This is a genomic window from Enterobacter sp. BRE11 (assembly GCF_031844285.1).
In the GTDB taxonomy this organism is placed as follows: Bacteria; Pseudomonadota; Gammaproteobacteria; order Enterobacterales; family Enterobacteriaceae; genus Pantoea.
This window is the reverse complement of sequence record NZ_JAUZUX010000003.1, coordinates 114,125-171,795: the sequence shown is the minus strand read 5'-3', so window position 1 is coordinate 171,795 and position 57,671 is coordinate 114,125. Positions and strand designations below refer to the sequence as shown.

General features: G+C 59.9%; 49 protein-coding genes and 1 riboswitch (2 of these 50 running past the window's edge). Of the genes, 30 read left to right on the top strand and 19 right to left on the bottom strand.

Features of this window, described 5'->3' with window-relative positions; all coding sequences use genetic code 11:
• The 8 genes from ileS to Q9R34_RS04560 all read left to right on the top strand — a co-directional run.
• A protein-coding gene (gene ileS / locus Q9R34_RS04595; protein ID WP_485892563.1) for an isoleucine--tRNA ligase crosses the window boundary here: on the top strand, positions 1-807 show its 3' end. It extends 2,013 nt beyond the left edge of the window; only the last 807 of its 2,820 coding nucleotides appear in the window; its start codon lies off the left edge, out of view; its stop codon occupies positions 805-807.
• Positions 807-1,310, top strand: coding sequence for a signal peptidase II (gene lspA, locus Q9R34_RS04590; RefSeq protein ID WP_434126336.1), 504 nt, complete (start codon positions 807-809; stop codon positions 1,308-1,310). Before ileS ends, lspA begins: the two co-directional genes overlap by 1 nt.
• 3 nt (positions 1,311-1,313) lie before the next feature.
• The gene (gene fkpB / locus Q9R34_RS04585; protein ID WP_434126335.1) at positions 1,314-1,784 is read left to right on the top strand and encodes an FKBP-type peptidyl-prolyl cis-trans isomerase; all 471 of its coding nucleotides are present in this window, start codon (positions 1,314-1,316) and stop codon (positions 1,782-1,784) included.
• Entirely contained in the window at positions 1,765-2,718 is a 954-nt protein-coding gene (gene ispH, locus Q9R34_RS04580) for a 4-hydroxy-3-methylbut-2-enyl diphosphate reductase (protein WP_434126333.1), read from the top strand. Before fkpB ends, ispH begins: the two co-directional genes overlap by 20 nt.
• Before the next feature lie 215 nt (positions 2,719-2,933).
• Positions 2,934-3,749: a 4-hydroxy-tetrahydrodipicolinate reductase gene (dapB, locus tag Q9R34_RS04575; protein WP_485892562.1), complete on the top strand. Its 816-nt coding sequence runs from the start codon at positions 2,934-2,936 to the stop codon at positions 3,747-3,749.
• A 470-nt stretch (positions 3,750-4,219) separates the two neighbouring features.
• The gene (gene carA / locus Q9R34_RS04570) at positions 4,220-5,368 is read left to right on the top strand and encodes a glutamine-hydrolyzing carbamoyl-phosphate synthase small subunit (RefSeq protein WP_434126329.1); all 1,149 of its coding nucleotides are present in this window, start codon (positions 4,220-4,222) and stop codon (positions 5,366-5,368) included.
• 14 nt (positions 5,369-5,382) lie between these two features.
• Positions 5,383-8,607, top strand: a complete 3,225-nt coding sequence (carB, locus tag Q9R34_RS04565; protein WP_434126327.1) for a carbamoyl-phosphate synthase large subunit — start codon at positions 5,383-5,385, stop codon at positions 8,605-8,607.
• A 238-nt stretch (positions 8,608-8,845) separates the two neighbouring features.
• Positions 8,846-9,985, top strand: coding sequence for a porin (locus tag Q9R34_RS04560; protein WP_485892561.1), 1,140 nt, complete (start codon positions 8,846-8,848; stop codon positions 9,983-9,985).
• A gap of 38 nt (positions 9,986-10,023) precedes the next feature.
• Here the strand turns inward: Q9R34_RS04560 and Q9R34_RS04555 are convergent, their stop codons facing one another.
• Positions 10,024-10,401, bottom strand: a complete 378-nt coding sequence (locus tag Q9R34_RS04555) for a DUF805 domain-containing protein (protein WP_485892560.1) — start codon at positions 10,399-10,401, stop codon at positions 10,024-10,026.
• 263 nt (positions 10,402-10,664) lie between these two features.
• Here Q9R34_RS04555 and folA point away from each other — a divergent pair, with 263 nt between their 5' ends.
• On the top strand, positions 10,665-11,144 hold the full coding sequence (folA, locus tag Q9R34_RS04550) for a type 3 dihydrofolate reductase (protein ID WP_434126322.1): 480 nt from the start codon (positions 10,665-10,667) through the stop codon (positions 11,142-11,144).
• Between the two features lie 220 nt (positions 11,145-11,364).
• Here folA and apaH read toward each other — a convergent pair whose 3' ends face one another.
• The 6 genes from apaH to lptD are packed head-to-tail and all read right to left on the bottom strand — an operon-like array spanning position 11,365 to position 18,181.
• Positions 11,365-12,219: a bis(5'-nucleosyl)-tetraphosphatase (symmetrical) ApaH gene (gene apaH, locus Q9R34_RS04545; RefSeq protein ID WP_485892558.1), complete on the bottom strand. Its 855-nt coding sequence runs from the start codon at positions 12,217-12,219 to the stop codon at positions 11,365-11,367.
• Positions 12,220-12,277: 58 nt separating this feature from the next.
• Positions 12,278-12,655: a Co2+/Mg2+ efflux protein ApaG gene (gene apaG / locus Q9R34_RS04540; protein ID WP_434126319.1), complete on the bottom strand. Its 378-nt coding sequence runs from the start codon at positions 12,653-12,655 to the stop codon at positions 12,278-12,280.
• Between the two features lie 3 nt (positions 12,656-12,658).
• Complete coding sequence (gene rsmA / locus Q9R34_RS04535) at positions 12,659-13,480, bottom strand: 16S rRNA (adenine(1518)-N(6)/adenine(1519)-N(6))-dimethyltransferase RsmA (RefSeq protein WP_434126317.1); 822 nt, start codon at positions 13,478-13,480, stop codon at positions 12,659-12,661.
• Entirely contained in the window at positions 13,473-14,465 is a 993-nt protein-coding gene (gene pdxA, locus Q9R34_RS04530; protein WP_434126316.1) for a 4-hydroxythreonine-4-phosphate dehydrogenase PdxA, read from the bottom strand. The genes rsmA and pdxA overlap by 8 nt, the downstream gene beginning before the upstream one ends.
• Entirely contained in the window at positions 14,455-15,750 is a 1,296-nt protein-coding gene (gene surA / locus Q9R34_RS04525; protein WP_434126314.1) for a peptidylprolyl isomerase SurA, read from the bottom strand. Before surA ends, pdxA begins: the two co-directional genes overlap by 11 nt.
• Positions 15,751-15,805: 55 nt before the next feature.
• Entirely contained in the window at positions 15,806-18,181 is a 2,376-nt protein-coding gene (lptD, locus tag Q9R34_RS04520) for an LPS assembly protein LptD (RefSeq protein ID WP_485892557.1), read from the bottom strand.
• A 182-nt stretch (positions 18,182-18,363) separates the two neighbouring features.
• Between lptD and djlA the strand changes: the two genes are divergently transcribed.
• Complete coding sequence (djlA, locus tag Q9R34_RS04515) at positions 18,364-19,167, top strand: co-chaperone DjlA (RefSeq protein ID WP_485892556.1); 804 nt, start codon at positions 18,364-18,366, stop codon at positions 19,165-19,167.
• Between the two features lie 13 nt (positions 19,168-19,180).
• Here djlA and rluA read toward each other — a convergent pair whose 3' ends face one another.
• From rluA to polB, 3 genes are all read right to left on the bottom strand, one after another.
• Positions 19,181-19,834: a bifunctional tRNA pseudouridine(32) synthase/23S rRNA pseudouridine(746) synthase RluA gene (rluA, locus tag Q9R34_RS04510; protein ID WP_485892555.1), complete on the bottom strand. Its 654-nt coding sequence runs from the start codon at positions 19,832-19,834 to the stop codon at positions 19,181-19,183.
• A 300-nt stretch (positions 19,835-20,134) separates the two neighbouring features.
• Positions 20,135-23,041, bottom strand: coding sequence for an RNA polymerase-associated protein RapA (gene rapA, locus Q9R34_RS04505; RefSeq protein ID WP_485892554.1), 2,907 nt, complete (start codon positions 23,039-23,041; stop codon positions 20,135-20,137).
• A gap of 156 nt (positions 23,042-23,197) precedes the next feature.
• Positions 23,198-25,558, bottom strand: coding sequence for a DNA polymerase II (polB, locus tag Q9R34_RS04500; RefSeq protein WP_485892552.1), 2,361 nt, complete (start codon positions 25,556-25,558; stop codon positions 23,198-23,200).
• A gap of 153 nt (positions 25,559-25,711) precedes the next feature.
• Between polB and Q9R34_RS04495 the strand changes: the two genes are divergently transcribed.
• On the top strand, positions 25,712-26,476 hold the full coding sequence (locus tag Q9R34_RS04495) for a DedA family protein (RefSeq protein WP_434126303.1): 765 nt from the start codon (positions 25,712-25,714) through the stop codon (positions 26,474-26,476).
• Here the strand turns inward: Q9R34_RS04495 and thiQ are convergent.
• The 4 genes from thiQ to sgrR all read right to left on the bottom strand — a co-directional run bounded on the left by thiQ (position 26,453) and on the right by sgrR (position 31,565).
• Positions 26,453-27,175 carry a thiamine ABC transporter ATP-binding protein ThiQ gene (gene thiQ / locus Q9R34_RS04490; RefSeq protein ID WP_434126302.1) on the bottom strand — a complete coding sequence of 241 codons (723 nt, stop codon included), beginning with the start codon at positions 27,173-27,175 and terminating at the stop codon, positions 26,453-26,455. The genes Q9R34_RS04495 and thiQ overlap by 24 nt on opposite strands.
• Positions 27,159-28,769: a thiamine/thiamine pyrophosphate ABC transporter permease ThiP gene (thiP, locus tag Q9R34_RS04485; RefSeq protein WP_485892550.1), complete on the bottom strand. Its 1,611-nt coding sequence runs from the start codon at positions 28,767-28,769 to the stop codon at positions 27,159-27,161. The genes thiQ and thiP overlap by 17 nt, the downstream gene beginning before the upstream one ends.
• Positions 28,745-29,731, bottom strand: a complete 987-nt coding sequence (gene thiB, locus Q9R34_RS04480) for a thiamine ABC transporter substrate binding subunit (protein ID WP_434126300.1) — start codon at positions 29,729-29,731, stop codon at positions 28,745-28,747. Before thiB ends, thiP begins: the two co-directional genes overlap by 25 nt.
• Positions 29,732-29,775: 44 nt before the next feature.
• Positions 29,776-29,868, bottom strand: a riboswitch (TPP riboswitch).
• A 35-nt stretch (positions 29,869-29,903) separates the two neighbouring features.
• Positions 29,904-31,565 (bottom strand): HTH-type transcriptional regulator SgrR, encoded by a 1,662-nt coding sequence (gene sgrR, locus Q9R34_RS04475; protein WP_485892549.1) that lies wholly within the window; start codon positions 31,563-31,565, stop codon positions 29,904-29,906.
• Positions 31,566-31,581: 16 nt separating this feature from the next.
• Between sgrR and Q9R34_RS04470 the strand changes: the two genes are divergently transcribed.
• Positions 31,582-31,842, top strand: coding sequence for a hypothetical protein (locus Q9R34_RS04470; RefSeq protein ID WP_434126298.1), 261 nt, complete (start codon positions 31,582-31,584; stop codon positions 31,840-31,842).
• The gene (locus tag Q9R34_RS04465; protein ID WP_485892546.1) at positions 31,808-32,986 is read left to right on the top strand and encodes an MFS transporter; all 1,179 of its coding nucleotides are present in this window, start codon (positions 31,808-31,810) and stop codon (positions 32,984-32,986) included. The genes Q9R34_RS04470 and Q9R34_RS04465 overlap by 35 nt, the downstream gene beginning before the upstream one ends.
• Before the next feature lie 177 nt (positions 32,987-33,163).
• On the opposite strand, the gene leuD is transcribed toward Q9R34_RS04465, so the two are convergent.
• From leuD to leuL, 5 genes are all read right to left on the bottom strand, one after another.
• Complete coding sequence (gene leuD, locus Q9R34_RS04460; RefSeq protein ID WP_434126295.1) at positions 33,164-33,769, bottom strand: 3-isopropylmalate dehydratase small subunit; 606 nt, start codon at positions 33,767-33,769, stop codon at positions 33,164-33,166.
• 2 nt (positions 33,770-33,771) lie between these two features.
• Positions 33,772-35,175 (bottom strand): 3-isopropylmalate dehydratase large subunit, encoded by a 1,404-nt coding sequence (leuC, locus tag Q9R34_RS04455; protein WP_485892545.1) that lies wholly within the window; start codon positions 35,173-35,175, stop codon positions 33,772-33,774.
• Positions 35,176-35,179: 4 nt separating this feature from the next.
• Positions 35,180-36,271 (bottom strand): 3-isopropylmalate dehydrogenase, encoded by a 1,092-nt coding sequence (gene leuB / locus Q9R34_RS04450; protein WP_048785145.1) that lies wholly within the window; start codon positions 36,269-36,271, stop codon positions 35,180-35,182.
• Positions 36,272-36,273: 2 nt separating this feature from the next.
• Positions 36,274-37,830, bottom strand: a complete 1,557-nt coding sequence (leuA, locus tag Q9R34_RS04445) for a 2-isopropylmalate synthase (protein WP_033749470.1) — start codon at positions 37,828-37,830, stop codon at positions 36,274-36,276.
• Positions 37,831-37,920: 90 nt separating this feature from the next.
• Positions 37,921-38,004, bottom strand: coding sequence for a leu operon leader peptide (gene leuL, locus Q9R34_RS04440; protein ID WP_127908400.1), 84 nt, complete (start codon positions 38,002-38,004; stop codon positions 37,921-37,923).
• Positions 38,005-38,732: 728 nt separating this feature from the next.
• On the opposite strand from leuL, the gene ilvI reads away from it, so the two are divergent.
• The 17 genes from ilvI to ftsA all read left to right on the top strand — a co-directional run.
• Positions 38,733-40,457 carry an acetolactate synthase 3 large subunit gene (gene ilvI / locus Q9R34_RS04435; RefSeq protein WP_485892544.1) on the top strand — a complete coding sequence of 575 codons (1,725 nt, stop codon included), beginning with the start codon at positions 38,733-38,735 and terminating at the stop codon, positions 40,455-40,457.
• A 2-nt stretch (positions 40,458-40,459) separates the two neighbouring features.
• A complete protein-coding gene (gene ilvN, locus Q9R34_RS04430) occupies positions 40,460-40,951 on the top strand; it encodes an acetolactate synthase small subunit (RefSeq protein ID WP_485892543.1) in 492 nt (163 codons plus the stop codon).
• Between the two features lie 189 nt (positions 40,952-41,140).
• A complete protein-coding gene (gene cra / locus Q9R34_RS04425; RefSeq protein WP_434126290.1) occupies positions 41,141-42,151 on the top strand; it encodes a catabolite repressor/activator in 1,011 nt (336 codons plus the stop codon).
• A 487-nt stretch (positions 42,152-42,638) separates the two neighbouring features.
• Positions 42,639-43,097, top strand: coding sequence for a division/cell wall cluster transcriptional repressor MraZ (mraZ, locus tag Q9R34_RS04420; protein ID WP_434126288.1), 459 nt, complete (start codon positions 42,639-42,641; stop codon positions 43,095-43,097).
• A 2-nt stretch (positions 43,098-43,099) separates the two neighbouring features.
• Positions 43,100-44,041 (top strand): 16S rRNA (cytosine(1402)-N(4))-methyltransferase RsmH, encoded by a 942-nt coding sequence (gene rsmH, locus Q9R34_RS04415; protein WP_485892541.1) that lies wholly within the window; start codon positions 43,100-43,102, stop codon positions 44,039-44,041.
• Complete coding sequence (gene ftsL / locus Q9R34_RS04410; protein WP_434126286.1) at positions 44,038-44,358, top strand: cell division protein FtsL; 321 nt, start codon at positions 44,038-44,040, stop codon at positions 44,356-44,358. The genes rsmH and ftsL overlap by 4 nt, the downstream gene beginning before the upstream one ends.
• A 16-nt stretch (positions 44,359-44,374) precedes the next feature.
• Positions 44,375-46,144, top strand: a complete 1,770-nt coding sequence (locus tag Q9R34_RS04405) for a peptidoglycan glycosyltransferase FtsI (protein WP_434126284.1) — start codon at positions 44,375-44,377, stop codon at positions 46,142-46,144.
• On the top strand, positions 46,131-47,618 hold the full coding sequence (murE, locus tag Q9R34_RS04400; protein WP_485892539.1) for a UDP-N-acetylmuramoyl-L-alanyl-D-glutamate--2,6-diaminopimelate ligase: 1,488 nt from the start codon (positions 46,131-46,133) through the stop codon (positions 47,616-47,618). Before Q9R34_RS04405 ends, murE begins: the two co-directional genes overlap by 14 nt.
• Positions 47,615-48,973: a UDP-N-acetylmuramoyl-tripeptide--D-alanyl-D-alanine ligase gene (gene murF, locus Q9R34_RS04395; RefSeq protein ID WP_485892537.1), complete on the top strand. Its 1,359-nt coding sequence runs from the start codon at positions 47,615-47,617 to the stop codon at positions 48,971-48,973. Before murE ends, murF begins: the two co-directional genes overlap by 4 nt.
• Positions 48,967-50,049 carry a phospho-N-acetylmuramoyl-pentapeptide-transferase gene (gene mraY / locus Q9R34_RS04390; protein ID WP_033749483.1) on the top strand — a complete coding sequence of 361 codons (1,083 nt, stop codon included), beginning with the start codon at positions 48,967-48,969 and terminating at the stop codon, positions 50,047-50,049. The genes murF and mraY overlap by 7 nt, the downstream gene beginning before the upstream one ends.
• A gap of 2 nt (positions 50,050-50,051) precedes the next feature.
• On the top strand, positions 50,052-51,368 hold the full coding sequence (gene murD / locus Q9R34_RS04385; RefSeq protein ID WP_485892536.1) for a UDP-N-acetylmuramoyl-L-alanine--D-glutamate ligase: 1,317 nt from the start codon (positions 50,052-50,054) through the stop codon (positions 51,366-51,368).
• 20 nt (positions 51,369-51,388) lie between these two features.
• Positions 51,389-52,594, top strand: coding sequence for a cell division protein FtsW (ftsW, locus tag Q9R34_RS04380; RefSeq protein WP_485892639.1), 1,206 nt, complete (start codon positions 51,389-51,391; stop codon positions 52,592-52,594).
• A complete protein-coding gene (gene murG, locus Q9R34_RS04375) occupies positions 52,591-53,649 on the top strand; it encodes an undecaprenyldiphospho-muramoylpentapeptide beta-N-acetylglucosaminyltransferase (RefSeq protein ID WP_434126274.1) in 1,059 nt (352 codons plus the stop codon). The genes ftsW and murG overlap by 4 nt, the downstream gene beginning before the upstream one ends.
• A gap of 68 nt (positions 53,650-53,717) precedes the next feature.
• Positions 53,718-55,193, top strand: a complete 1,476-nt coding sequence (gene murC, locus Q9R34_RS04370; protein WP_485892535.1) for a UDP-N-acetylmuramate--L-alanine ligase — start codon at positions 53,718-53,720, stop codon at positions 55,191-55,193.
• Positions 55,186-56,106 (top strand): D-alanine--D-alanine ligase, encoded by a 921-nt coding sequence (locus tag Q9R34_RS04365; RefSeq protein ID WP_434126271.1) that lies wholly within the window; start codon positions 55,186-55,188, stop codon positions 56,104-56,106. The genes murC and Q9R34_RS04365 overlap by 8 nt, the downstream gene beginning before the upstream one ends.
• 1 nt (position 56,107) lies before the next feature.
• Positions 56,108-56,944 carry a cell division protein FtsQ gene (gene ftsQ, locus Q9R34_RS04360; RefSeq protein WP_485892534.1) on the top strand — a complete coding sequence of 279 codons (837 nt, stop codon included), beginning with the start codon at positions 56,108-56,110 and terminating at the stop codon, positions 56,942-56,944.
• A protein-coding gene (gene ftsA / locus Q9R34_RS04355) for a cell division protein FtsA (protein ID WP_033749492.1) crosses the window boundary here: on the top strand, positions 56,941-57,671 show its 5' portion. The gene runs 526 nt beyond the window's last position; 731 of the gene's 1,257 nt are visible here — the first part of the coding sequence; the start codon lies at positions 56,941-56,943; its stop codon lies beyond the right edge, outside the window. The genes ftsQ and ftsA overlap by 4 nt, the downstream gene beginning before the upstream one ends.

Genomic DNA, 57,671 nt, shown 5'->3' with positions numbered 1-57,671 from the left:
CCGGAAACCGATATGGTGGCGCCGGAAGAGATGGTGGTGGTGGATCTCTGGGCGGTCGGCCGCGCGCAGGCGGCGCAGGCGGATATCGTCGCGTCGTACGACAACTACGATTTCCATGAGGTTATCCAGCGCCTGATGCAGTTCTGCTCGGTCGAGATGGGCTCGTTCTATCTGGATATCATCAAGGATCGCCAGTACACCGCGAAGGGCGACAGCCTGGCGCGCCGCAGCTGCCAGACCGCGCTGTGGCATATCGCCGAGGCGCTGGTGCGCTGGATGGCGCCGATCATGTCCTTTACCGCCGACGAAATCTGGGGCTATCTGCCGGGCAAACGCGCGCAGTATGTCTTCACCGAGGAGTGGTATAGCGGCCTGTTCGGCCTGTCGCAGGACGACGCGCTGAACGACGCCTACTGGGCGGAGCTGCTGAAGGTGCGCGGCGAAGTCAATAAAGTTATTGAGCAGGCGCGCAGCGACAAGCGTATCGGCGGCGCGCTGGAAGCGACCGTGACGCTCTATGCCGATGCGGCACTGGCGGAGAAGCTGCAGGCGCTGGGCGACGAGCTGCGCTTTGTGCTGCTGACCTCAGGCGCGACGGTGGCGGATTACGCGCTGGCGAGCGACGAAGCGCAGCAGAGCGAGCTGGTAAAAGGTCTGAAAATCGCCCTGCATAAAGCGGAAGGCGAGAAATGCCCGCGCTGCTGGCACTACACTACGGACGTCGGCCAGAATGCGGAGCATCTTGCCGTGTGCGGACGCTGTTACACCAACCTGGCCGGCAACGGCGAAGAGCGTAAATTTGCCTGATGCGTAAACCTATTCTCTCAACCGGCTTACGCTGGGTATGGCTGGTGCTGGTGGTGATCCTGGTCGATTTCGCCAGCAAACAGTGGGTGATGAACAACATGATGCTGCATGAAACGCAGCCGCTGATGCCGTTCCTCAACCTGTTCTACGCGCACAACTACGGCGCGGCGTTCAGCTTCCTGGCGGATAAAGGCGGCTGGCAGCGCTGGTTCTTCGCCGGCATCGCCATCGCTATCGTGGTGGCGCTGCTGGTGATGATGTACCGCAGCCGCGCCAGCCAGAAAATCGTTAATATCGCCTACGCGCTGATTATCGGCGGCGCGGCGGGCAACCTGTTCGATCGTGCTTATCACGGATTCGTTGTCGACTTTATCGACTTCTATATCGGTGACTGGCACTTCGCCACCTTTAATATCGCTGACTGCGGCATCTGTATCGGCGCCGCGTTAGTGGTGCTGGAGGGCTTTCTCAGCCCCTCCGGCAAACAGGCAAAACAAGGGTAAGACATGACTGTCTCTGTAGAGCGCGACAGCGCGGTGCTGCTGCATTTCACGCTGAAGCTTGAGGATGGCTCCGTCGCGGAGTCAACCTCTGCGTCCGGCAAACCGGCGCTGTTCCGTCTGGGCGACGGCAGCCTTTCCGCTGCGCTGGAGCAGGAGCTGCTGGGACTCAAGGCGGGCGATAAGCACGCTTTTACGCTGGAACCGGAAGCGGCGTTTGGCGCCGTCAGCCCGGATCTGATCCAGTACTTCTCGCGCCGCGACTTTATTGATGCGGGCGAGCCGGAAGTTGGCGCCATCATGCTCTTTACCGGCATGGGCGGCAGCGAGATGCCCGGTGTGATCCGCGAAATTTCCGGGGATTCCATCACCGTCGATTTCAATCATCCGCTGGCCGGTCATCAGGTTCACTTCGATATCGATGTGCTGGAGGTCAATCCGGTACTGGAGGCAAACGATGCAAATCCTGCTGGCTAACCCGCGCGGCTTCTGCGCCGGCGTCGATCGCGCCATCAGCATTGTCGAGCGCGCGCTGGAGATGTACGGCGCGCCAATCTATGTGCGCCATGAAGTGGTACACAACCGCTACGTGGTGAACAGCCTGCGCGAACGCGGCGCGATCTTTATCGAAGAGATCAGCGAAGTGCCGGATAACGCCATTCTGATTTTCTCGGCGCACGGCGTATCGCAGGCGGTACGCGCCGAAGCGAAAGCGCGCAGCCTGACCATGCTGTTCGACGCTACCTGTCCGCTGGTGACCAAAGTCCATATGGAGGTAGCGCGCGCCAGCCGTAAAGGAGTGGAAGCGATCCTGATCGGCCATGCCGGGCATCCGGAGGTTGAAGGCACCATGGGCCAGTACAGCAACCCGAACGGCGGCATGTATCTGGTGGAGTCGCCGGAAGATGTCTTTAAGCTGCAGGTGAAGGATGAGAGCAATCTCTGCTTTATGACGCAGACCACGCTGTCGGTCGATGACACCTCTGACGTGATCGATGCGCTGCGCGCGCGCTTTCCGGCAATTATTGGCCCGCGTAAAGACGATATCTGCTATGCCACCACCAACCGGCAGGAAGCGGTGCGCGTGCTGGCGCGCGATGCGGAAGTGGTGCTGGTAGTTGGCTCGAAGAACTCCTCCAACTCCAATCGCCTGGCGGAGCTGGCACAGCGCGCCGGCAAGCTGGCGAAACTGATTGACTCTGCGGACGACATCCAGGAAGAGTGGGTAAAAGGCATCGCGTGCATCGGCGTTACAGCTGGCGCATCGGCGCCCGACATCCTGGTACAGCAGGTGATCCAGCGCCTGCGCGAGCTGGGCGGCGAAGCGGCCATCGAGCTCATCGGCCGTGAAGAGAATATCGTGTTTGAAGTGCCGAAAGAGCTGCGCGTCGACGTGCGCAACGTGCAGTAACCCTGCATTTCACAGCTTGCTGAGAGGCCGACGATAGTCGGCCTTTTTTATGGGCGAAAGGGGTGATTGCCAGCCAAAGGAATTGCTTTTACTGATAATCGGTAAGCGCTACCCTGAAATTCTAATTATCCCGGTTTAGTAGTGGCGCGTCTGTTAACTGACCGTTAACCTGATTGCGCTTTGCATGCATAGTTTTGTATCAGGAACGAATAAATATGAGTAATTACCGCATTGCCATCGTAGGCGCGTCAGGCCGCATGGGACGCAATCTGATCGAGGCGACGCAGCAGGCGGAGGGCGTCGAGCTGGGCGCCGCGCTGGTGCGCCCCGGATCCTCGCTGACGGGCAGCGACGCTGGCGAACTGGCCGGACTGGGAAAAAACGGCGTTATTATCGCCGACGATTTACGCAGCGTGATGGATGACTTTGACGTGCTGGTGGATTTCACTCGCCCTGAAGGCACGCTGCACTATCTGGCGCTGTGCCGCGAATACAACAAGGCGATGGTGACCGGCACGACCGGTTTCGATGACGCGGGCAAAGCGGCGATTCAGGCTGCCGCCGCCGATATCGGCATTGTCTTCGCCGCCAATTTTAGCGTCGGCGTGAATCTGGTGCTCAAGCTGCTGGAGAAAACGGCGAAGGTCATGGGCGACTACGCCGATATCGAAATCGTCGAAGCGCACCATCGCCATAAGGTCGATGCGCCTTCGGGCACGGCGCTGGCGATGGGCGAAGCGATTGCCGATGCCATGAGCTGGGACTTAAAGGAGCATGCCGTCTACGCGCGTGAAGGTCATACCGGCGAGCGCAAGCCGCAGACTATCGGTTTTGCTACGGTGCGCGCGGGCGACATCGTCGGCGAGCATACGGCGATGTTTGCAGATATCGGCGAGCGCGTTGAGATAACCCACAAGGCTTCAAGCCGCATGACCTTCGCAAATGGCGCGGTTAAGGCAGCATTGTGGCTGAAAGAGAAGAAACCTGGGCTTTACGATATGCGTGACGTGCTGGATTTATCAATGCTGTGAATGTTGTGAACCATCGTGATGTGGTTATTTCAATCGTTAACATATTGATTGGGCAGGGCGATACTATTATCGCCCTTAATTTTATCCTGTAAATGTGGGTTTTTGTCTTTTTGTTGTGCGTGTTGCTTAAAAAAAGATGTTTTCTCTATCTGGATGGCTAAGAAAAGCGCTTTTTTGACCATTTGGTCAAAAATAGTAGCCTCTTCAGCGCGGTTTTATCTTATTTCTTTCAGGCAACCGTTTATTCTTACCGTTAATGTCTCTTTTTTGCGACTTATTGCTGTGTTTCCTCTCCAGTGACTCAAAAAACACTAAAAAATCACGCTTCAGGGTAGACAAGCCTGAGAGCGATCATTAGAATGCGCGCAATTTGCCAAAAATCGACCACACAGGCGGTTTTTGCCTTGATTCAGGGCCAAATTTTGAATTAATATGCAAATATTGTGACTGTTTATTCCCTGGAGGATGTTTTGATTAAGTCAGCGCTCTTGGTTCTGGAAGACGGAACCCAATTCCACGGTCGGGCCATAGGGGCAACGGGATCGGCAGTGGGGGAAGTCGTTTTCAATACGTCAATGACCGGTTATCAAGAAATACTCACTGATCCCTCCTATTCCCGCCAGATCGTCACCCTCACTTATCCCCATATCGGCAATGTCGGCGTCAACGCCGCTGACGCAGAATCCACACAAATTCACGCGCAAGGCCTGGTCATTCGCGACCTGCCTCTGATTGTCAGCAACTTCCGCAGCGAAGAGAGCCTGTCAGCTTACCTGCAGCGCAATAATGTGGTGGGCATCGCCGATATCGACACCCGCAAGCTGACGCGCCTGCTGCGTGAAAAAGGGGCGCAAAACGGCTGCATCATCGCGGGCGACAACCCCGACGCGGCGCTGGCGCTGCAGAAAGCGCAGGCGTTCCCAGGGCTGAAAGGGATGGATCTGGCGAAAGAAGTCACAACGGCGGAGACCTATAGCTGGCAGCAGGGCTCCTGGACGCTGAACGAGGGGCTGCCGCAGGCGAAGCGCGCGGAAGCGCTGCCCTATCACGTTGTGGCCTACGATTACGGCGTAAAATTCAATATTTTCCGCATGCTGGTAGACCGCGGCTGTCGACTGACGGTGGTGCCGGCGCAGACGCCTGCCGAAGAGGTGCTGAAACTTAATCCAGACGGGATTTTCCTCTCTAACGGACCGGGTGACCCGGAGCCGTGCGATTACGCCATCAGCGCCATCAAAACCTTCCTCGAAACCGAAATTCCGGTGTTCGGCATCTGCCTCGGCCACCAGCTGCTGGCGCTGGCGAGCGGTGCGAAAACGGTGAAGATGAAGCTCGGCCACCACGGCGGCAACCATCCTGTGCAGGATCTCGACAACAACTGCGTCATGATCACTGCGCAAAACCACGGCTTTGCCGTCGATGACGCCAGCCTGCCGGCGAACCTGCGCGTGACGCACATTTCGCTGTTCGACAAAACGGTGCAGGGCATTCACCGCACCGATAAACCAGCGTTCAGCTTCCAGGGACATCCGGAAGCGAGCCCGGGCCCGCACGACGCCGCGCCGCTGTTCGATCACTTTATCGAGCTGATCGAAGCCTACCGTTCGAAAGCTAAGTAATCAGGAGCCAGAAAATGCCGAAACGTACAGATATAAAATCCATCCTGATCCTTGGCGCAGGCCCGATTGTTATCGGCCAGGCCTGTGAGTTTGACTACTCTGGCGCGCAGGCGTGTAAGGCGCTGCGCGAAGAGGGCTATCGCGTCATTCTGGTTAACTCCAACCCGGCGACCATTATGACCGACCCGGAGATGGCCGATGCGACCTATATCGAGCCGATTCACTGGGAAGTGGTACGCAAAATTATTGAAAAAGAGCGCCCGGATGCGGTGCTGCCGACCATGGGCGGCCAGACCGCGCTGAACTGCGCGCTGGAGCTGGAGCGTCAGGGCGTGCTGGAAGAGTTCGGCGTCACCATGATTGGCGCCACGGCTGATGCCATCGATAAAGCAGAAGATCGCCGCCGCTTCGACGTGGCGATGAAAAGCATCGGACTGGATACGGCGCGTTCAGGCATCGCCCATACCATGGAAGAAGCGCTAGCCGTGGCTGAAGAGGTTGGCTTCCCATGCATTATTCGTCCCTCGTTCACCATGGGCGGCACCGGCGGCGGCATCGCCTATAACCGTGAAGAGTTTGAAGAGATCTGCGAACGCGGGCTCGACCTCTCGCCGACCAACGAGCTGCTGATCGATGAGTCGCTGATTGGCTGGAAAGAGTATGAGATGGAGGTGGTGCGCGACAAAAATGACAACTGCATCATCGTCTGCTCTATCGAAAACTTCGACGCCATGGGCATTCACACCGGCGACTCCATCACCGTCGCGCCAGCGCAGACGCTGACCGATAAAGAGTATCAGATCATGCGTAACGCCTCGCTGGCAGTGCTGCGTGAAATCGGTGTGGAAACCGGTGGCTCCAACGTACAGTTCTCGGTCAACCCGAAAGACGGCCGCCTGATCGTTATCGAAATGAACCCGCGCGTCTCGCGCTCCTCGGCGCTCGCCTCTAAGGCGACGGGCTTCCCCATCGCTAAAGTGGCGGCTAAGCTGGCGGTCGGCTTTACGCTGGATGAGCTGATGAACGACATTACAGGCGGCCTGACGCCGGCGTCGTTTGAACCCTCTATCGACTATGTCGTGACCAAAATCCCGCGCTTTAACTTCGAGAAATTCGCCGGCGCGAACGACCGCCTGACGACCCAGATGAAATCGGTCGGCGAGGTAATGGCGATTGGCCGCACCTTCCAGGAGTCGATGCAGAAAGCGCTGCGCGGTCTGGAAGTCGGCGCTACCGGCTTCGACCCGAAAGTGCATCTTGACGATGCCGATGCGCTGACCCGCATTCGCCGCGAGCTGAAAGATGCAGGCGCCGATCGTATCTGGTATATCGCCGATGCGTTCCGCGCCGGCATGTCGGTCGACGGCGTCTTCAACCTGACCAATATCGATCGCTGGTTCCTGGTGCAGATTGAAGAGCTGGTGCGTCTGGAAGAGCAGGTGGCACGCGAGGGCGTCAACGGCCTGAGCCAGCCGTTCCTGCGCGCGCTGAAGCGTAAAGGCTTTGCCGATGCGCGTCTGGCTGCGCTGGCAGGCGTCTCAGAAGGGGAGATCCGCAAGCTGCGTCAGCAGTACAACCTGCATCCGGTCTATAAGCGCGTCGATACCTGCGCCGCCGAGTTCGCCACCGATACCGCCTATATGTACTCCACCTATGAAGAGGAGTGCGAGGCGAACCCGAATCAGGATCGCGACAAGATTATGGTGCTGGGCGGCGGGCCAAACCGCATCGGGCAGGGCATCGAGTTTGACTACTGCTGCGTGCACGCCGCGCTGGCGCTGCGCGAAGATGGTTTCGAAACCATTATGGTGAACTGCAACCCGGAAACGGTTTCTACCGACTACGACACCTCTGATCGTCTCTACTTCGAGCCGGTCACGCTGGAAGACGTGCTGGAGATCGTGCGCATCGAGCAGCCGAAAGGCGTGATCGTGCAGTACGGCGGGCAGACGCCGCTGAAGCTGGCGCGCGCGCTGGAAGCCGCAGGCGTGCCGGTTATCGGCACCAGCCCGGACGCGATTGACCGCGCCGAAGATCGCGAGCGCTTCCAGCAGGCGGTCGATCGCCTGAACCTGAAGCAGCCGGCTAACGCCACCGTTACCACGCTGGAGCAGGCGGTTGAGAAAGCGGCCAGCCTCGGCTATCCGCTGGTGGTGCGTCCTTCTTATGTGCTGGGCGGCCGCGCGATGGAGATCGTCTACGACGAGATCGACCTCAAGCGCTACTTCCAGACCGCCGTCTCCGTCTCCAACGATGCGCCGGTGCTGCTGGATCGCTTCCTGGACGACGCGGTCGAGGTGGACGTGGATGCGATCTGCGACGGCGAGCGCGTGCTGATTGGCGGCATCATGGAGCACATCGAGCAGGCAGGCGTCCACTCGGGCGACTCCGCCTGTTCGCTGCCCGCCTACACGCTGAGCCAGGAGATTCAGAACGTGATGCGTCAGCAGGTCGAGCGCCTGGCGTTCGAACTCAACGTGCGCGGCCTGATGAACGTGCAGTTCGCGGTGAAGGACAACGAGGTTTACCTGATCGAGGTCAACCCACGCGCGGCGCGTACCGTGCCGTTCGTCTCTAAAGCCACCGGCGTGCCGCTGGCGAAAGTCGCGGCGCGCGTCATGGCGGGCAAAACGCTGGCCGAGCAGGGCGTCACGAAAGAGGTGATCCCGCCGTACTACTCGGTAAAAGAGGTGGTACTGCCGTTCAACAAATTCCAGGGCGTGGATCCCATTCTCGGCCCGGAAATGCGCTCCACCGGTGAAGTGATGGGCGTGGGCCGTACCTTTGCCGAAGCCTTCTCGAAGGCGATGCTGGGCGCCCAGAGCAACATGAAGAAGAGCGGCCGCGCGCTGCTGTCGGTCCGCGAAGGCGATAAGAAGCGCATCGTCGATCTGGCGGCCAAGCTGCTGAAGTTTGGCTTTGAGCTGGACGCCACTCACGGTACCGCCGTGGTGCTGGGCGAAGCGGGCATTAATCCGCGTCTGGTGAATAAGGTGCACGAAGGCCGCCCGCATATTCAGGATCGCCTGAAGAACGGCGAATATACCTATATCGTCAACACCACTGCCGGTCGTCAGGCGATTGAGGATTCGCGCGTTATTCGTCGCAGCGCGTTGCAGTATAAAGTGCACTACGACACTACGCTGAACGGCGGTTTCGCCACGGCGATGTCGCTGAATGCGGATCCAACGGAAAAAGTGATTTCCGTACAGGAAATGCACGCGCTTATTAACGGTTAATTTCCGTGCATAATTAAACGGCCCTCCGGGGCCGTTTTTTTTATTTTTTTATCAGCAGCTTTGATAATAAATAACTAAAAACGATTAAAGTTTTGCGCATTTGTCTTTAGGATTAGCGCACAATGCTATTGCGATAATTCTCTGTAAAAATCGCACAAATTTATAAAGCGAAAGCCTGTCTGCTCAACGTAATATCTCGCCGCCTATTCTTCCGGGCCAATCAGGGATTTATAAAAAAATGAAAATGCGTGCTTTCACACTGAGCGCTATTGCTGCGTTAATGGCGGCTGCGCCCATTGCCAGCCAGGCTGAAGTTACTCTGCTTAAACAAGATCCGCAGGCGGGCGATCCGCTGAGCCGACTGAACTTCACCGTGGGCGGCAGTATTCGCCCGCAGTTCGAACACCAGACCGGCGTCAACGATAAATCTTTCAAGCGTAATGGCTTTGACGGCGGCACCCGCTTCCGCTTCGCCGCTGACTATTATCTGTTCGACGATATTAGCTGGGCCAGCTACTACGAGGTGGGCGTTAATATTCCCGCCGTATTCGACTGGGATAACCACTATAAAGATGGCGCCAACGACACCACGCGTCGCCAGCTCTATACCGGCCTGAAAAGCAAAACCTGGGGCGAAATCTATTTCGGCCAGCAGAACAGCGTTTTCTATGATGTTGTCGGCGCGAAAACCGATATCTGGGATTACGACATGAAAGGCCAGGCGCCGGGCAACGGCATCAGCGGCGACTACGACGGCTCTTACCGTTCGCGCAAGCAGCTGAAGTATAAAAATACCTTTGGCGCGGTCGACCTCTACGCCTCTTATCTGTTCAGCGACAACGAATATCTGCCGGGCAACGGCCTGCGCTACAAGCGTAAAGGCGGCGGTTCACTGGGCGTGGATTACCATATTACCGACGACCTGACCTGGGGCACAGCGTGGAACTATACCCGCGCGGAGATGCGTAATCCGGGTAATAGCGACAGCGGCGACTATAACCAGAATATCTACGGCACTGCACTAAGCTGGAAGCCGGGCAACTGGACGCTCTCCGCGGGCGGCGGCTGGTATCAAAACTTCCTGCTGACTAAGCGCAGCAACGTTAACGACTATTTTGCTGATGACGCCTGGGGCCTGGAATACTTCGCTGGCTACAAGATCCCGGTCAAGCAGTACGGTCTGAAAGCGGTGCAGCCTTACGTAATGGGCGATCGTCTGGAGTATGTGAACGGCCGTAACTACCAGCGTATCGACAACGGCGTGGGCGTTACGCTGTTCCTCGACTACGGTTTCCGCGTCGACTACGAACACGTCTTCACCTCCAGCACCGACAACCTGGGCGATATGAACCTGGTGCGTCTGCGCTACGATTTCTAATCGTCAAAAAGATAGCGGCTCCCGAGGGAGCCGTTTTTTCAGGGGGCCAGTGCCGCGTCATCAAGCGGATCGGGGCCAAATCGGTTGGGGCCGACCGTGCCGCGCAGGCAGAAGTAAATCAGCAGCAGCAGCGTGCCCAGCAGCGGAATGAGCATAATCAGCAGCCACCAGCCAGAGCGATCGAGGTCGTGCAGACGACGTACGCCGACGGCGACAGAGGGGATCAGTACGACAACGGAGTAGATGAGCGAAAGCAGCCCCTGGTCAGAAAAAACTTTCAGTCCGAGCAGTTCATCGACTGCGCTGCAGGCCAGCGAAATCAGCGTGCTGAATAATAAAAACAGCCAGAACGTTTTGCGACGACAGCGACCGTTAACAACCGCGTACATTTTCAAAACCGTCAGATAGTGATTCACTTTATGGGTCCTTTTTTTAATCAAATCAGAGCAGCGGTTCCTGTCAGGTCAAGGTGAAACGCGCTATTCCCGCCCTTGTGCCAGGTAACCTATTTTATCTGGCGGCTTAGGGTGCCGCACAGAAAAAAAGCGGTGTAAAACTCTGCTGAGTAATAAAAATGCGGTGGCATAAGCCCTTTACGTAATTACACTCTTCCCCCTATCGACGAAAGTTTCGCCTTTACGTATGATGGCGCGAATTTTTTATCTGTGAGTCTCTTAACATGATTAGTCTGATCGCGGCATTAGCAGCAGATCGCGTCATTGGTATGGAAGGTGCCATGCCGTGGAACCTGCCTGCGGATTTGGCGTGGTTTAAACGTAACACCCTGAATAAGCCGGTGATTATGGGTCGTCTGACCTTTGAATCTATCGGTCGTCCGCTGCCAGGACGCCTTAATATCGTGGTCAGCAGCCAACCGGGCGCGACGGAAGGCGTCACCTGGGTGACCTCGCTGGATGAGGCGATTAAAGCGGCCGGTGACGTGCCGGAGATAATGGTGATTGGCGGCGGGCGGATCTACGAACAGATGCTGAAGCGCGCCGATCGTCTCTATCTCACCCATATTGACGCCGAGGTAGAAGGGGACACGCAGTTCCCGGATTACGAACCGGATGAATGGCAATCGACCTTTAGCGAGTTTCACGACGCCGACGGGCAGAACTCCCACAGCTACTGCTTCGAAATCCTCGATCGCCGCTAAGCGTTAATCAGCAAAACGCCTTGTTGAAGGGCATTTGGCAAATGATTAAAACGTTTGCAAGCGGTAGGCCGGGCTTGGAGAGCAAAGCGTCCCGCGCCATGGATGGCATGGGCCGAGCGAGCATGGATGCCTTGAGCGACTTTGCGATCGAGCCCGGTCTACCGCGTCGGCACTATTTCACGCCTTGTCTAACGACAAGGCGTTTTCTTTTTCGCCTCTCTCAGGCGGACTGCTGCGGCGGGACGCTGTCGGTTATAGACGACTGACGGCTGGAGGGCTGCGTATAGTAGCGCTGGCTTTCCCAGTGCAGCAGCGTCAGCACGCCGCCCCAGCAGCAGCCGGTATCCAGGCCGATCACGCCGGGCGGCGTGCCTTTGCCCTCCAGCGAGGCCCAGTGGCCGAACACCTGCGTGTAGTCGTCAGGCAGCTTGCCAGGGATGGTAAACCAGGGCCTGAGCGGCGGCGGCGCGGAGTCCGGCGCCTCTTTGCAAATCATATCAAGCTGGCCGTTGGGGAAGCAGAGGCGCATGCGCGTCAGGGCATTGGCGGAAAAGCGCAGGCGCGCCAGGCCACTTAGCTCTGGCGTCCAGTTATTCGGCATGTCACCGTACATGGCATCCAGAAACAGCGGGTAGCTGTCGCTGGAGAGCACCGCCTCCAGCTCGCGCGCGCAAGTCTGCGCCGTCTCTAAATCCCACTGTGGCGTGATGCCGGCGTGCGCCATTACCAGCTTCTTCTCTTCATCGACCTGCAACAGCGGCTGGCGGCGCAGCCAGTTAAGCAGTTCGTCGGCGTCCTTCGCTTCGAGCAGCGGCGTCAGGCGATCCTTGGGTTTGTTGCGGCTGATGCCGGCGAACACCGCCAGCAAATGCAAATCATGATTGCCCAGCACCAGACGCACGCTCTCGCCGAGCGATTTTACATAGCGCAGCACCTCAAGCGAATCGGGGCCGCGCGCGACCAGATCGCCGGTCAGCCACAGCGTATCCTGCTCAGGCGAAAAGTCGACCTGCTTCAGCAGAGCGCGCAGCTCATCGTAACAACCGTGAACGTCGCCAATCAGATATGTGCTCATAGAGAATTATCCGCAATAAAAAACCGCGCCCGGCAGAGCCGGGCGAAGGGTGAAAAGATCAGTGTATATGGGTTTCTACGGCGAGGCGGAACACCGGGATGTCGATGTGGAAGGTTTCCCCGTCCTCATCCTGCATCACATAGTGTCCCTGCATGGTGCCCATCGGCGTTTCGATAACAGCGCCGCTGGTGTACTGAAATTCGCTGCCGGGTGCAATCACGGGCTGCTCGCCGACCACGCCTTCGCCCTGAACTTCGGTTTCGCGCCCGTTGCCGTTAGTGATGAGCCAGTAGCGACCCAGCAGCTGTACGGCGTTTCGACCCAGATTGCGGATGGTAATGGTATAGGCAAAGACAAAGCGCTCCTCTTCCGGTGAAGATTGAGAAGCGATATAGAGGCTTTGTACCTGAACAGACATCCGGGCCGATTCACTCATGCGTTACTCCAGCGGTTCAACGTTGTGCGTCGCCAGCCAGTTGGCCAACTGACAGTATTGCGCCACCGACACGTTTTCCGCGCGTAGTCCTGCATCAATGCCCAGCTCTTCCAGCGCGCCAGCGGTGAACAGATAGCCGAGGCTGTTGCGCAGGGTTTTGCGGCGCTTGCCGAAGGCTTCGGTGGTGATGCGGCTCAGTACGCGAATATCACTGACCGGATGCGGCGGTTCCACAAACGGCACCAGGCGCACCACTGCCGAATCCACTTTCGGCGGCGGTGTAAAAGCGTGCGGCGGCACTTCAAGTACCGGGATAACCTGACAATAATATTGCGCCATCACGCTGAGGCGGCCATAGGCTTTGCTGCCTGGCCCGGCGACGAGGCGGTTGACCACCTCTTTCTGCAGCATGAAGTGCATATCTTTAATCGAACCAGTATAGCTGAAAAGGTGAAACATCAGCGGGGTCGAAATATTGTAGGGCAGGTTGCCAAAGACGCGCAGCGGCTGGCCTTTTTCTTTCGCCAGCGCGGCGAAATCGAAGCTCATCGCATCCTGCTGATAGATCGTTAGCTTCGGACCGAGGAACGGATGCGTCTGCAGACGCGCGGCCAGATCGCGGTCCAGCTCGACCACCGTTAAGGCGTCGAGGCGCTCGCCGACCGGTTCGGTCAGCGCGCCGAGGCCAGGGCCGATTTCCACCAGCGCTTCGCTGCGCTGCGGATGGATGGCGGAGACAATGCTGTCGATAATGTACTGATCGTTCAGGAAGTTCTGCCCGAAACGTTTACGGGCGTAGTGCCCCTGATGGACGCGATTATTCATTACTGCTCTTGATCATAGTGATGGCGAGGTTAAGCGCCGTAATAAAGCTGCCCGGCTCCGCCTGGCCCAGACCGGCCAGCTCCAGCGCGGTGCCGTGGTCGACGGAGGTACGGATAAAGGGCAGGCCGAGGGTGATATTCACCGCGCGGCCAAACCCCTGAAATTTTAGCACCGGCAAACCCTGATCGTGATACATCGCCAGCACCGCATCGGCGTGCTGCAGATATTTCGGCTGGAAAAGGGTATCGGCCGGCAGTGGCCCGGTAAGCTGGATGCCCTGTTCACGCAGGGAGTCGAGCGCCGGAATAATGGTATCGATCTCTTCGCGTCCCATATGGCCGCTCTCGCCTGCATGGGGATTGAGCCCGCAGACAAAGATATGCGGCTGAGGGATGGCGAACTTCTGCTGCAGATCGCGATGCAGGATGGTAATGACCTCGCGCAGGCTGGCGTGGGTAATCGCCGCAGAGACATCTTTCAGCGGCAGATGCGTGGTCGCCAGCGCGACGCGCAGTTCTTCGGTCGCCAGCATCATCACGACGCGATGACCGCCGGCGCGGTCGGCGAAGAATTCGGTGTGGCCGGTAAAAGGAATGCCGGCATCGTTAATCACGCCTTTATGCACCGGGCCGGTGATCAGCGCGGCGAATTCGCCGTTCAGGCAGCCGTCGCAGGCGCGCGCCAGGGTCGCCAGCACATAGGCGCTGTTGGCTGGCTGGAGTTCGCCTGGCGTGACCGGCTGCGCGGTCTCTATCGGCAGAATCGTCAGCGAGCCGGCCTGCTGCGGCTGCGCCGCAAGACCGGGCTGATAGTCGCGCAGCGTCAGCGGCAAGCCGAGCTGAGCGGCGCGCGCAAGCAGCAGCTGCGGCGACGCGCAGACCACCAGTTCAACCGGCCAGCTTTGCTGAGCCAGCTGAATGGCGAGATCGGGGCCAATCCCGGCGGGTTCGCCGGGCGTAATAACGACGCGATAATTACTGGGCATTGCCGTCCAGGATTTTCACGTAGGCGCTGGCGCGCTGTTCCTGCATCCAGGTCTGCGCTTCTTCGGCAAACTTGCGGTTGAACAGCAGGCGATAGGCACGCTCTTTCTGCGCCGCGTCGGTCTTGTCGACCTGGCGGGTATCCAGCAGCTGAATCAGGTGCCAGCCGAAAGAGGAGTGAACCGGCTGGCTGGTCTGGCCTTTCTGCAGCTGCAGCAGGGCGTCGCGGAATGCCGGATCGAAGGCTTCCGGTGAGGACCAGCCCAGATCGCCGCCCTGATTGGCGGAGCCCGGGTCGTCGGAGAACTGTTTCGCTGCCGCCGCGAAGCTGGTTTTACCGCTGCGGATATCGGCAGCGATCTGTTCCAGCTTCGCGCGTGCCTGCTCATCGGTCAGGATCGGCGACGGTTTGATCAGGATATGGCGCGCGTGCACTTCGGTAACGGAGATGTTTTTGCTCTCGCCGCGCAGGTCGTTGACCTTCAGGATATGAAAGCCGACGCCGGAGCGGATTGGGCCGACGATATCGCCTTTTTTCGCCGAGGAGAGCGCCTGCGCGAACAGGGTCGGCAGCTCTTCGATTTTGCCCCAGCCCATGTTGCCGCCTTTCAGCGCCTGCGGATCGGCGGAGTAGGTCACGGCCAGCTTGCCGAAATCCGCGCCGCCTTTCAGTTCGCCAACCAGCTGCTTAGCCAGCGCTTCCTGATCGTCGACCTGCTGCTGCGTCGGGTTTTCCGGCAGCGGCAGCAGAATCTGGCTGACGTTCAGTTCGGTGCCCTGTGCGTTTTGCGCGCCAACCTGGGTTGCCAGCGTATCGACTTCCTGCGGCAGGATGGTGACACGACGACGCACTTCATTGTTACGAACTTCGGCAATCAGCATCTCTTTGCGGATCTGGCTGCGGTAGTCGCTGTAGTTGACGCCGTCGTAGGCCAGGCGGCTGCGCAGCTGATCGAGGCTCATACGGTTCTGCGCGGCGATATTGCCGATCGCCTGGTCGAGTTGCTGATCGCTGATCTGCAGGCCCGCTTTTTCGCCCATCTGCAGGATGATGTTGTCCATGATCTGACGTTCAAGGATCTGATGACGCAACGTCTTGTCGTCCGGCAGCTGCTGTCCGGCCTGCTGCGCCTGCGCCTTTACGGTGCGCAGCATATTGTCAACGTCACTCTCCAGAACGACGCCGTTATTCACAACGGCAGCGACTTTATCAACCACTTGTGGTGCTGCGAACGCGGTGTTGGCGGCTATCGCCACACCCAGAATCAGCATTCTCCAGTTCTTCATACTTTTTCCATAGTTGTTTCCGCAGTGCGGGAATTACCAGTCAAACATCGCAACATCAGAAAGCGCGCTGGTAAGGGATAATGCCCTGGCGCAGCATCTGATCGGTGCCTAAGCCATAACCGGAGCTCAAACCACGCAGCTCAATGTTGAATGAGATTTGGTTGTCATACTTACTGTCGTTGTTTTCCCAACCGTTGATCTTGCGTTCGTAACCGACGCGGATCGCGTAGCAGCAGGAGCTGTACTGCAGGCCAACCAGCTGCGAAGCTGGCTTCTGGTTGCGCGTATCGTAGTAGTACGCGCCTACCACTGACCAGGCGTCCGCAATCGGCCAGCTGGCGGTGCCGCCTACCTGTGAAATGCCCTTTTTGTAGATCGGGTTGTTCACCAGGTCGGAGTTGTTCAGCGCGCTGGCGACGTATTCCGGGCTGCTGTAGCGATAGCTCAGCTGCAGAACGCGGTCGGCATCGCGACGATACTCCAGCACGGTATTGCCCTGCGCAACGTTGTTGAGACGGGTGTCATACTGCAACCCGCCGCGTACGCCCCAGCGATCGCTGACTTTCCAGTAGGTGTCGCCGGCCCAAATCAGGCTGCCGGTGTCATCCTCTTTGTTGGTCTGGTTTACGCCGGTACGCGCAGGGGTAAACGAGTAGATTTGACCCACGGAAACGTTAAAACGTTCAACCAGATCCTGATCATAAATACGCGTGGTGACGCCGGTCGATACTTCGTTGGCGGAGGCGATGCGATCCAGGCCGCTATAGGTGCGGTCGCGGAACAGCCCGGTATAGTCGGTCTGCAGCAGCGTCGAGTCGTACGGATAGATATCGCTCTGGTTGCGGTATGGAATATAGAGATATTGCACGCGCGGCTCGAGCGTCTGGGTGTAGCCTTGCGCCCAGTCCATATCGCGGTCGAATACCAGACGGCCGTCGACCTTGAACTGCGGCATGGTACGGTTCACCGTGCTTTTCAGCTGGCCGCTCTGGCTGTTGGTCTCGCTTGCCAGATTGGTGTTGTAATAATCGAGCGAATCCTGTTCATAATGCGTCGCAAGGAATTTCGCTTCAGTATCCAGACTCGCCCAGCCGTTGGAGAGCGGCAGGTTCAGCGTCGGCTCGACGTGCAGGCGGGTCGCTTCAGGATAGTGATTATTAACGTTGGTGAACTTCACTGCCTGTGCGTAAATGCGGCCGTCAAACGGACCGATGTCGTTCTGGTAGAAGTTCAGATCGAGCTGCGGCTGCGCGCGATAGACGTTGTTGTTAGTGTTGCCGAAGACCTGGAAGTCGCGGCTGGAGAGCGTCGCGTCCCAGTTGGTGTCGGCGTAGCCGATGCTGAACTTCTGCGTCGCATAGCCGTCGGTCGAGGTGTAATATTTCGAGTCGAGATCGTTAAAGTAGTAAGGATCGCTGACTTTGGTGTAATCGGCGTTGAAGCGCCAGTGCTGATCGTAGACTCCGGCGTGGCGCCAGTAGAAGAGCCAGCGGTCATTGCTCTTGTCTTCCGCGATGCTGCGCGCCGCTTTGTCTTTATCGTACTGATTGTCCGACGGCAGATAGTCGAACTCCATCAGGCCAGCGCCGAACTGCGTCAGGTAGCGGAATTCGTTTTCCAGCTGCATGCCGCGCTTCGACATGTAGTGCGGCGTAATGGTAGCGTCCGCCTGCGGCGCGATGTTCCAGTAGTAGGGCAGGATAAACTCGAACCCTTTGCTGCTACCATATTTCGCGTTCGGGATCAGAAAACCGGAGCGGCGACGATCGCCAATCGGTAGCTGCAGATAGGGGCTATAGAAGATCGGCACCGCGCCCAGCTTAAAGCGGGCATTCCAGATCTCCGCCACCTCTTCTTCGCGATCCTGGATCACCTGCGATCCCACCACGCTCCAGCTGTTGTAGCCGGGCAGGCACGAGGTGAAACTGCCGTTTTCCAGAATGGTGTAGCGGTTATCGGCGCGCTGCTTCATCAGCTCGGCGTCGCCGCGTCCCTGACGACCCACCATCTGGTAGTTGCCGTTCCAGACGTTGGTATCTTTAGTGTTCAAATTGGACCAGGCTTTCGGCCCCTTCAGGATGACCTGATTGTCGTCATAGCGCACATTACCCAGCGCATCGACGGTACGAACCGGCGTGGTTTGTCCTTCCTGCTGGCGCTGATGCAGCTGCATCTCATCTGACTGCAGGCGGCTGTTGCCCTGCTGTACCTCTACATTGCCGGTGAATACCGCGTCGTCCGGATAGTTTCCCTTTGCCGCGTCGGAATGAATCGTGACCGGCAGCTGGTTCGTCTGGCCAGTGACCAGCGGGCGATTATAGCTCGGCACGCCCAGCATACACTGCGACATAAGATCGTCGGCCAGGGCAGACTGACTGGATATCGCTGCGCCAATCATGGTGGCCAGCAGGGTAGGTAGTCGTTTATTCATACGCGGTATCGAGAATTCCATGAAAACTGGCATCATGCCGACAATCGGCTCAGAGACTAACGTACTGCCCGGCGTTGTGCCAGTGTTAATCCGTGTCTGTCCGCGTTGCCGTTAGGCGCTGGGATAAATGACAGGTATGATAATGCAATTTTCAGCCGCAAGCATGGCGAATTGAGGAGTTTATGCGCTACTGGGGAAAAGTTATTGGGCTGGTGCTGGGGCTACTTTCCGGCGCCGGTTTTTGGGGCATTGTGTTCGGCCTGGCGATTGGCCATTTGATTGATAAGGTTCGCGGCGCAAAGGGACAGGCCTGGTTCGCGAATAACCAAACCCGGCAGACGCTGTTTTTTCTGACCACTTTTCAGGTGATGGGCCACCTGACCAAATCGAAAGGGCGCGTTACCGAAGCCGATATTCAAATCGCTTCTTTATTAATGGATCGCATGCAGCTGCACGGCGAGGCCCGCACTGCCGCGCAGCGCGCCTTCCGCGAAGGCAAGCAGGGTGACTACCCGCTGCGTAGCAAGCTGCGCGAGCTGCGCAGCGCCTGTTTCGGCCGCTTTGATTTGATTCGGATGTTTCTGGAAATTCAGATTCAGGCCGCCTTCGCCGACGGCTCGCTACATCCGAACGAGCGTCAGGTGCTCTACGTGATCGCCGAAGAGCTCGGCATCTCGCGCATTCAGTTCGATCAGTTTCTGCGCATGATGGAGGGCGGCCAGCAGTTCGGCGGCGGGCAAGGCGGCGGCTATCAGCAGGCGCAGCGTGGGCCGACGCTGGAAGATGCCTGCAGCGTGCTGGGGGTGAAAAGCAGCGATGACGCCACCACCATCAAGCGCGCCTACCGCAGGCTGATGAGCGAGCATCATCCCGACAAGCTGGTGGCGAAAGGCCTGCCGCCGGAGATGATGGAGATGGCGAAGCAGAAGGCGCAGGAGATTCAGGCGGCTTACGATCTCATTCGCCGCGAGAAAGGCTTTAAGTAGCGCGCGGGCCCGCTTAAAAATCGGCGGGCTGGCGGAAGGTCATGCTGTTGCCGAACGCCGGATGGGTGATGGTCAGCGACTCAGCATGCAGCAGCAGGCGCGATGCCCGGGCTTTCGCCTCGGGATGGGCGTAAAAGCCGTCGCCCAGGATAGGATGGCCCAGCGCCAGCATATGCACGCGCAGCTGGTGTGAACGGCCGGTGATCGGTTTCAGCGCCACGCGCGCGCTGTTGTCCTCCAGATACGCCAGCACTTCATATTCGGTCTGCGCCGCTTTGCCGGTTTCAAAGCAGACTTTCTGTTTCGGCCGGTTCGGCCAGTCGCAGATCAGCGGCAGATCGACGACCCCTTTTTCCGCTGCCGGATGGCCCCAGACGCGCGCCACGTAGCTTTTTGACGGCTCGCGCTCGCGAAACTGGCGCTTCAGCTCGCGCTCCGCTGCCTTGGTTAAGGCGACCGCCAGCACGCCGCTGGTGGCCATATCGAGGCGATGCACCGATTCCGCCTGCGGGTAGTCGCGCTGAATGCGCGTCATTACGCTGTCTTTGTGCTCTTCCAGACGGCCAGGCACCGACAGCAGCCCGCTCGGCTTGTTGACCACCATAATGTGCGCATCCTGATAGAGGATGTGCAGCCAGGGCTCGCGCGGCGGATTGTAGGGTTCCATGATGTATTCGCTTTCTGTCTAAAGTAAAAGGGAGCTGTATGGCCCTAAAGATTGTTAACAAGGTGCGGATGCAGGTGACATAGACCGATCGCAAAGACGCAAAAAGCGTCATCCCTGACAGCTCGGCCCGCGCAATTACGCACCTCATCCCTGAGGTGCGCCCGTTACCGGGCCAACGCGCCGCGTTGTTCAAAAACGCTCCCGGCGTTTTTATCCCTTGCGCGGGACGCTTTGCTCTTCGGTCTATGCCACCTGCATTTTGAGTTTGTGACAGTCTAAAGGGCCAAATGGCCCCAAAGATTACTGATGCGTCACCACGATCAGGCGCAGCGCGTCGAGACGCCAGTTGGCCTGGCTGAGGCTCTCCAGCACCTGCTGGCGGTTGCTCTCCAGCGCCTCGATCTCATCTTCGCGGATGTTCGGGTTGACCGCTTTCAGCGCCTCAAGCCGCGACAGCTCCGCGCCCAGCTTCTCATCCGCTTCGGCGCGCGCCGCGGCGATCAGCGCCTGCGCTTCCGGCACCACTTTCTCTTCCGCCTGCACCAGAATCGCGTGCACATCCTGCTGCACCGCGTTGACCAGCTTGCTGCCGGTGTGACGATTCACCGCGTTGAGCTGGCGGTTAAAGCTTTCAAACTCTACCTTGCCCGCCAGGTTGGTGCCGTTGCGATCCAGCAGCATACGGATCGGCGTTGGCGGCAGGAAGCGCGTCAGCTGCAGATGCTTCGGCGCCTGCGCCTCGACCACGTAGATCATCTCCACCAGCAGCGTGCCGACCGGCAGCGCCTTGTTTTTCAGCAGCGACAGCGCGCAGCTGCCGGTGTCGCCGGAGAGGATCAGATCCAGGCCGTTGCGGATCAGCGGATGCTCCCAGGTGATGAACTGGGTATCTTCGCGCGACAGCGCCTGGTCACGGTTAAAAGTGATGGTGCAGCCATCTTCCGGCAGGCCGGGGAAATCGGGCACCAGCATATGGTCGGACGGCGTCAGCACGATCAGGTTATCGCTGCGATCCTCCTGATTTATGCCGACGATATCAAACAGGTTCAGCGCGAAGTTCACCAGCTCGGTATCGTTGTCCTGCGCGGCGATCTCCGCCGCCAGCGCCTGTGCCGCCTCGCCGCCGTTGGAGTTGAGCTCCAGCAGACGGTCGCGACCCTGTTCCAGCTGCGACTTCAGCGATTCGTGCTGCTTGCGGCACTCGGCGATAAACTCATCCAGGCCCTCGCTGTTTTCCGGCGCGGCGAGGAAGTCGATCAGCGGCTGATGCACGCTGTCGTAGATGGTGCGGCCGGTCGGACAGGTGTGCTCGAAGGCGTCGAGCCCTTCGTGGTACCAGCGCAGCAGCACCGCCTGAGCGGTTTTCTCCAGCCAGGGCACCATGATCTGAATATCGTGCGCCTGGCCAATGCGATCGAGACGGCCGATGCGCTGCTCCAGCAGATCCGGGTTAAACGGCAGGTCGAACATCACCAGACGGCTGGCGAACTGGAAGTTGCGCCCTTCAGAACCGATTTCGGAGCAGAGCAGCACCTGCGCGCCGTTCTCTTCCGAGGCGAACCAGGCGGCGGCACGGTCGCGTTCAATAATCGACAGCCCCTCGTGGAACACCGCCGCGCGGATGCCTTCGCGCTCGCGCAGCACCTGCTCCAGCTGCAGCGCGGTGGCTGCCTTGGCGCAGATCACCAGCACTTTCTCTTTGCGGTTGCTGGTCAGGTAGCCGAGCAGCCACTCAACGCGCGGATCGAAGTTCCACCAGGTGCCGCTGTCGCCTTCAAACTCCTGATAAATTTGCTCAGGGTAGAGCAGGTCGCGCGCACGCTCCTCTGCGCTTTTACGCGCGCCCATAATGCCGGAGACCTTGATGGCGGTCTGATACTGCGCGGGCAGCGGCAGGCGGATCTGGTGCAGCTCGCGTTTTGGAAAGCCCTTCACCCCGTTGCGCGTGTTGCGGAACAGCACGCGGCTGGTGCCATGGCGATCCATCAGCATGGCGATCAGCTCTTTGCGCGCCTCAAGTTTGCCGTCGCGTTCGCTGTTAGCGACCTGCAGCAGCGGCTCGATATCCTGCTCGCCCACCAGATCGTTGATGATGTTCATCTCTTCCTGCGAGATCGCTTTGTCGGCCAGCAGCGAGGAGACCGCGTCGGCGACCGGGCGGAAGTGCTGCTGCTCTTCGACAAACTGCGCAAAATCGTGGAAGCGATTGGGATCGAGCAGGCGCAGACGGGCGAAGTGGCTCTCCATGCCCAGCTGTTCTGGCGTCGCGGTCAGTAGCAGCACGCCGGGGATCTGCTCCGCCAGCTTTTCGATAACCGCATATTCGCGGCTCGGCTCGCCTTCGCTCCAGGCGAGGTGGTGCGCTTCGTCGACCACCATCAGATCCCACTCCGCCTCTGCCAGCAGCTCAAGACGCTGCTTGTTGCGGCGCACGAAATCGAGCGAGGAGATAATCAGCTGTTCGGTCTCGAAGGCGTTGTCGCTGTCGTGCTGCGCTTCGGCGTAGCGGTCGTCGTCGAATAGCGAGAAGTGGAGGTTGAAACGGCGCAGCATCTCGACCAGCCACTGGTGCTGCAGGGTTTCCGGCACGATGATCAGCACGCGCTCGGCGCGCCCGGCCAGCAGCTGCTGCTGGATGATCATGCCGGCTTCGATGGTTTTGCCGAGGCCCACTTCGTCCGCCAGCAGCACGCGCGGCGCATGGCGGCGGCCCACGTCGTGGGCGATATGCAGCTGGTGTGGGATCAGGTTGGTGCGCATGCCGCGCAGGCCGCTTACCGGCAGACGATACTGCGCGCTCTGATATTTGCGGGCGCGATAGCGCAGGGCGAAGCGATCCATACGATCGAGCTGGCCAGCAAACAGGCGATCCTGCGGTTTGCTGAACACCAGCTTGCTGTCGAGCATCACTTCACGCAGCACCACCTCGCTTTCATCCGTATCAAGACGCGTGCCGATATAGGTCATCAGGTCATTTTCGTTGCGTACTTCATCGACGCGCATCTGCCAGCCTTCGTGGCTGGTCACCGTATCGCCCGGATTAAAGATAACGCGAGTCACCGGAGAGTCGTTACGGGCATACAGGCGGTTCTCGCCCGTGGCCGGAAACAGCAGCGTAACCATGCGGGCGTCTGCCGCCACGACCGTTCCGAGCCCCAGTTCACTTTCCGTATCACTAATCCAGCGCTGACCTAATGTAAAAACCATATTTTTCTAGCTCGAATTTTTAAGGTGTTTTTGGTGATGTTTCCCCGCCACAGGCAATACCTTTTCCCCAGACAAAGGGCGGTCTGGTCAGGTTTTAAGAGCGGTGAGATGCAGGAAGGGCGCTATGGTACTGGAAGGCAGGCCGTTCGTCACCTGTCAAAAAAGCCCTAGCTGCCCAGTAATCAGTGTAGCAAAGTCGCCGTCGACGAAAGGCAAAATGCCGTCCGCTACCGGCTGCAGCTGCTTGCTGACGTAGTGATCGTAATCCAGCGGCGTGACGCGCGCCTCCAGCGGCTCGGGGCCTGCGGTCGCCATCACGTAGCGGATCGAGCCGCCGTTTTGATACTGCAGCGGACGGTTCAGCTTGCGGTTCTGCTCATCCGCCAGTCGCGCGGCGCGCACGTGCGGTGGCACGTTGCGCTCATAGTCGGCCAGCGGGCGGCGCAGCCGTTTTTTATAGACCAGCAGGTCGTCCAGCTCGCCCGCCAGCAGCCGCGCTACGGTGTCGCGTACGTAATCATGCCAGGGCTCGCCGCGGAAAATGTGACCGTAGAGCGCCTGCTGAAACTGCTGCGCCAGCGGCGTCCAGTCGGTGCGCACCGACTCAAGCCCTTTGAACACCAGTCGCTCCTTTGCGCCGTCGCGGATCAGCCCGGCGTAACGCTTTTTGCTGCCCTGTTCGGCGCCGCGAATGGTCGGCATCAGAAAGCGGCTGAAGTGGTTTTCATACTCCAGCTCCAGCGCGCTCTCGAGGCCGTACTGCTGCTGCAGATGTTCGCGCCACCAGGCGTTGATCTGCTCCGCCAGCCTGCGGCCGATGGCGGCCGCTTCCGCTTCGTCGTGCGGCGACTTCAGCCAGACAAAAGTAGAGTCGGTATCGCCGTAAATCACATCGAAGCCCTCCGCTTCGATAAGCTCGCGCGTCTGCTGCATGATGGCGTGGCCGCGCAGCGTAATCGATGAGGCGAGCCGTGGATCGAAGAAGCGGCAGGCGCTGGTGCCGAGCACGCCGTAAAAGGCGTTCATAATGATTTTCAACGCCTGTGACAGCGGCTGATTGCCCTCTTTTTTCGCCGCCTCGCGCCCCTGCCAGATCTGCTCGACCATGGCGGGCAGGCAGTGGGTATGGCGCGAAAAGCGCGCGTCGCGGAAGCCGGGCACTGAATCGGCATCGTCGGGATGGGCCAGGCCTTCGATCAGCCCGACCGGATCGATCAGGAAGGTGCGGATAATCGACGGATAAAGACTTTTGTAATCGAGCACCAGTACCGAATCGTAGAGGCCGGGACGGGAATCCATCACGTAGCCGCCGGGGCTCGCTTCCGGCGCGACCTCGCCGAGGTTGGGCGCGACGAAGCCTGCGCGGTGCATACGCGGAATATAGAGATGATTAAAGGCGGCTACCGATCCGCCGTGGCGATCCGCCGCCAGGGCGTTGACCGAGGCGCGCTCCAGCAGAAACGGCATGATGGCGGTTTTATGGAAGATGCGCGTCACCAGCTCACAGTCTTTGAGGTTGTAACGCGCCAGCGCCGGCTTGTCGTTGGCGAAGCGCCAGTTAATCTCTTCCATGCGGTGCCAGGGGTTATCGATCGCTTTGCCTTCGCCCAGCAGGTTTTGCGACACCGCTTCCAGGCTAAAGGAGGGAAACGCCCAGAAGGCGGATTTCAGCGCCTCAATGCCGTCGATGATCAGGCGACCGGCCGCACTGGCGGAAAAGACGCCGGGCTTGAAGCCGTGTTCGCGCCACTCCAGCGGCGTACTCTCACGCCCGAGACGCAGCGGAATGACGTAGCGGTCGGCATGTTTTTGCAGCACGCGCAGGTCGAACTGCACCACGTTCCAGCCGATCAGCACGTCGGGATCGTGCTGGGCGAACCAGGCGTTGAGCGCCTCCAGCAGCTGCGGACGGGTATCGACATAGATCAGATCGAAGTCGAGCGCGCTGGCGTCGCCGTTGGGCGGCCCCAGCATAAAGACCTGCCGCTGGCCGCAGCCCTCCAGCCCGATGCAGTAGAGTTCGCCATGCTGGGTGGTTTCGATATCCAGCGACACCCACTTCAGCGGCGGACGATAGTCGGGATGGGGCTTCAGGCGCGCGTTAACCAGCGCGTCGCCCTGCGGCTCGCCGCTGAACCATACCGGCGCGGTGATAAAGCGCTCCATCAGGAAGCGCTCCGGCGGGCGGATATCCGCTTCAAATACCGGAATACCCTGTTCGCGCAGCAGCTTTTCCAGCCGCTGCAGCTGGCGATACTGACGACAGTAAAGACCGAAGACCGGGCGGCGGCGAAAATCCTTCAGCGCAAGCGGCTGCAGCCGCACCTGACGCTCGTCGCGCAGCAGCGCTTCCACCTGCGACTGATAGTCGCACGGAATAAAGGCGACCGACTCCTGCACCGGCAGCATCAGACGCTGCGGGCCACTGTCCGTTGCCAGCCAGAAAACGATTTCGGTGCCCTGGGCGCTGTCGCGCCAGTGGCGGGTAAGCAGGAATCCTGCGCGAGGCGTATTCACATCGGCTCCAGACGAAAAAACAGCCAGAGTATAACATGGTTATTTATCCAGTGCGCGCGGCGGCTTTTGTCAATATTGCCCTACAATTCTTACCTTGACGCTGTCGTGCCGCCTCTGGACAATCCAGCATCCAAAGTATGAGTAAGGACGGTTATGGAAGCCTGGATTCAACATCTGTTTACGCAGTCGCTGGAGTACGCGCTGATCGCCGTTGCGCTGGTGACCTTTCTTGAATCGCTGGCCTTTGTCGGCCTGCTGCTGCCGGGCACCGTGATGATGGCCAGCCTGGGCGCGCTGGTCGGCAGCGGACAGATTGGGCTCTATCCCGCCTGGGCGGCGGGCTTTGTAGGTTGTCTGCTGGGCGACTGGATCTCATACGGCATCGGCTGGAAGTTTCAGGGGCCGCTGCACCGCTGGAAATATTTGCAGAAATACAAAGGGCTGCTGGATAAAACCGAGCACGCGCTGCATCAGCACAGCATGTTCACCATTCTGGTCGGACGCTTCGTCGGGCCGACGCGTCCGCTGATCCCGCTGGCGGCCGGCATGCTCGAGCTGCCGGTGCGCAAGTTTCTGCCGCCGAACCTGATTGGCTGTGTGCTGTGGCCGCCGCTCTATCTGCTGCCGGGTATTCTGGCGGGCGTGGCGATCGACGTGCCGAAGGACGCGCAGAGCGGCGCGTTTAAATGGCTGTTGCTGCTGGTGGCGCTGCTGGTCTGGCTGGGCGGCTGGCTCGGCTGGCGCTGGTGGCGCAGCGGCAAGAGCCGCGACTGGGCGACGGCTTATCTGCCGCCCGCACGCCTGCGCTGGCTGGCGCCGCTGGGCATCGCTGTTGCGGTCGCCGCCTTCGCGGCGATCCAGTTCCACCCGATGATGCCGCTATTCCGCCAGCTGTTATGGCAGGTGTTCTTTGCCTGACGCGCGCGCGACGCCCAGCACGTCGGCCTCGCGCGTGCTGCCCGACAGCAGCGTTTCGGTCGCGCCGTCCCAGTAGACGCGGCCATCGACGATCACCAGGCTGCGCGGTGCAATCTGCTGCGCATCCTCCAGGCTGTGCGACACCATTAGCAGGGTGATCGCCCGCGCCTCGCAGACGCGCCGCACCAGCTGCAGCATCTCGTTACGCAGCGCCGGATCGAGCGCCGAGAAGGGCTCGTCCAGCAGCAGCACTGGCCGGTCGCGCAGCAGACAGCGCGCCAGCGCCGCACGCTGGCGCTGGCCGCCGGAGAGCTGGCCCGGCAGGCGCGTCAGCAGGTCGCTTAACCCCACCTGATCGGCAATCTCCTCCAGCTGCCGCCGCTGCGCGGCGTTTAGCTTCAGCCCCGGGTGCAGACCCAGCGCCATGTTCTGCTGCACGCTGAGGTGCGGAAACAGATTGTTCTCCTGAAACAGCATTGACACCGGACGCTGCGACGGCACGCTATGGGTGTGATCCGCGCCGTCGATGCAGAGCTTGCCCTGGCTCACCGGCAGAAAGCCGGCGATCAGGCTGAGCAGCGTACTTTTACCCGCGCCGCTGGGGCCGAGCACCGCCAGCCGCTCGCCGCGTTCGGCGCTGAAGCTGAAACGCATCGGTAGATGCTGGTAGAGGTAGGTCAGATTAGTCAGTGTCAGCATGGCGGCCAGGTAATTTTTCCATCAGGGTAAACAGCAGCAGGCAGATCGCTAACAGCAGCAGGGCAGTCACCGCGCCGTCCGCGCCGCGATAGGCGCCGGTCTGCTGATAGAGATAAAAGGGCAGAGTGCGGAAGTCGGCGCTGCCGAACAGCGCCACCACGCCGAAGTCGCCAACCGAGAGCACGCAGGCGAAGGCCAGCGCCTGCGCCAGCGGGCGCTTCAGCGCGCGCAGCTCAATGAGCCACAGTCGATTCCAGCCTGCGATCCCCAGCGAGGCGCACAGGTGCGAATAGCGCTCGGCGCTGTCGCGCATCGGGTTTTCCAGCACCTTAAGCGCATAGGGGATGGCGAGCAGCGCGTTGGCGAAGATCACCAGCCAGTCGGGTGAGTCGGGCAGGCCGGTGGTGGCGTTGAAGAGTAAAAAGAAGCCGGTCGCCAGCACGATGCCCGGCATCGCCAGGATCAGCATGCCGCTGGTCTCCATCATCTGCGCAGGCAGCAGGCGCTGACGCAGGCGCAGCTCGCGGCTGCTCCACAGCAGCATCAGGGTAAGCGTGACGCAGAGCGCGCCCGCGCCGAGGGCGATACGCAGCGAGGTCAGCGTCGCCTGCCACAGCGCCGGCTGCGCCAGCGCGCCGCCCGAGACGCCGCGCAGCCCGTCAACGATAACCGCCAGCAGCGGCGGCAGCAGCAGCAGCAGCGCCAGCGCGATTAACAGGGTGTCGCCGAGGCGCGCGCGCCGCGAATCGTGCGGATCGCGCCAGCCGCGCAGCTGCGCGCTGCCTGCCGGGATCGCCTTGCTGAAGCGCTGGCTCAGCAGCACCAGCGTCAGGCAGAAGGCGAGCTGGATCAGCGCCAGCAGCGCGGCGCGACCGGGATCGTAGTCGTAGCTCAGCGCCTGGAAGATCGCCAGCTCGATGGTGGTGGCCTGCGGGCCGCCGCCCAGCGAGAGCACCGTCGCGAAACTGGCGAAGCAGAGCATAAAAATAAGCGCGCCGGTCGGCAGCAGCTGACGGCGCAGCCAGGGCCACTCCAGCAGGCGGAAAAGGTGCCAGCCGCGTAGCCCGAGCTGGGCGGCGAGCTGGCGCTGTTCGCCTGGAATATTCTCCAGCGTCTGCAGCATCAGGCGCGTCGCCAGCGGCAGGTTGAAAAAGCAGTGCGCCAGCAGAATGCCCTGCAGCCCGTAGGGCGAGAAGCGGTAGTCGACGCCGAACAGCTGGCAGAGCTGCGCCAGCCAGCCGACGCGGCCATAGACCGTCAGCAGGCCGAAGACCGCTACCAGCACCGGCAGCACCAGCGTCATGGCGCAGAGGCGCAGCAGCAGCTGACGGCCGGGAAAACGGCGCCGGTAGAGGGCGCGCGCCAGCGGTATCGCGGGCAGCAGCGACAGCAGGGCGGAGAGCAGCGCCTGGGTGAAGGAGAAGCGCACCACGTGGCGCAGATAGCTGTCATGCAGCAGCCCACGCCAGTCGCCTGCCGGCGCACTGGCCCAGAGCGCGCCGAACGCCAGCAGCGCCACGCCGCACAGCAGTAGCGCGGCGGCGCTGCCCGGCACCATCCAGAGCGGGATTAGCGGCTGACGGCGCGTTGCCATGTGCTGATCCAGTTCGCGCGCTGCTGCGCCACTTCCTGCGGGCTATACTGCAGCGCGGTTTGCGGCACGCTCAGCGTCTGGAAACCTGCCGGCAGTTCGCTTTTAATCACCGGATACATCCAGTTGCCGGTCGGGATGGCGTTCTGGAAGGCGGGCGTCAGCATAAACTGCATAAACTGCTGCGCCAGCTTCGGCTGCTTGCTGCTGGCGAGCTGCGCCGCGACCTCTACCTGCAGATAGTGGCCCTCGGCAAAGGGCGCGGCGGCGTAGTTCTCTTTCTTCTCTTCGATCAGGTGATAGGCGGGCGAGGTGGTATAGCTCAGCACCAGATCGCCTTCGCCCTTCAGGAACAGGCCGTAGGCTTCGCTCCAGCCCTTGGTCACGGTAACGGTTTTCTGCGCCAGCTTCTGCCAGGCCTGCGGCGCCTTGTCGCCGTAGACTTTCTGCATCCAGAGCAGCAGGCCCAGACCCGGCGTGCTGGTGCGCGGATCTTCATAGATCACGCGCCATTTTTCCGGGCTTTCCACCAGCGCTTTCAGGCTGGTCGGCGGGTTTTTAAGACGGGTTTTGTCGTAGACGAAGGCGAAGTAGCCATAGTCGAAGGGCACGAAGGTCTGATCCTGCCAGCCGCCCGGCAGCGTCAGGCTATGGAGATCGACTTCGCTTTTGGCGAACAGGCCGGTCTGCTGCGCCGCCTGCAGCAGATTGTTGTCGAGACCGAGCACCACGTCCGCCTTGCTGTTCTTGCCTTCCATGCGCACGCGGTTCAGCAGCGAGACGCCATCTTCCAGCGCCACGTAGCGCAGCTCGCAGTTGCACTCTGCTTCAAAGGCTTTTTTCACCGCCGGGCCTGGGCCCCATTCGGCGGAGAAGGAGTCGTAGGTGTAGACGGTCAGGGCAGGTTTTGCCGCCAGCGCCGGCACGGACAGCAACATCAGCAGAGGGAGAATCTGTTTAACCACTTTGCGCTCCTGGGGAGAGTTATTGTGAGTCGCAAAGGATCTGAGCGTAGCAGCCTCTCAAATCCCTACGTCGGTATTAACCGAATCAGGTTCGACGGGTTTTTCTCAGCCTTTTGCAGGCACCCCGTTGAGAACGGCTCATTCTAGACATTTCGCCGCCAGGGGGAAAGCGTCACAGCGTCGGCGGCGCGAACCAGGCGGATTTAAAGTCGAACCAGCCGAGCGTATTGAGCCGCACGCCGCGCATGCTGCGCTGGCCTTCCAGCAGCAGCCAGTGGTGAAACAGGGGATGCAAACTGTCCGCGTCGAGCAGCCGCTTGCTCCATTCGGCGAGCGGCAGCGCGCGGCGCCGCCAGCGCGCGGCGTCCGCTTCCCAGTCGAGCGGCAGACAGTGGTGCAGCAGCGGGATCTCATAGAGCTGGGCAAACAGCGCATACTCCAGCGGCAGGGTGAAGTTGACGCTGCCGAGCCAGACATCGCTTTCTGCTTCGCCCTGATGCCAGGTGTCATAGTCGACCGCGCGGGTAATCAGCCGCACGTTGTGCTGCGCCAGCAGCGGGCGCAGCGCATTGGCGATGCCCTCATGCTCGACGTGCTGGCTGTACCAGGTCAGCGTCAGGCTCTCCAGGCCGGGCGGTCTGGTCGCTGGCGTCAGGTCGCGGCGGTGGTGCCAGCGCGGCAGCAGGCCGTAAGCGGGATACCAGTAGCGCTGATAGCCCGCCTCGGCGCAGTTGAGCAGCGCGATGGGATTCAGCAAATGGCAGAGCCAGCGCCGGACGTCGGCATCGCGCCCCAGGGCGGAGCGCTGATCGAACAGGAGAAAATAGCAGCCCTCTTCAAGGCGGCTCTCTTCCGACTTTTCATCCTCGGCGGCGCCCTGGAGGCGCACGCCAGAGTAGACCAGCTCGTCGCTGATCTCCGGCAGCACCCAGATTGAGACATCGTCAATCAGCGCGCGAAAGCCGAAATAATCGTCAAACGCCTCGATCTTCAGCTGACTCTGCTGATTGCGCACCACGCGATAGGGGCCGGTGCCCACGGGATGTCGCGCGAAGTCGCGCATTTGCGGCCATTCGCGCGGCAGAATCATGGCGCTGACGCTGCCGAGCAGCCACGGCAGCCAGTCGTCCGGCTCGCTGAGATGGAGATCCAGCGTCCAGGGCGCGGGGGAATCGATGCGTCGAATATGGGAGAAGAGCGGCAGCGGGCGCAGGCGTTCCAGGCTCGACGTGACGTCCGCCATCTCCAGCTCGCGGCCGTGATGAAAGCGGATCGCCGGGCGCAGATAAAAACGCCAGTGCAGCGGCGATATCGCCTGCCAGTGATGGGCAATATCCGCCTCGACTTCCCCGTTTTCCTCATTTATGCGCGTCAGGCCGTTAAAAATTTGCCGCGCCAGGTGCGTTTCAGAGCGGCGCAGCGGCGAGCCGGGCAGCAGGTTAAGCAGCGGGCGATAGTAGAGCACGCGCAGAATATGTTTGCCCTGGCGGAAGCTGCGGCCGAGATGGGCGCGGATCATCTGACGGACCTCCGCCTTATCGCCGACCAGCTGCACCAGCTGATCGATACGATCCTGCGCCAGCAGATCCTCGGCGCGCTGCTGCTGCAGCGCCAGGCCGGTGTAGCAGAAGCTGAGCTGTGAGCGCCTGCCGCGTCCCGCCTCGGCCTGCCAGGTGAGCCAGCCCGCCTCCTGCATCGCATTCAGCAGGTTGCGCATATGGCGACGCGAGCAGTGCAGCCGTTCGGCCAGTTCGCTGAGCGTGACCAGCTGGCTTTCCCCCTGACAGCTTTGCCACAGGCGGATGAACTGCTGCTTAAGGCGTGATGAGGACATAAAAGAGGAACTCCCTGTGAAAAGCGCTCAGTTTTTCCTGCCTCATATTAAGGGCAAACTTAGCGCTATTGGAAGAGCGGGAGGCATTCCGCACGGAATGGCGCTCGACCATGATGCCGCTGCGGCGGGATCTTTTCTGAGTAGGGTGCAGTTACACCGCCAGCAGCGATTTTTCCTGCTGGCTTTTTTCTGTTGCGTTAGAATCCGTTTTCCTGTTTTCGCCACTGCAAAGGGATGTCGCTATGAAGCCGCTGTTAACCCGGAAACGCCGTATTAATCCGGTCTTTCTCGCTTTTATGGCCGCCTCTTTTATGATCGGCGTCGCCGGCGCGCTGCAGGCGCCGACGCTGAGTCTGTTTCTGACGCGCGAGGTGCAGGCGCGTCCTCTTTGGGTCGGGCTCTTTTTTACCGTCAACGCCATCGCGGGCATCGTGGTCAGCATGCTGGTGGCGAAGCGCTCCGACAGCCGCGGCGATCGCCGTACGCTGATCCTCTTTTGCTGTGCGATGGCGTTTTGCAACGCGCTGCTGTTCGCCTTTACCCGCCACTACCTGACGCTGATTACCCTTGGCGTGCTGCTCTCGGCGCTGGCCAGCGTGTCGATGCCGCGGATCTTCGCGCTGGCGCGCGAGTATGCTGACCAGTCGGCGCGCGAAGCGGTGATGTTCAGCTCGGTGATGCGCGCGCAGCTGTCGCTCGCCTGGGTCATCGGCCCGCCGCTGTCGTTCGCGCTGGCGCTTAATTTCGGCTTTGTGACGCTTTTTCTGGTGGCGGCTGCGCTGTTTCTGGTCTGTATCCTGCTGATCAAGTTTACCTTGCCGTCGGTGCCGCGCGCCGAGCCGCTGATGAGGAGCGGCGGCATGCCGCTGAGCGGCTGGCGCGACCGCGACGTGCGCCTGCTGTTTATCGCCTCGGTAACGATGTGGACCTGCAATACCATGTACATCATCGATATGCCGCTCTATATCAGCGTCACGCTCGGCCTGCCGGAGAAGCTGGCGGGTCTGCTGATGGGGACGGCGGCCGGGCTGGAGATCCCGGTAATGCTGCTGGCCGGGCACTACGCGAAACGCGTCGGCAAGCGCAATCTGATGCTGATCGCGGTGGCGGCGGGCATTCTGTTTTACGCCGGGCTGGCGATGTTCGCCTCGCAGACCGCGCTGATGGCGCTGCAGCTGTTTAACGCGGTGTTTATCGGCATCATCGCCGGCATCGGCATGCTGTGGTTTCAGGATCTGATGCCGGGTCGGCCGGGCGCGGCGACCACCATGTTCACCAATTCTATTTCGACCGGGATGATTCTGGCAGGCGTGATTCAGGGGACGCTGAGCGAGCGCTTCGGGCATATTGCGGTCTACTGGCTGGCGCTGGGACTGGCCGTCGCGGCGTTCGCCATGTCGGCGCGCGTGAAGAACGTCTAAGAGGGCACTGTTTTTCTTACAGGCAGCGCTAAAACTTAAAACGCGGGTGGCTGGGTCCGAAGAGCAAAGCGGCCCGCACCAGGGATGGTGCGGGCCGAGCGAGCAGGGATGCGTTTAGCGACTTTGCGATCGGACCCTGCCACTCGCGTTAGCTCCTGACCTGCAAACAGTGATGCCTTAATTCAAAAACGCAGGCTGGCGCTGTTCGTAATCGGTAATCGCCGCTTCGTGCTGCAGCGTCAGGCCGATGCTGTCGAGGCCGTTCAGCATGCAGTGGCGGCGAAAGCTGTCGATCTCGAACGAGTAGATTTTGTCGCCCGCCGTCACCGTCTGCGCTTCCAGATCGACGGTAAAACGGATGCCCGGCTGCGCCGCCACCAGCTTAAACATCTCATCCACCTGCTCGTCGCTGAGGCGCACCGGCAGCAGCTGGTTGTTAAAGCTGTTGCCGTAGAAAATATCGGCGAAGCTCGGCGCAATCACTACGTGAAAACCAAAATCGGTCAGCGCCCAGGGCGCATGCTCACGCGACGAGCCGCAGCCGAAGTTTTCGCGCGCCAGCAGAATGCTGGTGCCCTGAAACTCTGGCTTGTTGAGCACAAAGCTGGCGGTCGGCACGGTGCCGGCGTCGTCGTCAAAGCGCCAGTCGTGAAACAGATGCGCGCCAAAGCCGGTGCGCGTTACCTTCTGCAAGAACTGCTTGGGAATAATGGCGTCGGTGTCGACGTTCGCCGCGTCCAGCGGGGCGACAATGCCGGTATGCTGAGTGAATTTTTTCGCCATGATCAAGCTCCTGTCAGTTCACGGATATCGGCAAAGTGGCCGGAAACCGCGGCGGCGGCGGCCATCGCCGGGCTGACCAGATGCGTGCGTCCGCCGCGGCCCTGGCGCCCTTCAAAGTTACGGTTGCTGGTCGAGGCGCAGCGCTCGCCTGGATTCAGACGGTCGTTGTTCATCGCCAGGCACATCGAGCAGCCCGGCAGGCGCCATTCGAAACCGGCTTCCAGAAAGATTTTATCCAGGCCTTCCGCTTCCGCCTGCGCTTTCACCGGACCGGAGCCCGGCACCACCATCGCCACCACGCCCGGCGCGACCTTGCGTCCTTTAGCAATCGCCGCCGCGGCGCGCAGATCCTCGATACGTGAGTTGGTGCAGGAGCCGATAAACACCTTATCGATCGCCACGTCGGTCAGGCGAATGCCCGGCTGCAGATTCATATAGGCGAGCGCCTTCTCGGCGGAGGCGCGTTCGACCGGATCGGTAAACGAGGCCGGGTTCGGGATCGGCTCATCCACGGCGATTACCTGGCCCGGGTTGGTGCCCCAGGTCACCTGCGGCGCGATATCGGCAGCGTTCAGCGTAACCACCGCGTCGTAGTGCGCGCCTGCGTCCGATTTCAGGGTGCGCCAGTATTCCACCGCCTGCTCCCACTTCTCGCTCTGCGGCGCGAACTGACGGCCTTTCAGGTAGTTGAAGGTAGTCTCGTCGGGGGCGACCAGGCCCGCCTTGGCGCCCATCTCGATCGCCATATTGCACAGCGTCATGCGGCCTTCCATGCTCAGGGCTTCGATAGCCGGACCGCAGAATTCGACCACGTGGCCGGTGCCGCCCGCGCTGCCGGTTTTCCCGATAATCGCCAGCACGATATCCTTCGCGGTGATGCCCGGCGCGGCGTCGCCCAGCACCTCGATTTTCATGGTCTTCGCGCGACCCTGCTTCAGCGTCTGGGTCGCGAAAACATGCTCCACTTCTGAGGTGCCGATGCCGAAAGCCAGCGAACCGAACGCGCCGTGCGTGGCGGTGTGTGAATCACCGCAGACGATGGTCATGCCCGGCAGCGTCATGCCTTGCTCTGGCCCGATAACGTGCACGATGCCCTGGAACGGGTGGTTCAGATCGTAGAGCTGTACGCCGAACTCGGCGCAGTTCTTCATCAGCTCCTGCATCTGGATGCGCGCCATCTCGCCGGAGGCGTTGATATCTTTGGTCTGGGTCGAAACGTTATGGTCCATGGTGGCGAACGTCTTCGACGGCTGACGCACTTTGCGGCCGTGGGCGCGCAGACCGTCGAAGGCCTGCGGCGACGTCACCTCATGGATCAGGTGACGATCGATATAGAGCAGCGGCGTCTCGTTGGGCGCTTCGTGAACGACATGTGCATCAAATAACTTCTGGTATAAGGTTTTCATTATTTTATTTTTCCTCGGCGATAAAGCGGGCAATCACGCTGCCCATCTCATCTGTGGTGACGGCGGGGCCATCACCGGCCAAATCTCGGGTACGGTAGCCTTCTTCCAGCGCGCGGCTGACGGCGCGCTCAATGCTGTCGGCGGCGGCGTCCGCATTCAGGCTGTAGCGCAGCAGCAGCGACAGCGACAGGATCTGCGCCACCGGGTTCGCGATATTCTGTCCGGCGATATCCGGCGCGGAGCCGCCTGCCGGCTCATACAGACCGAAACTCTCTTCATTCAGGCTGGCTGACGGCAGCATGCCCATCGAGCCGGTGATCATCGCGCACTCGTCAGAGAGAATGTCGCCGAAGAGATTGGAGCAGAGCAGCACGTCGAACTGCGACGGGTCTTTAATCAGCTGCATGGTGGCGTTATCGATATACATATGGCTCAGCTGCACGTCGGGATAATCCTGCGCCACTTCATTAACGATTTCGCGCCACATCACCGAGGTTTGCAGCACGTTGGCTTTATCGATAGAGGTGACTTTATTGCGACGCTTGCGCGCCGACTCAAAAGCGATGCGGGCGATGCGTTCAATCTCGAAACGGTGATAAACCTCGGTGTCGAAGGCGCGCTCATGCGGACCGCTGCCTTCACGACCTTTCGGCTGGCCGAAGTAGATACCGCCGGTGAGCTCGCGCACGCACAGAATATCGAAACCTTTTGCGGCGATATCGGCGCGCAGCGGACAAAAAGCTTCCAGCCCCTGGTAGAGCGCGGCGGGACGCAGGTTGCTGAACAATCTGAAATGCTTGCGCAGCGGCAGCAGCGCGCCGCGTTCCGGCTGCGCGGCGGGCGGCAGATGCTCCCATTTCGGGCCGCCGACTGAGCCGAACAGGATCGCGTCGGCCTGCTCGCAGCCTGCGACGGTCGCAGGCGGCAGCGGTTCACCGTGACGGTCGATGGCGATGCCGCCAACGTCATACTCGCTGGTGGTAATACGCATATCAAAGCGGTGACGAATGGCGTCCAGCACTTTCAGGGCCTGCGCCATCACTTCCGGGCCGATACCGTCGCCGGGCAATACTGCGATATGAGAAGAGGTAGACATAGTTACACCGTTTCCTTCTGAAATTTGCGCTGCAATTCTTTTTCGACTTCTTTGGCGCGCCAGATATTGTTCAGCGCGTTCACCATCGCTTTCGCGGAGGATTCGACGATATCGGTCGCCAGACCCACCCCGTGGAATTTGCGGCCGTTATAGTTGACCACGATATCCACCTGGCCCAGCGCGTTTTCGCCGTGGCCTTTCGCCGTTAACTTGTAGTTCACCAGCTCGGCTTCGAAGCCGGTAATGCGGTTGATCGCCTGGTAAACCGCGTCGACCGGGCCGTTGCCGGTGGCAGCGTCCGCTTTGGTCTCTTCGCCGCAGCCCAGCTGTACCGACGCGGTCGCCGTGACGCTGGAGCCGGTCTGCACGTTGAATTCGTTCAGCTGGAAATACTCTGGCTCTTCATGCTGCTTGTTGATAAAGGCCAGCGCTTCCAGATCGTAATCGAACACCTGGCCTTTCTTGTCGGCCAGCTTCAGGAAAGCGTCATAAAGCGCGTCCAGGCTGTAGTCGCTCTCTTTATAGCCCATCTCTTCCATGCGGTGCTTCACCGCAGCGCGGCCGGAGCGCGAGGTCAGGTTCAGCTGGATTTTGTGCAGGCCGATCGACTCCGGCGTCAGGATTTCGTAGTTCTCACGGTTTTTCAGCACGCCGTCCTGATGAATACCGGAGGAGTGGGCAAAGGCGTTAGAGCCGACCACCGCTTTGTTCGCCGGGATCGGCATATTGCAGATCTGGCTGACCATCTGGCTGGTGCGGTAGATTTCCTGATGCTGGATGTTGGTATGCACGTTCAGGATCTGCTGGCGGGTTTTAATCGCCATGATGACCTCTTCCAGCGCGCAGTTGCCGGCGCGCTCGCCCAGACCGTTCAGCGTGCCTTCCACCTGGCGTGCGCCCGCCTGCACGGCCGCCAGCGCGTTGCCGGTCGCCATGCCTAAATCGTCATGGGTGTGCACCGACAGAATCGCTTTATCGATATTGGGCACGCGATTAATCAGCTGGCTAATGATGCTGGCGTATTCGCCCGGCAGGGTGTAGCCCACGGTGTCCGGAATGTTGATGGTGGTGGCGCCGGCGTTAATCGCTGCCTCCACAACACGACACAGATCGTCGATAGGCGTGCGGCCGCCATCTTCGCAGGAGAACTCCACGTCGCTGGTGTAGTTGCGCGCACGCTTCACCATGTGCACCGCGCGTTCAATCACCTCTGGTAAGGTGCTGCGCAGTTTGGTGGCGATATGCATTGGCGAGGTGGCGATGAAGGTGTGGATACGATAGGCCTCCGCCACGCGCAGCGCTTCATAGGCGGCGTCGATATCTTTCTCGACGCAGCGCGCCAGCCCGCAGACGCGGCTGTTTTTAATGGTGCGCGCGATGGTCTGTACGGATTCGAAGTCGCCCGGCGACGAGACCGGAAAACCGACTTCCATCACGTCGACGCCCATGCGCTCCAGCGCCAGTGCGATCTGCAATTTTTCTTTCACACTCAGGCTGGCCTGTAATGCCTGCTCACCGTCGCGCAGAGTGGTATCGAAAATAATGACTTGCTGGCTCATCGTATTCATCCTTATGCGTTAACTTCACCGTGCAACGAGCATAAAAAAACCCGCGCAAGGCGCGGGTTTTTAGCTTTCAGCAGGTTCGAATCAGTGTTTGATTCTGCCCACGAGTCTACCGCGCAAACTGAATGCGTTAAGTAGTAGACCGAGTAGGCGGAATGAATGAAACATGGATTCGAACCTCGTAAAATTTTGTGCTGCACATATTGGTACTGGAATCGCGACGGGATGTCAACCATAAGTAAAAGGGTATTTTCAGCGAACGTTAAGAAAATAATTCTGCGATTTTGCGCCAGATCAGTGGAACAGACAATGTGCGGAAAAATGGCGCGCAGGAGAGGCGGAGTACGGCAATGATTTCACTATATATATTTGATTTTTAATGATTTAAAAGGCGTTATTTGACCGCCGCAGCAAAACCGTTTTGCCGCTGCGTGGCAGCACATTGTTGTGCATTGCCTTTATTTTAGAGTTGATAACGCCAGAAATGAATTTCGCAGGAAAATTGTGGGCTGATGTTGGCAGAATTAATTTTTTATTATTTCTTATAACCCGCTGAAAATGATTTTGTCTTCAGCATTTTCTTCTGCCTAACTTCCGGTGAATTAGATAATTCCTCGCGCCCTTAACTTATCGCGCAGAGGCTTTACGGCCGGCGGAACGATAAGCGCAGATTCTGACGTTTGCCTGCCAGGTTTTCTACGGTTATGGTAATCGACCAACTCTTAAAACAATTAACCAAGCAGATTTCTCTGTATCTGGATGTCGGAAAGGCGTTCCGGCGTCTGCGCATAAACATAAGGTTTTGATCTTAACTGGCGAATGTGGGGCAGGATGCCAGTGGCGCGCAGGAACAGCGAGCGTCAGTGGATTCAGTTCCTCAAGCCTGGAGGCAGAAAATGGAGATGTTGTCAGGAGCCGAAATGGTCGTCCGTTCGTTAATCGATCAGGGCGTGAAGCAGGTGTTTGGTTATCCGGGCGGCGCGGTGCTGGATATTTATGATGCGCTGCAAACCGTCGGCGGAATCGATCATGTACTGGTGCGCCATGAGCAGGGCGCGGTACATATGGCGGACGGCCTGGCGCGCGCGACTGGCGAAGTCGGCGTGGTGCTGGTGACCTCGGGACCCGGCGCAACCAATGCGATTACCGGTATCGCCACCGCCTATATGGATTCGATTCCGCTGGTGATCCTGTCAGGGCAGGTGCCGTCCTCGCTGATTGGCTACGACGCCTTTCAGGAGTGCGACATGGTGGGGATTTCCCGCCCGGTGGTGAAACACAGCTTTCTGGTGAAAAACACCGAAGAGATCCCGACCGTGCTGAAAAAAGCGTTCTGGCTGGCGGCCAGCGGGCGTCCAGGGCCGGTGGTGATCGATCTGCCGAAGGATATTCTGAATCCGGCCAAAAAACTCCCTTATGTCTACCCGGAATCGGTGAGCATGCGCTCCTACAACCCGACGATTCAGGGGCACAAAGGACAGATTAAGCGCGCGCTCAATACGCTGCTTGCCGCGCGTAAGCCGGTGATATACGTCGGCGGCGGCGCAATTACCTCGGCGTGCGAGGCGGAGCTGTTGCAGCTTGCGGAGCAGCTAAACATTCCGGTCACCAGTTCGCTGATGGGGCTGGGCGCTTTCCCCGGCACGCATCGACAGTCGGTGGGCATGCTCGGCATGCACGGCACCTACGAAGCCAATATGACGATGCATAACGCCGATCTTATCTTTGCCGTCGGCGTGCGCTTTGACGATCGCACCACCAATAACCTGGCAAAATATTGTCCGAACGCGACGGTGCTGCATATCGACATCGATCCGACTTCGATTTCGAAAACCGTGGCGGCGGATATTCCCATCGTCGGCGATGCGAAGCAGACGCTGCAGCAAATGCTCGATCTGCTGGCGCAGAGCGAGACGAAGCAGGATCTCGATAGCCTGCGCGACTGGTGGCAGAGCATCGAGGGCTGGCGCAGTCGTAAATGCCTGGCGTTCGATCGCAACAGTGAAAAGATCAAGCCGCAGGCGGTGATCGAAACGATCTTTCGCCTGACTAACGGCGACGCCTACGTCACGTCGGACGTTGGCCAGCATCAGATGTTTGCCGCGCTCTATTATCCCTTTGACAAACCGCGCCGCTGGATCAACTCCGGCGGGCTCGGCACCATGGGCTTTGGGCTGCCGGCCGCGCTGGGCGTGAAAATGGCGCTGCCGGAAGAGACGGTGATCTGTGTAACCGGCGACGGCAGCATTCAGATGAATATTCAGGAGCTCTCCACCGCGCTGCAGTACGATTTGCCGGTGCTGGTGCTGAGCCTGAACAACCGCGTGCTCGGTATGGTGAAGCAGTGGCAGGATATGATCTATTCAGGCCGCCATTCGCAGTCGTATATGGAGTCGCTGCCGGACTTTGTGCGCCTGGCTGAGGCGTACGGTCACGTTGGCATTGCGATTCAGCATCCGTCTGAGCTGGAAGAGAAGCTGCAGCTGGCGCTGGATACGCTGGCGAAAGGGCGGCTGGTGTTCGTCGACGTCACCGTCGACGGCAGCGAGCACGTCTACCCGATGCAAATCCGCGGCGGGTCGATGGATGAGATGTGGCTGAGCAAAACGGAGAGGACATAATTATGCGTCGTATTTTATCGGTTCTGCTGGAGAACGAATCCGGCGCATTGTCTCGCGTGGTGGGCCTCTTTTCCCAGCGCGGCTATAACATCGAGAGCCTGACGGTCGCGCCGACCGACGATCCCACGCTGTCGCGTATGACCATCGAGACCGTTGGCGACGAAAAGGTGCTGGAGCAGATTGAAAAGCAGCTGCATAAGCTGGTGGATGTGCTGCGCGTCAGCGAGCTGGGGCAGGGCGCCTATGTCGAGCGCGAAATCATGCTGGTGAAGCTGCAGGCCACCGGTTACGGCCGTGAAGAGGTGAAACGCAGCGCGGAGATCTTCCGCGGCCAGATTATCGACGTGACGCCGACGCTGTACACGGTTCAGCTCGCAGGCACCAGCGACAAGCTTGACGCCTTTCTCAATACCGTGCGCGAAGTAGCGGAAATCGTTGAAGTAGCGCGTTCTGGCATCGTCGGCGTGTCGCGCGGCGATCGCATTATGCGGTAATTGCTCAGGGTGACAGTCTCTAACCCGGCGTAATGCCGGGTTTTTTTATTTTATGCGCTATGCAGGGATCGCTAAGAAAAGCGGTTGCTCAGCGCGAAGTTCTGCTGTTAGATGTTACAAACGAGTTACCCTTAGCTTATTTGCGGACATCTGCCCGCAATGCGGCTCGCCGTGAAGTATGGAGTTATCGTGAAACTGGATGAAATCGCGCGCCTGGCAGGCGTGTCGCGCACCACGGCCAGTTATGTCATCAATGGTAAAGCGCGGCAGTATCGTGTCAGCGAAAAAACCGTCGAGAAAGTGATGGCGGTCGTGCGTGAGCATAACTACCACCCCAACGCCGTAGCGGCGGGCCTGCGTGCTGGTCGTACGCGTTCGATCGGCCTGGTGATCCCCGACCTGGAAAACACCAGCTATACCCGCATTGCCAACTATCTTGAACGTCAGGCGCGTCAGCGCGGCTATCAGCTGCTGATCGCCTGCTCGGAAGATCAGCCCGACAATGAAATGCGTTGCATCGAACATCTGCTGCAGCGCCAGGTCGATGCGATAATCGTTTCAACCTCGCTGCCGCCTGAGCATCCGTTCTATCAACGCTGGATCAACGATCCGCTGCCGATTATCGCGCTGGACCGTGCGCTGGATCGTGAACACTTCACCAGCGTCGTGGGCGCCGATCAGGACGATGCCTTTACGCTGGCGGCTGAATTGCGTCAGCTGCCGGTGAAAAACGTGCTGTTTCTCGGCGCGCTGCCCGAGCTTTCCGTCAGCTTTCTGCGTGAAATGGGTTTCCGTGACGCCTGGAAAGAGGATCCGCGCCCCATCGACTATATCTACTGCAACAGCTTCGAGCGCACGGCGGCAGCGGCGCTGTTTGAGAAGTACCTTGACGGCCACGATATGCCGGAAGCGCTTTTTACCACGTCGTTCGGTCTGCTGCAGGGGGTCATGGACGTCACGCTGAAACGTGACGGACGCCTGCCGACTGACCTCGCGATCGCTACATTTGGCGACCACGAATTACTGGACTTTTTAGAGTGTCCGGTGCTGGCGGTGGGGCAGCGTCATCGCGACGTGGCGGAGCGCGTGCTGGAGTTAGTTCTGGCTTCGCTGGATGAACCACGAAAACCGAAACCGGGATTAACGCGCATTCGTCGAAATTTATTTCGTCGCGGCCAGCTCAGCCGCAAAGTTAAATAGCTGACGGGCAGCAATACCGCTGCCCTTAAATTTTTTTGTATTAACATTCGTCAATTTTAAGGGTAAAAAAGCGTAAAGCTGCGACACCTCATCTAACAAATTAGCTGCGATGTGATTGTTAAATGTTCATTTCTTTAGGCCGGTACGCACTCCCGCCCCGCCTGAAACAGTAGGCGCTGCTTTCGGAACTCCCCTAAAATGCCGCCCCTGTCTCAGAAATGGTGAAGAATATTAGCGCATCACGTCAGGCTTATTTTTAAGCGTTTTTTTTAGCAGTCTGGTTTTTATTCCATTATTCATCAGGTTAATTTTTAAAATTGACCTTTTGCCCAATTTGCCCCTTTTCAATCAGCGAAATCCCCCCTTGTAAATAGTTATATTCCCGCCGCGCTTCGGCTTGACAACGATTTCATCGCCTCCGTAAACTCGTGGCGTGGTAAAAAGTGGGGTAAAGTGGTGAAAATGGGGAGCTGAGGGGAAGACTGGCATGTTCCGTGGAGCAACGTTAGTCAATCTCGACAGCAAGGGGCGACTGGCCGTGCCAACGCGCTATCGCGAAACGCTGATCGGGGAATCTCAAGGGCAGATGGTTTGCACCATCGACCTTCATCAGCCATGCCTGTTGCTTTATACCCTGCCCGAATGGGAAATCATCGAAAAAAAGCTGTCTCGCTTATCCAGCATGAACCCCGTTGAGCGGCGCGTACAGCGCCTGCTGCTGGGGCATGCCAGTGAGTGTCAGATGGACAGCGCAGGCCGTTTGCTGCTGGCGAATACCCTTCGGCAACACGCGCACCTGACGAAAGAAGTGATGCTGGTCGGCCAGTTCAACAAGTTTGAACTGTGGGATGAACAGACCTGGTATCAACAAGTCAAGGATGACATTGACGCAGAACAGTCGGCTCAGGAACCTTTATCTGAGCGGTTGCAGGACTTGTCGCTATAGCTATGCAGGAAAATTTTAAACATACCACGGTGCTGCTGGACGAGGCGGTTAACGGCCTCAACATCAGGGAAGACGGCATCTACATCGACGGCACCTTCGGTCGCGGCGGACATTCACGTCTGATTCTGTCGCAACTGGGCCCGCAAGGACGGCTTATCGCCATCGATCGCGACCCGCAAGCTATCGCCGCCGCCGCCGAAATCGCCGATCCGCGTTTCTCGATCGTGCATGGCCCCTTCTCCGCGCTGGCTGACTATGTCGAGGAGCTGGGCTTAAGCGGCAAAATCAACGGCATCTTGCTCGATCTGGGCGTCTCGTCGCCGCAGCTGGACGACGCGGAACGCGGCTTCTCCTTTATGCGTGACGGGCCGCTGGATATGCGCATGGATCCAACGCGAGGCCATTCCGCCGCCGAGTGGCTGCTGCAAGCAGAAGAGGCGGATATCGCCTTTGTGCTGAAGACCTACGGCGAAGAGCGTTTTGCGAAACGCATTGCGCGCGCCATCGTCGAGCGCAACCGCGAACAGCCGATGACGCGCACCAAAGAGCTGGCCGACGTTATCGCGGCGGCAACGCCGGTGAAAGATAAATTTAAGCATCCGGCAACGCGCAGCTTTCAGGCGATCCGTATCTGGATCAACAGCGAGCTGGAAGAGATTGAAGAAGCGCTGAAAGGGGCGCTAACGGCGCTGGCGCCCGAAGGACGCCTCTCCATCATCAGCTTCCACTCGCTGGAAGATCGTCTGGTGAAGCGTTTTATGCGCGACCAGAGCCGCGGCCCACAGGTGCCAGCCGGTCTGCCGATGACCGAGTCGCAGCTTAAAGCGCTGGGCGGACGTCAGCTGAAGCTGCTCGGCAAAATGACGCCGGGTGACGCGGAGGTGGCGGACAACCCGCGCGCGCGCAGTTCGGTCCTGCGCATCGCAGAGAGAACCGACGCATGATCGGCAACGAACGTCACAGCCTGCCCGGCGTCATCGGCGGCGATCTGCTGCGGTTCGGCAAAATCCCGCTGATTTTGCTCACCGCCGTGCTGGTGTCGGCCGTGATGGTGGTGACGACGACACACAAAACGCGTCTGCTGACCGCGCAGCGCGAACAGCTGGTATTAGAGCGCGACGCGCTAGACATTGAATGGCGTAACCTGATCCTTGAGGAGAACGCGCTGGGCGATCACAGCCGGGTGGAGCGCATCGCCACCGAAAAGCTGCAGCTACAGCACGTAGACCCATCCCAGGAAAATATCGTGGTACAGAAATAAGGAACGCTAAATAGCAATGAGCGGCGCAAGCAAAACGCTGAAGAAGTTGAAAAAACAGGAAGATAAGGCCAGCTTTGTAAGCTGGCGTTTTGCGTTGCTGTGCGGCTGTATTTTACTGGCGCTGTTTGGCCTGCTCTCACGTGTCGCCTGGCTGCAGGTCATCAGCCCCGATAAGCTGGTGAAAGAGGGCGATTTGCGCTCGCTGCGCGTACAGGCGGTGCCTACCGCGCGCGGCATGATCAGCGATCGCGCCGGTCGTCCGCTGGCGGTCAGCGTGCCGGTCAACGCCATCTGGGCCGACCCGAAAGAGCTGCACGACGCGGGCGGCGTGACCCTCGACGGCCGCTGGAAAGCGCTCGCCGACGCGCTCTCTATTCCTCTCGATCAGCTGGCGACGCGCGTCAACGCCAATCCCAAAGGACGCTTCATCTATCTGGCGCGCCAGGTCAATCCCGCCATCAGCGACTACATCAAAAAGCTGCGACTGCCCGGCATCCATCTGCGCGAAGAGTCGCGCCGCTACTATCCGGCCGGTCAGGTGACGTCTCACCTGATCGGCTTTACCAATATTGATGGCCAGGGGATCGAAGGCATCGAGAAGAGCTTCGATAAATGGCTGACCGGCGCGCCGGGCGAGCGAACGGTGCGTAAAGACCGTAACGGCCGCGTGATTGAAGATATCTCATCGGTGGACAGCCGCGCCGCCCATAACCTGACGCTCAGCATCGACGAACGCCTGCAGGCGCTGGTCTACCGCGAACTTAACAATGCGGTAGCGTTCAACAAAGCTGAATCGGGCACGGCCGTACTGGTGGACGTCAATACTGGCGAAGTGCTGGCGATGGCCAACAGCCCGGCCTACAACCCCAATAACCTCAGCAACACGCCGAAAGAGATGATGCGCAACCGCGCCATCACCGACATCTTCGAGCCTGGCTCGACCGTCAAGCCGATGGTGGTGATGACGGCGCTGCAGCGCGGCGTGGTGCGGGAAAACAGCGTGCTTAATACCGTGCCGTACCGCGTTAACGGTCATGAGATCAAAGACGTGGCGCGCTATAACGAATTGACCCTTACCGGGGTTCTGCAGAAGTCGAGTAACGTCGGCGTTTCACGGCTGGCGTTAGCGATGCCCTCCTCAGCGCTTGTAGAAACTTATGCGCGCTTTGGTCTGGGTAAACCGACCAATTTGGGGCTGGTCGGGGAAAGTAGTGGCTTATACCCTCAAAAACAACGGTGGTCTGACATAGAGAGGGCCACCTTCTCTTTCGGCTACGGGCTAATGGTAACGCCGTTACAGTTAGCGCGTGTCTACGCGACCATCGGCAGCTACGGCATCTTCCGGCCGCTGTCGATTACCAAAGTTGATCCGCCTGTCGCAGGCGAGCGCGTCTTCCCGGAACCGCTGGTGAAAACCGTGGTTCATATGATGGAAAGCGTCGCGCTGCCGGGCGGCGGCGGCGTAAAAGCGGCCATTAAAGGCTATCGCATCGCGATCAAAACCGGTACGGCGAAAAAAGTCGGCCCGGATGGCCGCTACGTCAATAAATATATCGCCTATACCGCAGGCGTCGCGCCTGCCAGTCATCCTCGTTTTGCGCTGGTGGTGGTGATCAACGATCCCCAGGCCGGCAAGTATTACGGTGGTGCGGTTTCCGCGCCGGTGTTCGGTGCCATCATGGGCGGCGTTCTACGCACCATGAATATCGAACCGGACGCGTTGCCGACCAATGACAAAAACGAGCTGGTGACAAACAGAAGTGAGGAAAAAAGTGACAGATCGTAACCTGCGCGACTTGCTGGACCCGTGGGTGCCAGGCGCGCCGGCGCGTCCCCTGGGTGACATGACACTGGATAGCCGCAAGGCGGCGTCCGGCGATCTGTTTGTGGCCATCGCAGGCCACCACGCCGATGGACGGCGTTTTATTCCGCAGGCAATCGCGCAGGGCGTGGCCGCCGTGATTGCAGAGGCCGAAGGCGAAGCCAGCGATGGCGATATTCGCGAAATGCACGGCGTGCCGGTGATTTACCTGGCGCAGCTGGCGCAGCGGCTCTCCGCGTTGGCGGGCCGCTTCTATGGTCAGCCCGGCGAAAAGCAGAAGCTGATTGGCGTGACCGGCACCAATGGCAAAACCACGACCACGCAGCTGCTGGCGCAGTGGGCGCAGCGGCTGGGCGAAACCGGCGCGGTGATGGGCACGGTCGGCAACGGCCTGCTCGGACAGCTGACCGCCGCAGAGAACACCACCGGCTCGGCTGTGGAGGTCCAGCATCTGCTGCAGGAGCTGGCGCAGCAGGGCGCGACGCTGACCGCGATGGAGGTCTCTTCACACGGTCTGGTGCAGCATCGCGTTGCCGCGCTGCCGTTCGCCGCCGCGGTCTTTACTAATCTGAGCCGCGATCATCTCGACTATCACGGCGACATGCAGAGCTACGAATCGGCTAAAAAGCGGCTGTTTACCGACCATCAGGTCGGCGAAATGATCCTGAACGCCGACGACGAAGCAGGACGCCGCTGGCTGGCGACGCTGCCCGACGCCGTTGCCGTTACCATGGAAAACAATCTCCAGCCTGGCTGTCACGGCCGGTGGGTAAAAGCCGAAGAGGTGACTTATCAGGACAATGGCGCGCATATTCGCTTCAGCTCAAGCTGGGGCGAAGGTGAATTCAGCAGCCGTCTCATGGGCGCGTTCAACGTCAGCAATCTGCTGCTGGCGTTCGCCACGCTGCTGGCGCTCGATTATCCGCTCGCCGATCTGGTGCGGACGGCGCCGCAGCTGCAGCCGGTATGCGGGCGCATGGAGGTCTTCAGCGCGCCGGGCAAGCCGACCGTAGTGGTGGATTATGCCCATACGCCAGACGCGCTGGAGAAGGCGCTGGAAGCCGCGCGCCTGCACTGTAAAGGCAGGTTGTGGTGCGTGTTTGGCTGCGGTGGCGATCGCGACAAAGGCAAGCGTCCCCTGATGGGCGCTATCGCCGAGCAGTTCGCGGACGTCGTAGTGATTACCGACGATAACCCGCGCAGCGAAGATCCGCAGGCTATCGTTAACGACATTTTGACCGGCCTGCTTGAGCCGCACCGCGCGCGCGTTGTCGCTGGACGGGCGCAAGCGGTCACTAACGCTGTTCTGCAGGCCCAGCCTGACGACATCGTACTGGTGGCGGGCAAAGGTCATGAAGATTATCAAATCGTGGGAAATCGTCGTCTGGATTATTCCGACCGCGCCACGGTTGCCGCGTTATTAGGAGTAACGGCATGATCCCGGTTTCCCTTACCACGCTGGCCGAGATCAGCGGCGGCGCGCTTTACGGCAGCGATCTTGTGCTGAGCGACGTCACGACCGATACGCGCAAAGTGACGCCCGGCAGCCTGTTCGTCGCGCTGGTGGGCGAACGCTTCGACGCCCACGATTTTGCCGCTGACGCTATCGCCAGCGGCGCGCAGGCGTTATTAGTGAGTAAGCATTTACCTTTTTCTGTCCCGCAGGTCGTCGTGGCCGACACGCGTATCGCGTTCGGCAAGCTGGCCGCCTGGGTGCGCCAGCAGTCGAAGGCGCGCGTCGTGGCGCTGACCGGCTCCTCCGGTAAAACCTCCGTCAAAGAGATGACTGCCGCCATCCTGCGCGAGTGCGGCGAAACGCTCTATACCGCCGGCAACCTGAATAACGATTTTGGCGTGCCGATGACGCTGCTACGCCTCACCGAACAGCATCAGTATGCGGTGATCGAACTGGGCGCCAATCATCAGGGCGAAATCGCCTATACCACCGAATTGACGCGCCCAGAGAGCGCGCTGGTGAATAACCTGGCGGCGGCGCATCTGGAAGGCTTCGGTTCGCTGGCGGGCGTGGCGAAGGCGAAAGGGGAGATCTTCAACGGTCTGCCGGCGAACGGCACCGCTATCCTCAACGCCGACAGCAACGACTGGCCGCACTGGCAGGCCAACCTGCACGGCAAGCGCGTCTGGCGCTTTTCGCCGCAGGCATCTGACAGCGACTTTACCGCGCGCGATATCCGCCTGGGCGTAGACGGCACCCACTTTATCCTGCAGACGCCGCGCGGCGACATCGACGTCACGCTGCCGCTGCCTGGCCGCCATAATATCGCCAACGCGCTGGCTGCCGCCGCGCTGGCGCTGTCGGTCGACGCGCCGCTTAGCGCCATTCAGAGCGGGTTAAAAAAGCTGCAGGCCGTGCCGGGCCGTCTGTTTCCTATTCGACTCGGCGAGCATCAGCTGCTGCTTGACGACAGCTATAACGCCAACGTCGGCTCAATGACGGCCGCCGCGCAGGTGCTGGGTGAGATGCCCGGCTATCGCGTTATGGTGGTCGGCGATATGGCCGAGCTGGGCGAAGAGGCGGAACAGTGTCATCGCGAAGTCGGGCTGGCGGCGAAAGCCGCGGGCGTCGATCGCGTGCTGAGCGTCGGCACACTGAGCGCCAGCATTAGTGAAAGCAGCGGGGTTGGCGAACATTTCGCCACTAAGACCGCGCTGACTGAACGTTTACGGACGTTGTTGTCCGAACATCGGGAATTAACCGTTTTGATTAAAGGTTCGCGGAGTGCTGCCATGGAGCAGGTCGTGCAGAATCTACAGGAGATGGGAACATGTTAGTCTGGCTGGCCGAGCATCTGGTCGCTTTTTATTCCGGCTTCAACGTCTTTTCATATTTGACGTTTCGCGCCATCGTCAGCCTGCTGACCGCTTTATTTATCTCTTTATGGATGGGGCCGCGCCTGATCGCCTGGCTGCAAAAGCTGCAAATTGGTCAGGTAGTGCGCAATGACGGTCCGGAGTCGCACTTCAGCAAGCGCGGCACCCCGACCATGGGCGGGATTATGATCCTCACCTCAATTACCGTTTCGGTACTGATGTGGGCCTATCCTTCTAACCCCTACGTCTGGTGCGTGCTGGTCGTGCTGGTGGGCTTTGGCATCATCGGCTTTGTCGATGACTATCGCAAAGTGGTGCGCAAAGATACCAAAGGACTGATCGCGCGCTGGAAATATTTCTGGATGTCGGTGATTTCGCTCGGCGTGGCGTTCGCGCTCTACGCCGCTGGCAAAGGGACGCCCGCCACGCAGCTGGTAGTGCCGTTTTTCAAAGACATCATGCCCCAGCTTGGCCTGTTCTACGTCGTGCTGGCCTACTTCGTTATCGTTGGCACCGGCAATGCCGTTAATCTCACCGACGGTCTGGACGGCCTGGCGATTATGCCGACCGTGTTTGTCGCTGCCGGGTTCGCGCTGGTGGCCTGGGCAACCGGCAACGTCAAGTTCGCCGAGTATCTGCATATTCCCTACTTGCGCCATGCGGGCGAGCTGGTGATCGTCTGTACCGCCATCGTCGGGGCAGGGCTGGGCTTTTTGTGGTTCAACACTTATCCGGCGCAGGTTTTTATGGGCGATGTGGGATCGCTGGCGCTGGGCGGCGCGCTCGGCACGCTCGCCGTGCTGCTGCGTCAGGAATTTTTACTGGTGATCATGGGCGGCGTGTTCGTGGTTGAGACGCTGTCGGTGATCCTGCAGGTAGGATCGTTCAAGCTACGCGGACAGCGCATTTTCCGCATGGCGCCGATTCATCATCACTATGAACTGAAAGGCTGGCCGGAACCGCGCGTCATCGTGCGCTTCTGGATCATTTCGCTGATGCTGGTGCTTATTGGCCTGGCCACGCTGAAGGTACGTTAATTATGGCTGACTATCGGGGCAGAAAAGTCGTCATTATCGGGCTGGGCCTCACGGGGCTCTCCTGTGTTGATTTCTTTTTAGCGCAAGGCGTAACGCCGCGCGTGATGGATACCCGTGTGTCGCCGCCGGGACTCGACAAGCTGCCTCAACAGGTAGAGCGCTATACCGGCGGGCTGAACAGCGACTGGCTGCTGGCGGCTGATCTGATCGTCGCCAGCCCAGGCATGGCGCTGGCGCATCCGGCATTAACTGAAGCGGCCGAGGCGGGCGTGGAAATCGTCGGCGATATTGAGCTGTTCTGCCGCGAAGCGCAGGCACCGATCGTGGCGATCACCGGCTCCAACGGCAAGAGCACCGTTACCACGCTGGTTGGCGAGATGGCGCGCGCTGCAGGATGGCAGGTCGGCGTGGGCGGCAATATCGGCCTGCCGGCGCTGTCGCTGCTGAAATCGCCCGCACAGCTTTACGTGCTGGAGCTCTCCAGCTTCCAGCTCGAAACCACCTGGAGCCTGAAAGCCGCGGCGGCGACCATTCTCAATGTCACCGAAGATCATATGGATCGCTATCCGCTCGGTATGCAGCAGTACCGCGCCGCGAAGCTGCGCATCTATGAAAACGCGCGGGTTTGCGTCGTCAATGCCGACGATGCGCTGACCCTGCCGGTGCGCGGCGCCGATGCGCGCTGCGTCAGCTTCGGCATCGATTTCGGCGACTATCACCTTAATCGTCAGCAGGGCGCCACCTGGCTGCGCGTGCAGGGTGAAAAAGTACTCAACACCGATGAGATGAAGCTGGTAGGCCAGCATAACTATACCAATGCGCTGGCCGCGCTGGCGCTGGCCGATGCCGTGGGCCTGCCGCGCGCCTCCAGCCTGGCGGCGCTGACCAGCTTTAGCGGGCTGGCGCATCGCTTCCAGCTGGTGCATGAAGCCAACGGCGTGCGCTGGATCAACGATTCGAAAGCCACTAACGTCGGCAGCACCGAAGCGGCGCTTAACGGCCTGCAGGTCAATGGCCGACTCTGGCTGCTGCTGGGCGGCGACGGCAAATCGGCGGATTTCACGCCGCTGGCGCGCTATGTGCAGGACGAGAAGGTTCGCCTCTACTGTTTTGGCCGCGATGGCGAGGCGCTGGCGGCGCTGCGTCCCGACAACGCCGTGCGCACCGAGACAATGCAGCAGGCGATGGCGCTGATCGCGCCGCAGGTGCAGCCTGGCGATATGGTGCTGCTGTCGCCCGCCTGCGCCAGCCTCGATCAGTTCCGTAATTTTGAACAGCGCGGCGATCGCTTCGCGCAGCTGGCGAAGGAGTTAGGCTGATGCGTATTCCTGGCGGCGCAATGCTCATCGGACTCTTCGCCTTTATCGGCAGCCGGCTTAAAGACTGGGTCATGGGCGCGCGCGAAAGCGACGATTCCGCTCTGGTGCTCTATGACCGCACGCTGCTGTGGCTCACCTTCGGCCTGGCGATTATCGGCTTCGTGATGGTGACCTCGGCCTCGATGCCGGTGGGGCAGCGTCTCAACGACGATCCTTTTTACTTTGCCAAGCGCGACGCCTTCTATATCGTGCTCGGGCTCGGCATCGCGCTGGTCACGCTGCGCGTGCCGATGGATTTCTGGCAGCGCTACAGCAACGCGATGCTGCTGGCCACGGTGGTGATGCTGCTGATCGTACTGGTGGTGGGCAGCTCGGTGAACGGCGCCTCGCGCTGGATCGCTCTCGGCCCGCTGCGTATCCAGCCAGCGGAACTCTCGAAGCTGTCGCTCTTCTGCTATCTCGCCAGCTATCTGGTACGCAAGGTAGAAGAGGTGCGCAATAACTTCTGGGGCTTCTGCAAACCGATGGGCGTGATGGTGGTGCTGGCAGTGCTGCTGCTGGCGCAGCCTGACCTTGGCACCGTGGTCGTGCTGTTTGTCACCACCCTGGCGATGCTCTTCCTGGCGGGCGCGAAGCTGTGGCAGTTTCTGGCGATTATCGGCTCCGGCATGTTCGCCGTGGTGCTGCTGATTATCGCGGAACCTTACCGTATGCGCCGCGTAACCTCGTTCTGGAACCCCTGGGAAGATCCTTTCGGCAGCGGCTATCAGCTGACGCAGTCGCTGATGGCGTTCGGCCGCGGCGAATTCTGGGGGCAAGGGCTCGGCAACTCGGTGCAAAAACTGGAGTATCTGCCGGAAGCGCACACCGACTTTATCTTCTCTATCATCGGCGAAGAACTGGGTTATATCGGTGTGGTTTTAGCCTTGTTGATGGTATTCTTCGTCGCTTTTCGTGCGATGTCGATCGGCCGCCGCGCGCTGGAGATCGATCAGCGTTTTTCCGGCTTTCTCGCCTGTTCTATCGGCGTGTGGTTCAGCTTCCAGGCGTTGGTTAACGTCGGCGCGGCAGCGGGCATGCTGCCGACGAAAGGGCTGACGCTGCCGCTGATCAGCTACGGTGGCTCCAGCCTGTTGATTATGTCGACGGCGATTGTGTTTTTACTGCGTATTGATTATGAAACGCGCCTGACCAAAGCGCAGGCGTTTACCCGAGGTGCCCGATGAGTGGGAAGCGTTTGATGGTGATGGCGGGTGGAACCGGCGGACATGTTTTCCCCGGTCTGGCCGTTGCCCATCATCTGATGGAACAGGGGTGGCAGGTTCGCTGGCTCGGCACCGCCGACAGAATGGAAGCGGATCTGGTGCCGAAACACGGTATCGAGATTGAGTTTATTCGCATCAGCGGTCTGCGCGGCAAAGGCCTGAAAGCGCTGCTGCTGGCGCCGATGCGGATTTTCAACGCCTGGCGTCAGGCGCGCGCCATTATGCGGGCATGGCAGCCGGACGTGGTGCTGGGCATGGGCGGCTACGTTTCCGGGCCTGGTGGTCTTGCGGCCTGGAGCTGCGGCATTCCAGTGGTGCTGCATGAGCAGAACGGCATTGCCGGGCTGACCAACAAGTGGCTGGCGAAGATCGCCAGCAAAGTGATGCAGGCCTTTCCCGGCGCCTTCCCGCATGCGGACGTTGTCGGCAATCCGGTGCGCACCGACGTGCTGGCGCTGCCGCTGCCGGACGCGCGCCTGGCCAACCGCAGCGGTCCAATTCGCGTGCTGGTGGTCGGCGGCAGCCAGGGCGCGCGGGTGCTGAACCAGACGCTGCCTCAGGTCGCGGCCGCGCTGGGCGACAGCGTGACGCTGTGGCATCAGACCGGCAAAGGCGCACAGCAGGATGTGCTTAAGGCGTACCAGCAGGTCGGCCAGACGCAGCATAAGGTCACGGAATTTATTGACGATATGGCGGCCGCCTACGCCTGGGCGGATGTGGTGGTGTGCCGCTCCGGCGCGCTTACCGTCAGCGAAATCGCTGCAGCGGGCTTACCGGCGATTTTCGTGCCTTTTCAGCATAAAGATCGTCAGCAGTACTGGAATGCGCTGCCGCTGGAAAAAGCGGGCGCGGCCAAAATTTTTGAGCAGCCGCAGTTTACCGCGGATGCCGTGGCGGAGACGCTGCGCCGCTGGGATCGCCCCACGCTGTTGAGCATGGCGGAAAAAGCCCGCCAGGTGGCGATCCCCGATGCGACCGACAGGGTCGCGCGTGAAGTGGCGCGCGCCGCGAAGTGAATAATCGGGCCAGCGTGCTGGCCGGTGCCGCAACAGGCACGGATAGAGATGACAGGTAACTGAGAACGATGAATACACAACAACTGGCAAAACTGCGCTCCATTGTGCCCGAGATGCGTCGCGTCCGGCACATTCACTTTGTCGGCATCGGCGGTGCCGGCATGGGCGGTATTGCCGAAGTGTTGGCGAACGAGGGTTACCATATTAGCGGCTCCGATCTGGCGCCGAACGCGGTGACGCAGCATCTGGCGGCGCTGGGCGCCACCATCTATTTTAACCATCGGCCGGAAAACGTCACCGACGCCAGCGTGGTGGTGGTCTCCAGCGCGGTGGCGCAGGACAACCCGGAACTGGTCGCAGCGCGCGAACAGCGTATTCCTGTGATCCGTCGCGCCGAGATGCTGGCGGAGCTGATGCGTTTTCGCCACGGCATCGCTATTGCCGGCACGCACGGCAAAACCACCACCACGGCGATGGTGTCGAGCATCTATGCAGAGGGTGGTCTGGATCCGACCTTCGTCAACGGCGGGCTGGTTAAGGCGGCGGGCACGCACGCGCGGCTCGGCAGCAGCCGTTACCTGATTGCTGAAGCGGATGAGAGCGACGCCTCTTTCCTGCATCTGCAGCCGATGGTGGCGGTAGTGACCAATATCGAAGCTGACCATATGGATACCTATCAGGGCGACTTCGAAAACCTGAAGCAGACGTTTATCAACTTTCTGCACAACCTGCCGTTTTACGGCCGTGCGGTAATGTGCATCGATGATGCGGTGATCCGCGATTTGATCCCGCGCGTGGGGCGTCATATCACCACCTACGGCTTTAGCGATGATGCCGATGTGCGCATTGAACACTATGAGCAGCGCGGCGCGCAGGGGCACTTTACCCTGGTGCGCCACGACAAGCCCCTTTTGCAGGTCACGCTGAATGCGCCAGGCCGTCATAACGCGCTGAACGCGGCCGCCGCCGTTGCGGTGGCGAGCGAAGAGGGCATTGATGACAACGCGATTCTTGCCGCGCTGAAAAGCTTCCAGGGAACAGGCCGTCGCTTCGATCTGCTGGGCGAATTCCCGACGGAGCCGGTAAACGGCAATCCGGGCACGGCGATGCTGGTCGACGATTACGGCCATCATCCGACCGAAGTCGACGCCACCATTAAGGCGGCGCGCGCCGGCTGGCCGGATAAAAAACTGGTGATGGCGTTTCAGCCGCACCGCTATACGCGCACCCGCGACCTGTTCGACGACTTCGCCAACGTGCTGTCCCAGGTCGATGTGCTGCTGATGCTGGATGTCTATTCAGCGGGCGAAACGCCGATTCCGGGCGCGGACAGCCGCGCGCTGTGCCGCTCTATTCGCGGGCGCGGCAAGGTCGATCCGGTGCTGGTGCCGGATCACGACGCGCTGCCGGAGATGCTGGCGCCGCTGCTGTCGGGCAACGATCTCATTCTGGTGCAGGGCGCCGGTAACGTCGGCAAAGTGGCGCGCAAGCTGGCGGATGGCAAGCTGCAGCCCGAGCGCAAAGCGGAGGAGCGTCATGGCTGATAAAGTCGCCGTCCTGATGGGCGGCACCTCGGCGGAGCGCGACGTGTCGCTGATGTCCGGCAGCGCGGTGCTGGCGGGTCTGCGTGAGGCGGGCGTTAACGCGCATGCGGTCGACACGCGCGACGTTTCGGTACTGACGCTGAAAGAGCAGGGCTTCGACGCCGCGTTTATTGCGCTGCACGGCCGCGGAGGCGAAGACGGCACGCTGCAGGCGGTGCTGGAATTTTTACAGCTGCCCTATACCGGCAGCGGCGTGATGGCGTCGGCCATTACCATGGATAAGCTGCGCACCAAACTGCTCTGGCAGGGGCGCGGATTGCCCTCGGGCCGTTTTGTCTGGCTGACGCGCGAGCAGTATCAGGCGGGTCTGAACGCAGAAATGCGCGACGCCGTTGAAGCGCTTGGGCTGCCGCTGTTCGTCAAGCCGAGCAGCGAAGGCTCCAGCGTCGGCATCAGCCGCGTCAATACGCTGGCAACGCTGCCTGCTGCGCTGGATGAAGCGTTCCGCCATGATGACAACGTGCTGATTGAAGCGTTTCTCAGCGGGGCGGAGTATACGGTCGGCATTATTGGCGACCAGATTCTGCCTGCCATACGCATTCAGACCGCCAGTGAGTTTTATGACTATGAAGCAAAATACATTTCTGACGATACTCAGTACTTCTGCCCGGCAGGATTGAGCGCGGAGCGGGAAGCGGAGCTACAGACGCTGGTCTGGGACGCGTGGCGCGCGCTGGGCTGTAGCGGCTGGGGACGCGTAGACGTGATGGCGGATGGCGAAGGCAACTTCCAGCTGCTGGAGGCGAACACCTCGCCAGGCATGACCAGCCACAGTCTGGTGCCGATGGCGGCAAGCGTTGCGGGCATAGGCTTCTCGCAGCTGGTGGCGCGCATTCTGGAACTGGCTGACTGATATGTCACAGGCGGCACTTAACGCACGGAACCGCGAGCCCCAGGAGCGCGTGCGCACGGGGCGCAGCAACGGGGCCAGACTGTTCGGCATCGTTTTTTTGCTGGTGGTCATTGGCATTATGATTTTCGGCGGGCTGGTGGTGCTGAAATGGATGAACGACGCGTCGCGCCTGCCGCTTTCACGGCTGGTGGTGACGGGCGAAACCCACTACACCACGCACGATGATATCCGCCAGGCGATTTTGTCGCTGGGCGCGCCGGGCACCTTTATGTCGCAGGATGTCGACATCCTTCAGCAGCAGATTGAGCGGCTGCCGTGGATTAAACAGGTCAGCGTGCGCAAGCAGTGGCCTGACGAGCTGAAGATCCATCTGGTGGAGTATGTGCCGGTGGCGCGCTGGAACGATCTGCACATGGTGGATGCGGACGGCGTCTCCTTCAGCGTGCCGGCCAGCCACATCGGCAAAGAAACAATGCCGATGCTGTACGGACCGGAAGGCAGCGAAAAAGAGGTGTTGGCGGGTTACCACAGCATGAGCGACGTGCTGAAAGCCAACAAATTTACCCTGAAGGTCGCGTCGATGACGGCGCGACGGTCATGGCAGCTGGTCACCAGCGACGATGTGCGCATCGAACTGGGGCGCGGCGAGCCCATGAAGCGTCTTAACCGATTTATCGAGCTCTATCCGGCGTTGCAGCAGCAAGGGCAGAACGAGCACAAGCGCATCAGCTATGTGGATTTGCGGTACGACTCGGGTGCAGCCGTGGGCTGGACGCCGGAGCCCGTAGAGCTCCAGGACAGTAATCAGCAACAGAACCAGGCACAGGCTAAACAATGATCAAGGCAACGGACAGAAAACTGGTAGTTGGACTCGAAATTGGCACCGCGAAGGTCGCCGCCCTGGTTGGGGAAATTCTGCCCGATGGTATGGTCAACATTATCGGGGTGGGCAGCTGCCCATCTCGCGGTATGGATAAAGGCGGCGTAAACGACCTTGAGTCGGTGGTGAAATGCGTACAGCGCGCCATCGATCAGGCCGAACTGATGGCGGATTGCCAGATCTCTTCCGTCTATCTCGCCTTATCGGGTAAACATATCAGCTGCCAGAACGAAATCGGGATGGTTCCGATTTCCGAAGAGGAAGTGACTCAGGATGATGTGGAAAACGTCGTACACACTGCAAAGTCAGTGCGCGTGCGTGATGAGCACCGCATCCTGCATGTTATTCCTCAGGAATACGCTATCGATTATCAGGAAGGCATCAAAAATCCGGTCGGCTTGTCGGGCGTGCGCATGCAGGCAAAAGTGCACCTGATCACATGTCACAACGATATGGCGAAAAATATCGTCAAGGCTGTTGAACGTTGTGGCCTGAAAGTTGACCAACTGATTTTTGCCGGTCTGGCGTCCAGTTTTGCGGTGCTGACCGAAGACGAACGTGAGCTTGGCGTCTGTGTTGTCGACGTCGGCGGCGGTACAATGGATATTGCTGTTTATACAGGCGGCGCGCTGCGTCACACTAAAGTGATCCCCTATGCGGGTAACGTGGTTACCAGCGACATCGC

Coding starts and splice junctions, on each gene's coding strand:
- fkpB (WP_434126335.1), top strand. CDS start 1,314: ATGACTGTCTCTGTAGAGCGCGACAGCGCGGTGCTGCTGCATTTCACG.
- ftsW (WP_485892639.1), top strand. CDS start 51,389: ATGCTCATCGGACTCTTCGCCTTTATCGGCAGCCGGCTTAAAGACTGG.
- leuL (WP_127908400.1), bottom strand. CDS start 38,004: ATGTTTCATTCATTCCGCCTACTCGGTCTACTACTTAACGCATTCAGT.
- pdxA (WP_434126316.1), bottom strand. CDS start 14,465: ATGCCCAGTAATTATCGCGTCGTTATTACGCCCGGCGAACCCGCCGGG.
- rsmA (WP_434126317.1), bottom strand. CDS start 13,480: ATGAATAATCGCGTCCATCAGGGGCACTACGCCCGTAAACGTTTCGGG.
- murF (WP_485892537.1), top strand. CDS start 47,615: ATGATCCCGGTTTCCCTTACCACGCTGGCCGAGATCAGCGGCGGCGCG.
- leuB (WP_048785145.1), bottom strand. CDS start 36,271: ATGTCTACCTCTTCTCATATCGCAGTATTGCCCGGCGACGGTATCGGC.
- carB (WP_434126327.1), top strand. CDS start 5,383: ATGCCGAAACGTACAGATATAAAATCCATCCTGATCCTTGGCGCAGGC.
- surA (WP_434126314.1), bottom strand. CDS start 15,750: ATGAAGAACTGGAGAATGCTGATTCTGGGTGTGGCGATAGCCGCCAAC.
- Q9R34_RS04405 (WP_434126284.1), top strand. CDS start 44,375: ATGAGCGGCGCAAGCAAAACGCTGAAGAAGTTGAAAAAACAGGAAGAT.
- rapA (WP_485892554.1), bottom strand. CDS start 23,041: ATGGTTTTTACATTAGGTCAGCGCTGGATTAGTGATACGGAAAGTGAA.
- mraY (WP_033749483.1), top strand. CDS start 48,967: ATGTTAGTCTGGCTGGCCGAGCATCTGGTCGCTTTTTATTCCGGCTTC.
- thiP (WP_485892550.1), bottom strand. CDS start 28,769: ATGGCAACGCGCCGTCAGCCGCTAATCCCGCTCTGGATGGTGCCGGGC.
- mraZ (WP_434126288.1), top strand. CDS start 42,639: ATGTTCCGTGGAGCAACGTTAGTCAATCTCGACAGCAAGGGGCGACTG.
- leuD (WP_434126295.1), bottom strand. CDS start 33,769: ATGGCGAAAAAATTCACTCAGCATACCGGCATTGTCGCCCCGCTGGAC.
- ftsL (WP_434126286.1), top strand. CDS start 44,038: ATGATCGGCAACGAACGTCACAGCCTGCCCGGCGTCATCGGCGGCGAT.
- murC (WP_485892535.1), top strand. CDS start 53,718: ATGAATACACAACAACTGGCAAAACTGCGCTCCATTGTGCCCGAGATG.
- murG (WP_434126274.1), top strand. CDS start 52,591: ATGAGTGGGAAGCGTTTGATGGTGATGGCGGGTGGAACCGGCGGACAT.
- dapB (WP_485892562.1), top strand. CDS start 2,934: ATGAGTAATTACCGCATTGCCATCGTAGGCGCGTCAGGCCGCATGGGA.
- Q9R34_RS04560 (WP_485892561.1), top strand. CDS start 8,846: ATGAAAATGCGTGCTTTCACACTGAGCGCTATTGCTGCGTTAATGGCG.
- apaG (WP_434126319.1), bottom strand. CDS start 12,655: ATGAGTGAATCGGCCCGGATGTCTGTTCAGGTACAAAGCCTCTATATC.
- ftsQ (WP_485892534.1), top strand. CDS start 56,108: ATGTCACAGGCGGCACTTAACGCACGGAACCGCGAGCCCCAGGAGCGC.
- lspA (WP_434126336.1), top strand. CDS start 807: ATGCGTAAACCTATTCTCTCAACCGGCTTACGCTGGGTATGGCTGGTG.
- murD (WP_485892536.1), top strand. CDS start 50,052: ATGGCTGACTATCGGGGCAGAAAAGTCGTCATTATCGGGCTGGGCCTC.
- ilvI (WP_485892544.1), top strand. CDS start 38,733: ATGGAGATGTTGTCAGGAGCCGAAATGGTCGTCCGTTCGTTAATCGAT.
- leuC (WP_485892545.1), bottom strand. CDS start 35,175: ATGAAAACCTTATACCAGAAGTTATTTGATGCACATGTCGTTCACGAA.
- djlA (WP_485892556.1), top strand. CDS start 18,364: ATGCGCTACTGGGGAAAAGTTATTGGGCTGGTGCTGGGGCTACTTTCC.
- thiQ (WP_434126302.1), bottom strand. CDS start 27,175: ATGCTGACACTGACTAATCTGACCTACCTCTACCAGCATCTACCGATG.
- apaH (WP_485892558.1), bottom strand. CDS start 12,219: ATGAGCACATATCTGATTGGCGACGTTCACGGTTGTTACGATGAGCTG.
- ilvN (WP_485892543.1), top strand. CDS start 40,460: ATGCGTCGTATTTTATCGGTTCTGCTGGAGAACGAATCCGGCGCATTG.
- Q9R34_RS04495 (WP_434126303.1), top strand. CDS start 25,712: ATGGAAGCCTGGATTCAACATCTGTTTACGCAGTCGCTGGAGTACGCG.
- ispH (WP_434126333.1), top strand. CDS start 1,765: ATGCAAATCCTGCTGGCTAACCCGCGCGGCTTCTGCGCCGGCGTCGAT.
- folA (WP_434126322.1), top strand. CDS start 10,665: ATGATTAGTCTGATCGCGGCATTAGCAGCAGATCGCGTCATTGGTATG.
- sgrR (WP_485892549.1), bottom strand. CDS start 31,565: ATGTCCTCATCACGCCTTAAGCAGCAGTTCATCCGCCTGTGGCAAAGC.
- rsmH (WP_485892541.1), top strand. CDS start 43,100: ATGCAGGAAAATTTTAAACATACCACGGTGCTGCTGGACGAGGCGGTT.
- Q9R34_RS04465 (WP_485892546.1), top strand. CDS start 31,808: ATGAAGCCGCTGTTAACCCGGAAACGCCGTATTAATCCGGTCTTTCTC.
- lptD (WP_485892557.1), bottom strand. CDS start 18,181: ATGAATAAACGACTACCTACCCTGCTGGCCACCATGATTGGCGCAGCG.
- rluA (WP_485892555.1), bottom strand. CDS start 19,834: ATGGAACCCTACAATCCGCCGCGCGAGCCCTGGCTGCACATCCTCTAT.
- Q9R34_RS04365 (WP_434126271.1), top strand. CDS start 55,186: ATGGCTGATAAAGTCGCCGTCCTGATGGGCGGCACCTCGGCGGAGCGC.
- leuA (WP_033749470.1), bottom strand. CDS start 37,830: ATGAGCCAGCAAGTCATTATTTTCGATACCACTCTGCGCGACGGTGAG.